This is a genomic window from Pseudomonas sp. DF5 (assembly GCF_058148225.1).
This window is the reverse complement of record NZ_JBYVYM010000016.1, coordinates 57,672-114,440: the sequence shown is the minus strand read 5'-3', so window position 1 is coordinate 114,440 and position 56,769 is coordinate 57,672. Positions and strand designations below refer to the sequence as shown.

Annotated in this window: 57 protein-coding genes (1 of these 57 cut by a window edge); 23 read left to right on the top strand and 34 right to left on the bottom strand. The window is 59.1% G+C overall.

Annotated features, from left to right (window positions below; translation table 11 throughout):
* The 4 genes from purN to AC30D7_RS16580 form a co-directional block, all read left to right on the top strand.
* Window positions 1-45, top strand: the 3' portion of a protein-coding gene (purN, locus tag AC30D7_RS16595) for a phosphoribosylglycinamide formyltransferase (protein ID WP_008013876.1). 606 nt of this gene lie to the left of the window's left edge; the window shows 45 of its 651 coding nt (coding positions 607-651); the start codon falls outside the window, past its left edge; the stop codon is at window positions 43-45.
* An 8-nt stretch (window positions 46-53) separates the two neighbouring features.
* A complete protein-coding gene (locus AC30D7_RS16590; RefSeq protein WP_490134781.1) occupies window positions 54-767 on the top strand; it encodes a DUF3108 domain-containing protein in 714 nt (237 codons plus the stop codon).
* A 199-nt stretch (window positions 768-966) separates the two neighbouring features.
* Entirely contained in the window at window positions 967-1,383 is a 417-nt protein-coding gene (locus tag AC30D7_RS16585) for an OsmC family protein (protein ID WP_007936063.1), read from the top strand.
* Between the two features lie 61 nt (window positions 1,384-1,444).
* Entirely contained in the window at window positions 1,445-2,332 is an 888-nt protein-coding gene (locus AC30D7_RS16580; protein ID WP_490134780.1) for a pirin family protein, read from the top strand.
* Between the two features lie 64 nt (window positions 2,333-2,396).
* Here the strand turns inward: AC30D7_RS16580 and AC30D7_RS16575 are convergent, their stop codons facing one another.
* The 4 genes from AC30D7_RS16575 to AC30D7_RS16560 all read right to left on the bottom strand — a co-directional run bounded on the left by AC30D7_RS16575 (window position 2,397) and on the right by AC30D7_RS16560 (window position 6,104).
* Complete coding sequence (locus AC30D7_RS16575; RefSeq protein ID WP_490134779.1) at window positions 2,397-3,125, bottom strand: dienelactone hydrolase family protein; 729 nt, start codon at window positions 3,123-3,125, stop codon at window positions 2,397-2,399.
* A 67-nt stretch (window positions 3,126-3,192) separates the two neighbouring features.
* Entirely contained in the window at window positions 3,193-5,097 is a 1,905-nt protein-coding gene (htpG, locus tag AC30D7_RS16570; protein WP_490134778.1) for a molecular chaperone HtpG, read from the bottom strand.
* Between the two features lie 81 nt (window positions 5,098-5,178).
* Complete coding sequence (locus AC30D7_RS16565) at window positions 5,179-5,631, bottom strand: PaaI family thioesterase (RefSeq protein WP_490134777.1); 453 nt, start codon at window positions 5,629-5,631, stop codon at window positions 5,179-5,181.
* Entirely contained in the window at window positions 5,628-6,104 is a 477-nt protein-coding gene (locus AC30D7_RS16560) for a PaaI family thioesterase (RefSeq protein WP_490134776.1), read from the bottom strand. Before AC30D7_RS16560 ends, AC30D7_RS16565 begins: the two co-directional genes overlap by 4 nt.
* 157 nt (window positions 6,105-6,261) lie before the next feature.
* Here AC30D7_RS16560 and AC30D7_RS16555 point away from each other — a divergent pair, with 157 nt between their 5' ends.
* Window positions 6,262-6,507 (top strand): hypothetical protein, encoded by a 246-nt coding sequence (locus AC30D7_RS16555; RefSeq protein WP_490134775.1) that lies wholly within the window; start codon window positions 6,262-6,264, stop codon window positions 6,505-6,507.
* 76 nt (window positions 6,508-6,583) lie between these two features.
* On the opposite strand, the gene AC30D7_RS16550 is transcribed toward AC30D7_RS16555, so the two are convergent.
* The 12 genes from AC30D7_RS16550 to sdhC all read right to left on the bottom strand — a co-directional run bounded on the left by AC30D7_RS16550 (window position 6,584) and on the right by sdhC (window position 20,913).
* Window positions 6,584-6,985 carry an MAPEG family protein gene (locus AC30D7_RS16550; protein WP_490134774.1) on the bottom strand — a complete coding sequence of 134 codons (402 nt, stop codon included), beginning with the start codon at window positions 6,983-6,985 and terminating at the stop codon, window positions 6,584-6,586.
* The gene (locus AC30D7_RS16545) at window positions 6,985-7,722 is read right to left on the bottom strand and encodes a DUF599 domain-containing protein (protein ID WP_105339790.1); all 738 of its coding nucleotides are present in this window, start codon (window positions 7,720-7,722) and stop codon (window positions 6,985-6,987) included. Before AC30D7_RS16545 ends, AC30D7_RS16550 begins: the two co-directional genes overlap by 1 nt.
* A 165-nt stretch (window positions 7,723-7,887) precedes the next feature.
* Window positions 7,888-9,201, bottom strand: coding sequence for a branched-chain amino acid transport system II carrier protein (brnQ, locus tag AC30D7_RS16540; protein WP_019648153.1), 1,314 nt, complete (start codon window positions 9,199-9,201; stop codon window positions 7,888-7,890).
* 329 nt (window positions 9,202-9,530) lie between these two features.
* The gene (sucD, locus tag AC30D7_RS16535; protein WP_007919877.1) at window positions 9,531-10,412 is read right to left on the bottom strand and encodes a succinate--CoA ligase subunit alpha; all 882 of its coding nucleotides are present in this window, start codon (window positions 10,410-10,412) and stop codon (window positions 9,531-9,533) included.
* A complete protein-coding gene (gene sucC, locus AC30D7_RS16530; protein WP_007919879.1) occupies window positions 10,412-11,578 on the bottom strand; it encodes an ADP-forming succinate--CoA ligase subunit beta in 1,167 nt (388 codons plus the stop codon). The genes sucD and sucC overlap by 1 nt, the downstream gene beginning before the upstream one ends.
* Before the next feature lie 199 nt (window positions 11,579-11,777).
* Window positions 11,778-13,214 carry a dihydrolipoyl dehydrogenase gene (gene lpdA, locus AC30D7_RS16525; RefSeq protein ID WP_490134773.1) on the bottom strand — a complete coding sequence of 479 codons (1,437 nt, stop codon included), beginning with the start codon at window positions 13,212-13,214 and terminating at the stop codon, window positions 11,778-11,780.
* A 110-nt stretch (window positions 13,215-13,324) separates the two neighbouring features.
* Complete coding sequence (gene odhB / locus AC30D7_RS16520) at window positions 13,325-14,548, bottom strand: 2-oxoglutarate dehydrogenase complex dihydrolipoyllysine-residue succinyltransferase (protein ID WP_490134772.1); 1,224 nt, start codon at window positions 14,546-14,548, stop codon at window positions 13,325-13,327.
* Between the two features lie 42 nt (window positions 14,549-14,590).
* Complete coding sequence (locus tag AC30D7_RS16515; protein ID WP_490134771.1) at window positions 14,591-17,422, bottom strand: 2-oxoglutarate dehydrogenase E1 component; 2,832 nt, start codon at window positions 17,420-17,422, stop codon at window positions 14,591-14,593.
* Between the two features lie 262 nt (window positions 17,423-17,684).
* Window positions 17,685-18,389, bottom strand: a complete 705-nt coding sequence (locus AC30D7_RS16510; protein ID WP_007936040.1) for a succinate dehydrogenase iron-sulfur subunit — start codon at window positions 18,387-18,389, stop codon at window positions 17,685-17,687.
* Window positions 18,390-18,400: 11 nt separating this feature from the next.
* Entirely contained in the window at window positions 18,401-20,173 is a 1,773-nt protein-coding gene (gene sdhA / locus AC30D7_RS16505; RefSeq protein WP_019648150.1) for a succinate dehydrogenase flavoprotein subunit, read from the bottom strand.
* 3 nt (window positions 20,174-20,176) lie between these two features.
* A complete protein-coding gene (gene sdhD, locus AC30D7_RS16500; protein ID WP_003210573.1) occupies window positions 20,177-20,545 on the bottom strand; it encodes a succinate dehydrogenase, hydrophobic membrane anchor protein in 369 nt (122 codons plus the stop codon).
* A complete protein-coding gene (gene sdhC / locus AC30D7_RS16495) occupies window positions 20,539-20,913 on the bottom strand; it encodes a succinate dehydrogenase, cytochrome b556 subunit (RefSeq protein WP_015096190.1) in 375 nt (124 codons plus the stop codon). Before sdhC ends, sdhD begins: the two co-directional genes overlap by 7 nt.
* 363 nt (window positions 20,914-21,276) lie before the next feature.
* On the opposite strand from sdhC, the gene gltA reads away from it, so the two are divergent.
* A complete protein-coding gene (gene gltA, locus AC30D7_RS16490; protein WP_007936034.1) occupies window positions 21,277-22,566 on the top strand; it encodes a citrate synthase in 1,290 nt (429 codons plus the stop codon).
* 385 nt (window positions 22,567-22,951) lie between these two features.
* On the opposite strand, the gene AC30D7_RS16485 is transcribed toward gltA, so the two are convergent.
* The 3 genes from AC30D7_RS16485 to AC30D7_RS16475 form a co-directional block, all read right to left on the bottom strand.
* On the bottom strand, window positions 22,952-24,610 hold the full coding sequence (locus AC30D7_RS16485; protein ID WP_019579621.1) for a cation acetate symporter: 1,659 nt from the start codon (window positions 24,608-24,610) through the stop codon (window positions 22,952-22,954).
* On the bottom strand, window positions 24,607-24,918 hold the full coding sequence (locus tag AC30D7_RS16480; protein ID WP_007939152.1) for a DUF485 domain-containing protein: 312 nt from the start codon (window positions 24,916-24,918) through the stop codon (window positions 24,607-24,609). Before AC30D7_RS16480 ends, AC30D7_RS16485 begins: the two co-directional genes overlap by 4 nt.
* A gap of 195 nt (window positions 24,919-25,113) precedes the next feature.
* Window positions 25,114-25,965, bottom strand: coding sequence for a glycine betaine ABC transporter substrate-binding protein (locus AC30D7_RS16475; protein ID WP_490134770.1), 852 nt, complete (start codon window positions 25,963-25,965; stop codon window positions 25,114-25,116).
* Window positions 25,966-26,250: 285 nt separating this feature from the next.
* Between AC30D7_RS16475 and AC30D7_RS16470 the strand changes: the two genes are divergently transcribed.
* Window positions 26,251-27,846, top strand: coding sequence for a glycoside hydrolase family 17 protein (locus tag AC30D7_RS16470; RefSeq protein WP_490134769.1), 1,596 nt, complete (start codon window positions 26,251-26,253; stop codon window positions 27,844-27,846).
* 121 nt (window positions 27,847-27,967) lie between these two features.
* On the opposite strand, the gene AC30D7_RS16465 is transcribed toward AC30D7_RS16470, so the two are convergent.
* Window positions 27,968-28,336 carry a hypothetical protein gene (locus tag AC30D7_RS16465; RefSeq protein WP_490134768.1) on the bottom strand — a complete coding sequence of 123 codons (369 nt, stop codon included), beginning with the start codon at window positions 28,334-28,336 and terminating at the stop codon, window positions 27,968-27,970.
* Between the two features lie 221 nt (window positions 28,337-28,557).
* Between AC30D7_RS16465 and AC30D7_RS16460 the strand changes: the two genes are divergently transcribed.
* Together AC30D7_RS16460 and AC30D7_RS16455 are read left to right on the top strand one after the other, a co-directional pair.
* Window positions 28,558-29,856: a serine/threonine protein kinase gene (locus tag AC30D7_RS16460; RefSeq protein WP_490134767.1), complete on the top strand. Its 1,299-nt coding sequence runs from the start codon at window positions 28,558-28,560 to the stop codon at window positions 29,854-29,856.
* Window positions 29,849-30,637 carry an MlaA family lipoprotein gene (locus AC30D7_RS16455; protein WP_490134766.1) on the top strand — a complete coding sequence of 263 codons (789 nt, stop codon included), beginning with the start codon at window positions 29,849-29,851 and terminating at the stop codon, window positions 30,635-30,637. Before AC30D7_RS16460 ends, AC30D7_RS16455 begins: the two co-directional genes overlap by 8 nt.
* Before the next feature lie 184 nt (window positions 30,638-30,821).
* Here the strand turns inward: AC30D7_RS16455 and AC30D7_RS16450 are convergent, their stop codons facing one another.
* On the bottom strand, window positions 30,822-31,736 hold the full coding sequence (locus tag AC30D7_RS16450; RefSeq protein WP_490134765.1) for a DUF808 domain-containing protein: 915 nt from the start codon (window positions 31,734-31,736) through the stop codon (window positions 30,822-30,824).
* A 134-nt stretch (window positions 31,737-31,870) separates the two neighbouring features.
* On the opposite strand from AC30D7_RS16450, the gene AC30D7_RS16445 reads away from it, so the two are divergent.
* The gene (locus tag AC30D7_RS16445; protein WP_490134764.1) at window positions 31,871-32,476 is read left to right on the top strand and encodes a TetR/AcrR family transcriptional regulator; all 606 of its coding nucleotides are present in this window, start codon (window positions 31,871-31,873) and stop codon (window positions 32,474-32,476) included.
* 132 nt (window positions 32,477-32,608) lie between these two features.
* Here the strand turns inward: AC30D7_RS16445 and AC30D7_RS16440 are convergent, their stop codons facing one another.
* Together AC30D7_RS16440 and AC30D7_RS16435 are read right to left on the bottom strand one after the other, a co-directional pair.
* On the bottom strand, window positions 32,609-33,067 hold the full coding sequence (locus AC30D7_RS16440) for an REP-associated tyrosine transposase (protein WP_305422585.1): 459 nt from the start codon (window positions 33,065-33,067) through the stop codon (window positions 32,609-32,611).
* Window positions 33,068-33,316: 249 nt separating this feature from the next.
* Window positions 33,317-33,757: a GlcG/HbpS family heme-binding protein gene (locus tag AC30D7_RS16435; protein ID WP_490134763.1), complete on the bottom strand. Its 441-nt coding sequence runs from the start codon at window positions 33,755-33,757 to the stop codon at window positions 33,317-33,319.
* 266 nt (window positions 33,758-34,023) lie between these two features.
* Between AC30D7_RS16435 and gcl the strand changes: the two genes are divergently transcribed.
* The 8 genes from gcl to AC30D7_RS16395 all read left to right on the top strand — a co-directional run bounded on the left by gcl (window position 34,024) and on the right by AC30D7_RS16395 (window position 43,711).
* Entirely contained in the window at window positions 34,024-35,799 is a 1,776-nt protein-coding gene (gcl, locus tag AC30D7_RS16430; RefSeq protein WP_490134762.1) for a glyoxylate carboligase, read from the top strand.
* Window positions 35,800-35,944: 145 nt separating this feature from the next.
* A complete protein-coding gene (hyi, locus tag AC30D7_RS16425) occupies window positions 35,945-36,727 on the top strand; it encodes a hydroxypyruvate isomerase (RefSeq protein ID WP_490134761.1) in 783 nt (260 codons plus the stop codon).
* A gap of 150 nt (window positions 36,728-36,877) precedes the next feature.
* Window positions 36,878-37,768 (top strand): 2-hydroxy-3-oxopropionate reductase, encoded by an 891-nt coding sequence (locus AC30D7_RS16420; protein ID WP_490134760.1) that lies wholly within the window; start codon window positions 36,878-36,880, stop codon window positions 37,766-37,768.
* Between the two features lie 174 nt (window positions 37,769-37,942).
* On the top strand, window positions 37,943-39,223 hold the full coding sequence (locus AC30D7_RS16415; protein ID WP_490134759.1) for a glycerate kinase type-2 family protein: 1,281 nt from the start codon (window positions 37,943-37,945) through the stop codon (window positions 39,221-39,223).
* On the top strand, window positions 39,213-40,628 hold the full coding sequence (gene pyk, locus AC30D7_RS16410) for a pyruvate kinase (protein ID WP_490134758.1): 1,416 nt from the start codon (window positions 39,213-39,215) through the stop codon (window positions 40,626-40,628). Before AC30D7_RS16415 ends, pyk begins: the two co-directional genes overlap by 11 nt.
* Before the next feature lie 217 nt (window positions 40,629-40,845).
* Window positions 40,846-41,760, top strand: coding sequence for an urea transporter (locus tag AC30D7_RS16405; protein ID WP_490134757.1), 915 nt, complete (start codon window positions 40,846-40,848; stop codon window positions 41,758-41,760).
* A 21-nt stretch (window positions 41,761-41,781) separates the two neighbouring features.
* Window positions 41,782-42,606 (top strand): ion transporter, encoded by an 825-nt coding sequence (locus tag AC30D7_RS16400; protein WP_490134756.1) that lies wholly within the window; start codon window positions 41,782-41,784, stop codon window positions 42,604-42,606.
* 106 nt (window positions 42,607-42,712) lie between these two features.
* Window positions 42,713-43,711 carry a sulfate ABC transporter substrate-binding protein gene (locus AC30D7_RS16395; RefSeq protein ID WP_490134755.1) on the top strand — a complete coding sequence of 333 codons (999 nt, stop codon included), beginning with the start codon at window positions 42,713-42,715 and terminating at the stop codon, window positions 43,709-43,711.
* Window positions 43,712-43,768: 57 nt separating this feature from the next.
* Here the strand turns inward: AC30D7_RS16395 and AC30D7_RS16390 are convergent, their stop codons facing one another.
* On the bottom strand, window positions 43,769-44,401 hold the full coding sequence (locus AC30D7_RS16390) for a hypothetical protein (protein WP_490134754.1): 633 nt from the start codon (window positions 44,399-44,401) through the stop codon (window positions 43,769-43,771).
* Window positions 44,402-44,636: 235 nt separating this feature from the next.
* On the opposite strand from AC30D7_RS16390, the gene AC30D7_RS16385 reads away from it, so the two are divergent.
* The 3 genes from AC30D7_RS16385 (at window position 44,637) to AC30D7_RS16375 (ending at window position 47,126) form a co-directional block, all read left to right on the top strand.
* Window positions 44,637-45,842, top strand: coding sequence for an MFS transporter (locus tag AC30D7_RS16385; protein WP_490134753.1), 1,206 nt, complete (start codon window positions 44,637-44,639; stop codon window positions 45,840-45,842).
* Window positions 45,843-46,086: 244 nt separating this feature from the next.
* Window positions 46,087-46,554 (top strand): helix-turn-helix domain-containing protein, encoded by a 468-nt coding sequence (locus tag AC30D7_RS16380; protein WP_490134800.1) that lies wholly within the window; start codon window positions 46,087-46,089, stop codon window positions 46,552-46,554.
* Window positions 46,551-47,126, top strand: coding sequence for a PIN domain-containing protein (locus AC30D7_RS16375; protein WP_490134752.1), 576 nt, complete (start codon window positions 46,551-46,553; stop codon window positions 47,124-47,126). The genes AC30D7_RS16380 and AC30D7_RS16375 overlap by 4 nt, the downstream gene beginning before the upstream one ends.
* Window positions 47,127-47,182: 56 nt before the next feature.
* Here the strand turns inward: AC30D7_RS16375 and AC30D7_RS16370 are convergent, their stop codons facing one another.
* From AC30D7_RS16370 to ccmA, 10 genes are all read right to left on the bottom strand, one after another.
* Window positions 47,183-47,581, bottom strand: coding sequence for a hypothetical protein (locus tag AC30D7_RS16370; RefSeq protein WP_019579595.1), 399 nt, complete (start codon window positions 47,579-47,581; stop codon window positions 47,183-47,185).
* Between the two features lie 14 nt (window positions 47,582-47,595).
* On the bottom strand, window positions 47,596-48,804 hold the full coding sequence (gene ccmI, locus AC30D7_RS16365) for a c-type cytochrome biogenesis protein CcmI (RefSeq protein WP_490134751.1): 1,209 nt from the start codon (window positions 48,802-48,804) through the stop codon (window positions 47,596-47,598).
* On the bottom strand, window positions 48,797-49,270 hold the full coding sequence (locus tag AC30D7_RS16360) for a cytochrome c-type biogenesis protein (protein ID WP_477813937.1): 474 nt from the start codon (window positions 49,268-49,270) through the stop codon (window positions 48,797-48,799). Before AC30D7_RS16360 ends, ccmI begins: the two co-directional genes overlap by 8 nt.
* Window positions 49,267-49,803, bottom strand: coding sequence for a DsbE family thiol:disulfide interchange protein (locus tag AC30D7_RS16355; protein WP_490134750.1), 537 nt, complete (start codon window positions 49,801-49,803; stop codon window positions 49,267-49,269). Before AC30D7_RS16355 ends, AC30D7_RS16360 begins: the two co-directional genes overlap by 4 nt.
* Entirely contained in the window at window positions 49,800-51,803 is a 2,004-nt protein-coding gene (locus tag AC30D7_RS16350) for a heme lyase CcmF/NrfE family subunit (protein ID WP_490134749.1), read from the bottom strand. Before AC30D7_RS16350 ends, AC30D7_RS16355 begins: the two co-directional genes overlap by 4 nt.
* 3 nt (window positions 51,804-51,806) lie before the next feature.
* Window positions 51,807-52,262, bottom strand: a complete 456-nt coding sequence (gene ccmE / locus AC30D7_RS16345) for a cytochrome c maturation protein CcmE (RefSeq protein WP_007939191.1) — start codon at window positions 52,260-52,262, stop codon at window positions 51,807-51,809.
* Window positions 52,259-52,435 (bottom strand): heme exporter protein CcmD, encoded by a 177-nt coding sequence (gene ccmD / locus AC30D7_RS16340; RefSeq protein ID WP_007939192.1) that lies wholly within the window; start codon window positions 52,433-52,435, stop codon window positions 52,259-52,261. Before ccmD ends, ccmE begins: the two co-directional genes overlap by 4 nt.
* A complete protein-coding gene (locus tag AC30D7_RS16335; RefSeq protein WP_007939194.1) occupies window positions 52,432-53,187 on the bottom strand; it encodes a heme ABC transporter permease in 756 nt (251 codons plus the stop codon). Before AC30D7_RS16335 ends, ccmD begins: the two co-directional genes overlap by 4 nt.
* Window positions 53,188-53,267: 80 nt before the next feature.
* Window positions 53,268-53,936 carry a heme exporter protein CcmB gene (gene ccmB, locus AC30D7_RS16330; RefSeq protein ID WP_007939195.1) on the bottom strand — a complete coding sequence of 223 codons (669 nt, stop codon included), beginning with the start codon at window positions 53,934-53,936 and terminating at the stop codon, window positions 53,268-53,270.
* The gene (gene ccmA, locus AC30D7_RS16325) at window positions 53,933-54,568 is read right to left on the bottom strand and encodes a cytochrome c biogenesis heme-transporting ATPase CcmA (protein WP_490134748.1); all 636 of its coding nucleotides are present in this window, start codon (window positions 54,566-54,568) and stop codon (window positions 53,933-53,935) included. The genes ccmB and ccmA overlap by 4 nt, the downstream gene beginning before the upstream one ends.
* A 197-nt stretch (window positions 54,569-54,765) precedes the next feature.
* Between ccmA and fliK the strand changes: the two genes are divergently transcribed.
* Window positions 54,766-56,340 (top strand): flagellar hook-length control protein FliK, encoded by a 1,575-nt coding sequence (fliK, locus tag AC30D7_RS16320; protein WP_490134747.1) that lies wholly within the window; start codon window positions 54,766-54,768, stop codon window positions 56,338-56,340.
* A complete protein-coding gene (locus AC30D7_RS16315) occupies window positions 56,337-56,666 on the top strand; it encodes an EscU/YscU/HrcU family type III secretion system export apparatus switch protein (protein ID WP_490134746.1) in 330 nt (109 codons plus the stop codon). The genes fliK and AC30D7_RS16315 overlap by 4 nt, the downstream gene beginning before the upstream one ends.
* The last annotated feature ends 103 nt before the right edge of the window (window positions 56,667-56,769 follow it).

The following is a 56,769-nucleotide window of genomic DNA, read 5'->3' as shown; positions in this document are numbered from 1 at the left end:
GACGGACAGTTACTCGCGGCCAGCGGCCACTTGATTCGAACCTAGGAGATTTTATGCGTCGTGCCCTGCTCTTCGCTTGCGCTCTGCTCGCCCTGCCGTTTGCGCAGGCCGCGGACCTTCAACCCTTCTCCGCCAGCTACACCGCCGACTGGAAGCAACTGCCCATGAGCGGCACCGCCGAACGCAGCCTGACCAAGGAAGCCAACGGCGTCTGGAAACTCAGCTTCAAGGCGTCGATGATGATCGCCAGCCTGACCGAAGAAAGCACCCTGACCCTGGACAAGGACACGCTGCTGCCGCAGTCCTACCACTTTGAACGCGGTGGTCTGGGCAAAGCCAAGAAGGCTGATCTGGACTTCGACTGGACCAACAAGATGGTCACCGGCATCGATCGCGGTGACGCCGTCAAGCTCCCGCTCAACCGCGGCATGGTCGACAAGTCCACCTATCAACTGGCGCTGCAGCATGACGTCGCCGCCGGCAAGAAAAGCATGAGCTATCAGGTCGTCGATGACGGCGAAGTCGATACTTATGACTTCCGCGTGCTGGGTTCGGAGAAAGTCGATACCAAGGCCGGCCAGATCGATGCGATCAAGGTCGAGCGCGTACGCGATCCAACACAAAGCAAGCGCATCACCGTGCTGTGGTTCGCCAAGGATTGGGATTACCTGCTGGTCCGTCTGCAACAAGTCGAAACCGACGGCAAGGAGTACAACATCATGCTCCTCGACGGTACGGTCAACGGCAAGACGGTCAAAGGCAGCTGATCCTGACCTTCATGAAAGCCTCGCAAACGCGGGGCTTTTTTTCGTCTGGCGTTTGCTTGGGCGGGAGCGATCAACGCACGATGCATGGGAAGGAGGCAGCATCGTGCAAGAAAGTGGAACGCGAACTTGAAGGAAGGCTCTATAAATTCAAGGTCTTTTTTGATCGAATGACTTTTTCCTGATCCCCGCGAGGTTTCCCATGACTGTTACCGTCAATACTGTCTCCGCCGAAGGTTTTCGTCACAGCGTCCAGATCGATGACCATGAACTGTTTGCCGATGTTCCCAAGTCGTCCGGTGGCGAAGGCACCGCGCCAGAGCCCCACGACTATTTCGACGCTGCCCTCGGCGCCTGCAAGGCTCTGACCCTGAAACTGTATGCGAAGAAGAAGGGCATTCCACTGACCGGCGTCGGGGTCGAGGTCAAGCGCGACAACAGTGAAGAGCAGAAAGGCAAATATGCCCTGCACGTCAAACTCACGCTCAAGGGCGTACTCACCGATGCCCAGCGCGACGAGCTGCACCGCGTGGCCGACCGCTGCCCAGTACACAAGCTGATGACCACCTCTGAAGTCAGCATCGAGACTCATCTGTCCGAAGGCGCCTTCAGCCAATAGCGGCAACGGCTGTGCAAGCGGGTTATGCTCCCTGCGTCACCCGCTTAGCCTGGAATGCACCATGAACACTCCGCTCGTGATCCGCCCCCGCGCCGAAGATGTCGAGGGCCAGCCGATCCTTCGCCCTTTGCCGTCAGCCAAATGCCGCAACGTCGGGCCCTTCGTGTTTTTCGACCACATGCTCGAAACCCGTTATCCACCGGGCAAAGGCATGAACATCCGTCAGCATCCGCACATCGGGCTGTCCACCCTCACCTACCTGTTCGAAGGGCAAATCCAGCACAAGGACAGCCTCGGTTCCGATCAGGTGGTGAATGCCGGCGATGTCAGCTGGATGACCGCCGGCAGTGCGATTGCCCACGTCGAACGCACGCCCGAAGCATTGAAGAACAGCGGCTTTACGATGCACGGTTTACAGATCTGGCTGGCCTCGCCCAAGGATCATGAACACGGCCCGGGACACTACAGCCACCATCCGGCTGCTACGCTGCCCGTCAGCGATAACCTTGGCGTGAAGATACGGATGATTGCAGGATCAGGCTTTTGCCTCGAATCGCCGATCCCGGTGCTTTCCCCTACGCTGTACGCCGAATTGAACCTGCAAACGGCGACCACACTGCTGATTCCCACCGAGCATGAAGAACGGGCGTTGTATGTGTTGAGCGGCGAGGCGCAGCTTGATGGCGAGCTGCTGGAGCCCTACACGCTAGTGGTGCTGCCGGCCGGGGAAGAAATGACGCTGCTTGCCGAGAGCGACTGCCATGCCGTGCTGTTTGGCGGAGCGCCACTGGACGGGCCACGACGGATCAACTGGAATTTCGTGGCCAGTGATCCAGCATTGATTGATGAAGCACGTCGGCGCTGGGCAGCCGGGGATTGGCCGACGGTGCCGGGGGAAAGTGAGCGGATTGAGTTGCCGAAACACCGAAGCCCGCCAACGCCCCTGTAACTGATCGGCTAATCGTTCCCACGCTCTGCGTGGGAACGATCAGTGTCCGAACCGAGGGCAGCAATCAGCCCTTGAACACTTCATCCAGCAAGTTATGCATCGACGTGAACGCGCGAGCCGCGGTTTTCGCGTCATACATCATCATGCCCGGCACGTTGGCATGCGGGTCGGTGAACGAATGCACCGCGCCGCCATAGCTCAGCAATTGCCAATCCACACCGGCGGCATTCATCTCAGCTTCAAACGCCGGCAGCTGCTCTTTCGGTACCAACGGATCGGCAGCGCCATGCAGCACCAACACCGAACCCTTGATGTTTTTCGCATCGTTCATGTTCGGCGTATCCAGCGTGCCGTGGAACGACACCGCCGCTTTCACCGGCGCACCGCTACGCGCCAACTCCAGCGCGCAGCAACCACCGAAGCAGAAACCAAAGCTCGCCAGTTTCGAGGTATCGACCGCCGCCTCGCCCTGCCCTTGCAGTTGTTCGAAGGCCGCCTGCATGCGCTTGCGCAGCAAGGCGCGATCATTCTTCAACGGCATCATCGCCGCGCCTGCTTCGTCGCCGTTCTGCGGACGAACCGATTGCCCGTACAAGTCGGCGATAAGCACCACATAGCCCTTGGATGCCACAGATTTGGCAATCTCCTCGGCGCCAAAGCTGACGCCCATCCAGTTCGGCGCCATCAACAGACCCGGACGCGGGCCTTTAAGGTCAGCATCGAAGGCCAGACGGCTTTCATACGATTGGCCGTCAATCTGATAGGCGACGGATCGAACAGTGATTTGGCTCATGACTGACCCCCAGTTAAAAAGCACCAGAATGAAAAAACCCGCCGAAGCGGGTTTTTATACAACTTGGTTAAACCGACAGTTCAACCAACAGCTTGTTCAGTCGGCGCACATAAGCCGCCGGGTCTTTCAAGCTGTCGCCGGCCGCCAGGGCCGCCTGATCGAACAGAATGTGCGACAGGTCGGCGAAGCGCTGGTCGCTCTGCTCGTTGTCGAGTTTCTCGATCAGCGGGTGAGACGGGTTGAATTCGAAGATCGGTTTCGAATCCGGAACCTTCTGACCGCTGGCTTCCAGGATCTGACGCATTTGCAGGCCCAGGTCTTGCTCGCCGATGGCCAGAATCGCCGGGGAATCGGTCAGGCGGTGGGAAACCCGCACTTCAGCAACGGACTCACCCAAAGCGGTCTTGAGACGCTCAACCAGGCCTTCTTTGGACTTGGCGACTTCTTCCGCGGCTTTCTTGTCTTCTTCCGAATCCAGGTTGCCGAGGTCCAGGTCACCGCGTGCCACGTCGACAAAGCTCTTGCCGTCGAAGTCGCTGAGATAGCTCATCAGCCACTCGTCAATGCGGTCGGTCAGCAGCAGCACTTCGATGCCTTTCTTGCGGAAGACTTCCAGGTGCGGGCTGTTTTTGACTTGCGCGTAGGTTTCGCCGGTCAGGTAGTAGATCTTGTCCTGACCTTCCTTGGCGCGGGCCAGGTAGTCGGCCAGACCCACAACCTGCTCGCCGTCGTCGCCCTGAGTGGACGCAAAACGCAGCAGGCTGGCAATTTTTTCTTTGTTGGCGAAGTCTTCTGCCGGGCCTTCTTTCATGACCTGACCGAAGTTCTTCCAGAAACCTTTGTATTGCTCAGGCTCGTTCTTCGCCAGTTTTTCCAGCATGTCCAGAACGCGCTTGGTCAGCGCCGATTTCATGGAGTCGATGATCGGGTCTTTCTGCAGGATTTCCCGCGACACGTTCAGCGACAGGTCGTTGGAGTCGACCACGCCTTTGATAAAGCGCAGGTACAGCGGCAGGAAGGACTCGGCCTGATCCATGACGAACACACGCTGCACGTACAGCTTCAGGCCTTTCGGCGCTTCACGCTGGTACAGGTCGAACGGAGCACGGGTCGGCACATAAAGCAGCGAGGTGTACTCGAGCTTGCCTTCGACCTTGTTGTGGCTCCAGCTCAGCGGGTTCTCGAAATCGTGAGCAACGTGCTTATAAAACTCCTGGTATTCCTCGTCCTTCACTTCAGTGCGAGGACGAGTCCACAGGGCGCTGGCGCGGTTGACGGTTTCCCACTCAACGGCGGGCTTCTCTTCACCTTCAGCGGCTGCCACTTCTTTCGGCAACTCGATCGGCAAGGCGATGTGGTCGGAGTACTTCTTGATGATATTGCGCAGACGCCAGCCATCGGCGAATTCGTCTTCACCGGATTTCAGGTGCAGAACGATGCGGGTGCCGCGATCAGCTTTCTCGACGGTGGCGATTTCGAATTCGCCTTCGCCCTTGGACGACCAGTGCACACCTTCGCTGGCGGCGAGGCCGGCACGGCGGCTGAATACGTCAACTTTATCGGCGACGATGAACGCCGAATAGAAACCAACACCGAATTGACCGATCAGGTGCGAGTCTTTTTTCTGATCGCCAGACAGGTGCTTCATGAAATCGGCGGTGCCGGACTTGGCGATGGTGCCCAGGTGAGTGACCGCATCTTCACGGCTCATGCCGATGCCGTTGTCTTCGAGGGTGACGGTTTTAGCGTCCTTGTCGAAGCTCACACGGATTTTCAGTTCAGCGCCGCCTTCCAGCAATTCAGGCTTGGCCAGCGCTTCAAAACGTAATTTATCGACAGCGTCAGAGGCGTTCGAGATCAATTCGCGAAGGAAGATTTCCTTGTTGGAATACAGCGAATGGATCATGAGGTGCAGCAGCTGCTTCACCTCGGTCTGGAAGCCCAGGGTTTCCTTTTGAGTTTCCACACTCATGGTCATCAAACTCCAATCAGATGGCAGTGGCCGCGACCTTGAGGGTCGGCGGCGGGTTGTCCTCAGAGTTGGGGGCTGAGATCAGGATTTCAAGGGCTCTTCGATTTTGAAGTGAGCTCGGGCTGTAGCAATGGGCTCGGCCTCAGTACTCTGCCAGGCGGTAATCGCCACGTTTGCTACCCGCCGGCCCTGTCGACAAACCTGGCATCTGGCCCAGGTATCGCGAAACTGCCCCGTGCGCAGGTAGTCGAGGGAAAAGTCGATAATCTTTGGTACACCGGGCGACCCGGTGAAAATCAGCAGGTGCAACGCTGCTGAGAGCTCCATGAACCCGGCAATCACCCCACCATGTATCGCCGGCAATAAAGGATTTCCAATGTTGTCCTTGTTGGCCGGCAGACGAAATAGAAGCTCATCTCCTACCCGCGAACATTCGACGCCGATCAGCTCGGCGTAGGGAATCAATTGCAGCAGCGAGGCATAGTCCCCCTGCACATGAGCTTGTTGAAGCTGCTCCTTGAACGTGTCAGTCATTTCGCACCTCCAGCAATGACACCGCCGAAGCTTTTAGTGCCTTTGACGCCCTTGCCCATACGCATAAAGGTGCCCACCACATGCGCGATGGGCTGTTCGGGGTTGTCCTGATAGGCAAAACCACGCGCGAAGATCACATCGGTGGTCACTCGGTAGCATTGGGCGAAGCCGTACACGTCCTTGTGCGGCTCGGCGGCATGCATGTAGTCGATGCGCAGGTCGAGCGTCGGGCAGACTTCGAACTCGGGCAGCACGCAGAGAGTGGCCATGCCGCAGGCGGTGTCCATCAGCGAGGTCAGTGCACCGCCATGAATCACCCCGGTTTGCGGGTTGCCGACGATCTGTGGGCTGTACGGCAGAATCACCGTCAACCCCTCGCTGCTGGCGCTGTGAACGCGCATACCGAGTACCTGGCAATGGCGCAACGCAGACAGGAACCGCGTCGCACGTTCAAAAACGGCGTTTTCGGCCATTTGATAAAACGCTCCTTAGTGTCCGGGAAAAGTAGCAGGCTCTTAAGTAAAAGTTCCGTAGCAAAACAAACTTATATATCTGAATGATTTAAGGAACTTAACCCTGGTCGCTGTGCTCGAAAGGCCAGTAAATATTTTCCATCAGGAGAAACACCCCATGCGTAAGACTTTAGCTATTGCCTTGATGTTGACCGCTTCCCTCGGTCTCGCCGCCTGCGGTAAAAAATCCGAGGACAAAGCTCAAGAAGCCACCCAACATACAGAGCAAGCTCAGGAAAAAATGAGCGAAGCTCAGGATAAAGTGAACGAAGCAGCAAAAGAAAACGCTGAAGCTGCCAAAGCTCAGACTGAATCGAACGCAGCAGCGGCAAAAGAAGCCGCGCCGGAAGCCCCTAAAAACTAAATGCGTTTTTAGTGATAAAAGAAAACCCGCCAAGTGCGGGTTTTCTTTTATCTGAAATTTTGTTCGAAACGCGCCCTTAGAGCAAAACAGTCCTAAAAGTCGGACTAATCATCAGCAACAACGAACACACTAATCCGACGAACCACACCAGACTTCGCTGCCAGGCCAGATCAGCCCAATAACACAGCAAGTAGATAACGCGCGCGATCACGAAGATGATCGCCAGCGTATCGATCAACCATCCCGCCGTTTGCGTGGTGTGCGCCATCAACACCCCGACCGCAAACAAAATGAACGCCTCGAAACTGTTCTGGTGGGCCGCCAATGCGCGGGCGCCGAAACCTGTGAGTTGCGCCTGTTGTTGACGCGGCAGGTGATTGTTGTAACCGCCCTGCTCTTTCATCGCCTTGGCCACCGGCATGCGCGCCACGAAAATCAACAAGGCACTGATAAACACACACCAGAACGGAATACTCATCAAGCCGCCTCTTTGTTCAGCTCAGGCAATGGCGCCTCTGTTGGGGTATAGACCATCACGTCAAGAACGTCGGAGTGAAACTCGCGACGATACAACACAAACACAACACCGGCGCTCATCAACATGAACAACCAGGGGCTGACAAACCACGCCAGCATGGTCATGCCAAAGTAATAGGAACGCAGACCGAAGTTGAACTGGTTGGCCGCCATGGAGATGACACGGGCGGCTCGGGACGCAAAAGCTTTACGCTCTTGCTCGGACACATGCCGCTCACCAATCATCGGTGCAGAACCCACGAGAATGGCCGCAAAATTGTACTGACGCATGCACCAACTGAACGTAAAGAATGCATAGACGAACACCAGCGCCAGACACAACAACTTGATCTCCGACATGCCTTGGGAAGCCTGCTGCACCATCGGGATATCCGCCAGCAACGACACGGCTCTTTCGGACGCACCCAACACCGTGAGAATACCGGCCAGGATAATCAACGTGCTCGACGCGAAGAACGAGGCGTTGCGCTCCAGGTTACCGATCACGCTGGCATCGGCGATGCGGTTGTCGCGCAACAGCATGCGGCGCATCCAGTCTTCGCGATACAGGTGCAGCACGCTGGCCAGGCATGCGGTGTCACGGCCTTTCCATGTCGCGTAACGGGTGTAGCCACCCCAGCAGACGACAAACCAGAGCGCGGCGAGGATGTGAATCAGATTGGCGTGGACGAACGACATGCAGTTCCTTGTGATGTGTGGATGATGAAACCTGCGGATAGTGCTTCGACGTTAGCCCAAGTAAAAAGACACTGCATCACGCGCATAAAAAAATGCCCCGTATCGATTGATACGGGGCATTTCCATTTGTAGCTCAAGCCCGCTTGTGGCGGGCCATGAAGCGACTTAAGCCAGCGCTTCTTCGCGCTTGCCCAACAGACGGTCGCAAACCACGGCAACCGCCAGGGTCATGACCGACGGCACCAGCCAAGCCAGGCCCTGCTCGCTCAGCGGCAGGTGAGCCAGTTGAGCCGGCATCCAGTCGGCCAGACCGGCGCCCTTGAGCGCGTCGATCATGCCGAAAATGAACGACACCAGCATCACCGGACCGACGATGCGGCCCTGCTCATGCCAGAAGTCCTTGCAGAAGCTCAGGGCCACCAGGGCGATGCACGGCGGGTAGATGGCGGTCAGTACCGGAATCGAGAACGCAATCAGCTTGGTGAGGCCCAGGTTGGACACCAGCAGGGAGAACGCGGCCAGGATAATCACCAGTGTCTTGTAGGACAGTGGCAGCACACGGCTGAAGTATTCGGCACAGGCGCAGGTCAGACCGACCGCAGTCACCAGGCAGGCCAGGGAGATCAGCACCGCGAGGAAACCGCTGCCGAGCGAACCGAAGGTGTGCTGCACGTAGGCGTGCAATACCGCCGCGCCGTTGGTGGCACCGGCGGCCACTTCATGGCTGCCCGAGCCGAGACGGAACAGGCTGACGTAAACCAGCGCCAGACCTACACCGGCAATCAGCCCGGCGATGATCGCGTAACGGGTGATCAACACCGGCGATTCCACGCCACGGGAGCGGATCGCATTGACGATGACAATGCCGAATACCAGCGCACCCAGGGTATCCATGGTCAGGTAACCATTGATGAAGCCCTGGGAGAACGGTGCCGCCACATATTCAGGGGTAGCCACGCCAATGTTACCGGCCGGCAACGCGAACGCTGCGATGCCGAGAACGGCCAGGGCGATGATCTTCAGCGGTGCGAGGAACCGTCCTACGGTGTCCAGCAGACGGCCCGGATAGAGCGAGATGAAGAACACCAGCAGGAAGTACACCGAGCTATAGAGAAACAGCGCCAGCGGGCTCTCGCCGGTCAGCGGCGCCAGACCCACTTCGAACGACACGGTCGCGGTGCGTGGTGTCGCGAACAACGGGCCGACAGCGAGGTAGCACGCGGCTGCCAGCAGGCCACCGGCGATTTTACCGATCGGGCTGCTCAAGGCATCCATTGCACCACCGACCTTGGCCAGGGCGACCACGGTGATCACCGGCAGACCGACTGCGGTGATCAGAAAACCCAGCGCCGCCATCCAGACATTAGGCCCGGACTGCAAACCGACGATAGGTGGGAAGATGATGTTGCCGGCCCCGACGAACAGGGCAAATGTCATGAAGCCCAGTGCCAGGATGTCCTGGCCTTTCAACACTTTCATTAAGGAAATACCACACTACTGAATCGGAATTTAGAGAGGGATTTCCCTTATGGGTGAGGGAAATGCTGTCGATCCGTATAGGACTGACCCGTTTAGCGCGCCGCAGCCTTGTGGGCCGCAAGCGCAAAATGGCGGCTAGCCTAACGAATTTGCCTGCCAAACGCACTATTACAGGGCGAACTATCCGATACGCGACATTTCAGCGTCGCGTTTTTGCATGTAATTGCGTCGTCGTCTGTAACTCCGTCATGACCAACGCAAGTCCCGGAAACGACAAAGGCCACCCGAAGGTGGCCTTTGTTTGGTGGAGCGTCAGTTAAGCGCGAGGCTTACTTGACGGCCCAACCGGTCAGCTCGGCCAGGGCCTTGCCGATGTCTGCCAGCGAACGCACGGTTTTAACGCCTGCGTCTTGCAGCGCAGCGAATTTCTCGTCTGCAGTGCCTTTGCCGCCAGAGATGATTGCGCCAGCATGGCCCATGCGCTTGCCCGGAGGAGCAGTCACACCAGCGATGTAGGAAACAACCGGCTTGGTCACGTGTGCCTTGATGTAGGCAGCCGCTTCTTCTTCAGCCGAACCGCCGATCTCGCCGATCATCACGATCGCTTCGGTCTTCGGGTCTTCCTGGAACAGCTTCAGGATGTCGATGAAGTTCGAACCCGGGATCGGGTCACCACCGATGCCGACGCAAGTCGACTGACCGAAACCGGCGTCAGTAGTCTGCTTCACAGCTTCGTAGGTCAGGGTGCCGGAACGGGAAACGATACCGACCTTGCCTGGCAAGTGAATGTGACCTGGCATGATGCCGATCTTGCATTCGCCTGGAGTGATCACGCCTGGGCAGTTAGGACCGATCAGGACTACACCCAGCTCGTCGCACTTGACCTTGGCATCCAGCATGTCCAGGGTAGGAATGCCTTCAGTGATGCAAACGATCAGCTTGATGCCGCCGAAGGCTGCTTCCAGGATGGAGTCCTTGCAGAAAGGAGCTGGAACGTAGATCACGCTGGCGGTGGCGCCAGTGGCAGCTACAGCGTCTTTCACGGTGTTGAACACTGGCAGGCCCAGGTGCTCGGTGCCGCCTTTGCCTGGAGTTACGCCGCCAACCATCTTGGTGCCGTACTCGATGGCTTGCTGGGTGTGGAAACTACCTTGCGAACCGGTAATACCCTGGCAGATAACTTTGGTGTCTTTATTGATCAGGACGCTCATTATTTGCCCTCCGCAGCTTTGACAACTTGTTGAGCAGCGTCGGTCAGGCTGGTAGCAGCGATGATGTTCAAACCGCTTTCTGCCAGTACTTTAGCGCCCAGCTCAGCGTTGTTGCCTTCAAGGCGAACAACAACCGGGATTTTCACGCCGACTTCTTTCACAGCGCCGATGATGCCTTCGGCAATCATGTCGCAACGAACGATGCCGCCGAAGATGTTGACCAGTACTGCAGCGACGTTAGTGTCGGACAGGATGATCTTGAACGCTTCGGTTACGCGTTCTTTGGTTGCACCGCCGCCCACGTCGAGGAAGTTGGCTGGTTTGCCGCCATGCAGGTTGACGATGTCCATGGTACCCATGGCCAGGCCAGCACCATTGACCATGCAACCGATGTTGCCTTCCAGTGCTACGTAGTTCAGTTCGAACTTGGCAGCGTGCGCTTCGCGCGGATCGTCTTGCGACGGATCGTGGAAAGTCTTCAGCTTAGGCTGACGGTACATGGCGTTGGCGTCGATGTTGATCTTGGCGTCGAGGCAATGCAGATCGCCGTCAGCTTTGATCACCAGCGGGTTCACTTCCAGCAGAGCCAGGTCGTGATCCTTGAACAGCTTGGCCAGACCTACGAAGATCTTGGCGAACTGAGCAACTTGCTTGCCTTCCAGACCCAGCTGGAATGCCAGCTCGCGACCCTGGAATGGCTGAGCGCCAACCAGTGGATCGATAGTGGCCTTGAGGATTTTCTCAGGGGTGTCGTGAGCGATTTTCTCGATGTCCACGCCACCTTCGGTGGAAGCCATGAACACGATGCGACGGCTCGAACGGTCAACGACAGCGCCCAGGTACAGCTCTTTAGCGATATCAGTGCACGATTCAACCAGGATTTTGGTGACTGGCTGACCATTGGCGTCAGTCTGGTAAGTCACCAGACGCTTGCCCAGCCACTGCTGTGCGAATGCTTTAGCGTCTTCTTTGCTGCGAACCAGCTTTACGCCGCCCGCTTTACCGCGACCACCGGCGTGAACCTGGGCTTTGACAACCCATTCGCTGCCGCCGATTTTGTCGCAAGCTTCTGCTGCTGCTTCCGGGGTGTCTACCGCGTAACCGGTGGATACTGGCAGGCCGTACTCAGCGAACAGCTGCTTACCCTGATACTCGTGAAGATTCATGCTTATTACCGTCTTCGTTAGGTACTGCGCATTCGGTGCTGCACTCATTCAAGTGCCGCACCACCTGTGACTGCTGCTTGCGTAACCTTTCCGGGTACCCGGTGCAGCTACGCAAGACTGCGTCCAGCGGACATTCCGCGGTGAGTCTTGCTCGCAAGGCTCACGACGGGCCGTACCGCCGTGGTTTCTTATTATCCGCTTAGCGTTTCTTGCGGTTGGCGATGTGGATGGCGCCGCCATTCACTGCCAACGCAGCTTCGTGCAAGGCTTCAGACAGGGTCGGATGGGAGAAAACCATCATGCCCAGGTCTTCAGCGCTGGTGCCGAATTCCATGCCGATCGCGCCCTGCTGAACCAGTTCTGCAGCGCTCGGGCCAATCACGTGGACGCCCAATACGCGGTCAGTCTTGGCATCAGCGATGACCTTGACGAAACCACCGGTATCGTTGGCGGCCATGGCACGGCCAGAGGCTGCGAACGGGAAGGTGCCGACGTTAACTTCTACGCCTTCAGCTTTCAAGGCCTGTTCGGTTTTACCGACCCATGCGATTTCCGGGTGAGTATAAATAACCGAAGGGATCAGATCATAGTTCATCTGGGCTTTGTGACCCTTGATGCGCTCGACAACCATGATGCCCTCTTCCGAGGCTTTGTGAGCCAGCATCATGCCGCGAACCACGTCACCGATGGCGTAAACGCCCGGTACGGTGGTGGCGCAGTGATCGTCAACGTGCACGAAACCGCGCTCGTCGAGGGTCACGCCGCAATCGGCAGCCAGCAGATCAGTGGTCACCGGACGGCGACCAACGGCTACGATCAGCTTGTCGAAAGTGATGTTCTGCTCGCCGTTGGCATCGGTGTAGTTCACAACGACTTCGTCGCCGTTCACTTTGGAACCGGTCACGCGAGCGCCCAGCTTGATGTCCAGACCCTGTTTGGTCAGGGTTTTCAGCGCTTCCTTGGAAACAGCGGTGTCGGCTGCCAGCAGGAAGGTGTCCAGGGCTTCCAGGACAGTCACTTCTGCACCCAGACGCGACCATACCGAACCCAGCTCCAGACCGATAACACCAGCGCCGATCACACCCAGGCGTTTAGGTACGGACTGGAACTCCAGAGCACCAGTCGAATCGACGATGACTTTCTGATCGACCGGAGCCGGCGGAATGTCGATCGGACGCGAACCTGGAGCCAGGATGACGTTTTCAGCTTCGATGACTTCAACCGAACCGTCAGGCTTGGTGACTTCGACTTTCTTGCCGGCCAGCAACTTGCCGTGGCCCTGGATCGAAGTAACGCCGTTAGCCTTGAACAGGGTGGCGACGCCGCCGGTCAGGTTCTTCACGATGCCAGCCTTGCGGCCAACCATTGCAGCGACGTCCATTTTGACTTCGCCGGTAGAGATACCGTGGACGTTGAAGCTCTCTTTCGCTTCCTTGTATTTCCAGGAGCTGTCCAGCAGCGCCTTGGATGGAATGCAACCGACGTTCAGGCAAGTGCCGCCCAGGGCCAGCTTGCCCTCGCCATCGGTGTATTTCTCGATACAGGCAGTGGAGAGGCCCAGTTGCGCTGCTTTAATGGCAGCCACGTAGCCGCCAGGGCCCGCGCCAATCACTACCACGTCGAATTTCTGAGTCATGTGTCATTCCTTCTCGAATCAAACCGGACGGCCCCTTTTGAGGACCGTCGTGGGACGAAGCTGGTCATTACAGAAGGGCCGTCCATTACTGAACGGCCCGTGCAACGAAATCAGATATCCAGCAGCAAACGAGCTGGGTCTTCCAGCAGGTTCTTGATGGTCACCAGGAAGGTCACAGCTTCTTTGCCATCGATCAGACGGTGATCGTAGGACAGCGCCAGGTACATCATCGGGCGGATAACCACCTGACCGTTGATCGCCATAGGACGCTGGATAATGTTGTGCATACCCAGAATCGCAGCCTGCGGCGGGTTGACGATCGGGGTCGACATCATCGAACCGAAAGTACCACCGTTGGTGATGGTGAACGTGCCGCCGGTCATTTCTTCCATCGACAGTTTGCCGTCACGGGCTTTCTTGCCGAAGGTTGCGATGCCGCCTTCGATTTCAGCCAGGCTCATCAGTTCGGCGTTACGCAGAACCGGTACAACCAGACCGCGGTCGCTGGAAACAGCCACACCGACGTCGGCGTAGCCGTGGTAAACGATGTCGGCACCGTCGATCGACGCGTTGACAGCCGGGAAGCGTTTCAGCGCTTCGGTGGCCGCTTTCACGAAGAACGACATGAAGCCCAGGCGTACGCCGTTGTGGGACTTCTCGAACAGGTCCTTGTACTTCGAACGCAGAGCCATGACTTCGGTCATGTCGACTTCGTTGAAAGTGGTCAGCATGGCCATGTTCGATTGAGCTTCAACCAGACGCTCGGCAACCTTGGCGCGCAGACGGGTCATCGGAACGCGTTTTTCCACGCGGTCGCCAGCAGCGAATACCGGAGCAGAAGCAGCCGGTGCAGCAGCTTTGGCAGGTGCGGCAGCCGGAGCGGCTTTCTTGGCAGCAACAGCCGCTACCACGTCTTCCTTGGTCACACGACCGCCTTTGCCAGTACCGGCAACGGAAGCGATGTTGATGCCGTTTTCCTCAGCCAGCTTGCGAGCAGCCGGTGCAGCAACAGGATCGTCTTCGCCCGCTTCGGCAGGAGCAGCGGCAGCGGCAGCGGCAGCAGGTGCAGCAGCAGCGGCTGGAGCGGCAGCAGCGCTGCCCTCACCGATAGAGCCCAGAACTTCGTCGGACAGAACGGTGTCGCCTTCGTTCTTGACGATCGCGCCCAGCACGCCATCAGCGGTGGCCAGAACTTCCAGCACGACCTTGTCGGTTTCGATGTCGACGATCAGTTCGTCACGCTTGACGGCGTCGCCCGGTTTTTTGTGCCAGGTGGCAACGGTGCCATCGGCAACCGATTCCGGGAAAGTGGGGGCTTTGATTTCGATAGCCATTATCTGTGGGTCCTTAAATTCGGTTTCAGGTGCGCGAAGGCGTTAAACAGTGAAAGCATCTTGCAGCAGTTGTTCCTGCTGCTCGGCGTGCATCGAAGCGTAACCGCAAGCCGGTGCGGCAGACGCCTCACGACCAGCGTATTCCAGGACCAGGCCTTGTTTGTGGTTGGTCAGGCTGCGACGCATGTGATGCTGGCTGCTGTACCAGGCGCCCTGGTTCATCGGCTCTTCCTGGCACCAGACCACGTTCTCGAGGTTGGTGTAAGGGGCGAGCGTCTCCATCAGGTCGTCCTCAGGGAACGGATACAGCTGCTCGATACGCACGATGGCGATGTCTTCACGACCTTCGGCACGGCGTTTTTCCAGCAGGTCGTAGTAGACCTTGCCGCTACACAGGACCATGCGGGTGACCTTTTTCGGATCAAGCGCATCGATTTCCGGGATAACGGTCTGGAACGAACCTTCGGCCAGGTCTTCCAGGGTCGAGATGGCCAGCTTGTGACGCAGCAACGACTTCGGAGTCAGGACTACCAATGGTTTGCGCAGCGGGCGAATCACCTGACGACGCAGCAAGTGGTAGATCTGGGCCGGCGTAGTCGGCATGGCTACCTGAATGTTGTGCTCGGCGCACAGTTGCAGGTAACGCTCCAGACGAGCCGAGGAGTGCTCAGGACCCTGACCTTCATAACCGTGCGGCAGCAGCATGGTCAGACCGCAGAGACGGCCCCACTTGTGCTCGCCACTGGTGATGAACTGGTCGATCACCACTTGCGCACCGTTGGCGAAATCGCCGAACTGGGCTTCCCAGATCACCAGCGCGTTTGGCGTGGTGGTCGAGTAACCGTATTCGAACGCCAGTACGGCTTCTTCCGACAGGAACGAGTCGTACAGATCAAAACGCGGCTGACCCTTGTACAGGTTCTGCAACGGAATGTAGGTGCCGGCATCTTTCTGGTTGTGCAGAACAGCGTGACGGTGCGAGAACGTACCGCGGCCAATGTCCTGACCAGTCATGCGGATCGGGTGACCTTCGAACGCCAGGGTCGCGTACGCCATGGTTTCGGCATAACCCCAGTTGATCGGCAGGCCGCCGGCTTGCATCTTCTGACGGTCTTCGTAGATCTTCGCAACCTGGCGCTGAACCACGAAGCCTTCCGGAATTTCCAGCAGCTTGGCAGACAGTTCCTGCAAGGTTTTCAGATCGAAACGGGTGTCGTGACGCGCAGTCCAGGCGTGGCCCAGGTACGGACGCCAGTCCACGAACAACTCTTTGTTCGGCTCTTTGACCAGGCTTTTTACAACATGCAGACCGTTGTCCAGCGCGTTGCGGTATTCGTCGACTTTCGCCTGAACACGCTCGGCGTCCAGCACACCGCTCTGGGTCAGACGATCGGCATACAGCTCACGGGTAGTGCGCTGCTTGGTGATCTGCTGATACATCAGAGGCTGGGTACCGCTTGGCTCATCGGCCTCGTTGTGGCCGCGACGACGGTAGCAGACCAGGTCGATCACCACGTCACGCTTGAACTGCATGCGGTAGTCGATAGCCAGCTGGGTCACGAACAATACAGCTTCCGGATCATCACCATTCACATGGAGGATCGGCGCCTGGATCATTTTTGCGACGTCAGTGGCGTACTCGGTGGAACGCGAGTCCAGCGGGTTGCTGATGGTGAAACCGACCTGGTTGTTGATCACGATGTGCACGGTGCCGCCGGTCTTGAAACCGCGGGTCTGCGACATCTGGAAGGTTTCCATCACCACGCCTTGACCGGCGAATGCCGCGTCACCGTGGATGGAGATCGGCAGAACCTTCTCACCGGTAGGGTCGTTACGACGATCCTGACGGGCGCGAACCGAACCCTCGACCACTGGAGAAACGATTTCCAGGTGGGACGGGTTGAAAGCCATGGCCAGGTGAACTTCACCGCCGGAGGTCATGACGTTGGACGAGAAGCCCTGGTGATATTTAACGTCACCGGAACCCAGCTCGACCTTCTTCTTGCCTTCGAACTCGTCGAACAGCTCGCGCGGGTTCTTGCCGAAGGTGTTGACCAGTACGTTCAGACGGCCACGGTGGGCCATGCCGATCACGACTTCCTTGGTGCCGTAGGAACCGGAACGCTGGATCAGCTCGTCGAGCATCGGGATCAGGCTCTCGCCGCCTTCCAGACCGAAACGCTTGGTGCCCGGGTATTTGGTGCCCAGGTATTTTTCCAGGCCTTCGCCGGCGGTGACACGCTCAAGCAGGTGGCTCTTGATGTCGGCGGAGTAAGTCGGACGGCCGCGTACGCTTTCCAGACGCTGCTGGAACCACTGGCGCTGCTCGGAATCGGTGATATGCGTAAATTCAGCGCCGATGGTGCGGCAATATGTCTGCTGCAACGCTTCGTGAATTTCGCGTAGGCTCGCCTCCTCTTTGCCGATGAACAGGTCGCCGGCACGGAAGGTCGTATCAAGATCGGCATTGGTCAAGCCGTAATGATTGATTGACAGGTCTCCAGGTGCGGGACGCTGCCACAGCCCCAGCGGGTCAAGCTGGGCTGCCTGGTGGCCACGCATACGGTAGGCCTGGATCAATCGCAGCACTTCAACTTGCTTCTTTTCGTGCTCACTGCTCACGCTGCCGGCGGAAACCGGTTGGGCGCGGCGCTGGTTCTTTGCCAGCAAGACGAAATGATCGCGAATTGTGGAGTGCGAAACATCGGTGGCAGTGTTGCCATCAGCAGGCAACTTCTGGAAGTAGGTGCGCCACTCTTCTGGCACAGCGTTAGGGTCGTGCAGGTAGAGCTCGTAGAGCTCTTCCACATAGGCAGCGTTACTACCGGAAAGGTAGGCGCTGTTCCACATGCGCTGCATCACGCTTTCTTGCATGCTTGGTCACCCTCGGTTAGGGGAACACCACCGGCGTCGACACCGAGCAAACTTGCAGAAGTCCGAATGCAGCGACTAAAACAAGCCACTTAGGATCACGCTGATAGTCCGGGTACCAGCCCGGATGCCCCTGCTTGTCTCATTTCTTCAAAATAAGAGCTGCAGCCTTATGGGCTGCTGCTCAGGTTAAAACTACGGCGCCGGTTGAAGCCTGCGCCGCAGCATCTACGGGTACAGCGGTTCTACGGGTACAGCAGCTGAATCACACGCCGCTTTGCAGCAGCATGTTACGGATGTGACCGATGGCCTTAGTCGGGTTCAGGCCTTTCGGACAAACGTTGACGCAGTTCATGATGCCCCGGCAGCGGAATACGCTGAACGGGTCATCCAGCGAAGCCAGACGCTCGGACGTCTTGGTGTCGCGGCTGTCTGCCAGGAAGCGGTACGCTTGCAGCAGGGCAGCCGGGCCCAGGAACTTGTCCGGGTTCCACCAGAAGGACGGGCACGAAGTCGAGCAGCAAGCGCACAGGATGCACTCGTACAGACCGTCGAGCTTTTCACGCTCTTCAGGCGACTGCAGACGCTCGATGGCCGGAGCCGGCGTGTCGTTCTGCAGGTATGGTTTCACCTTTTCGTATTGCTTGTAGAAGATGCTCATATCGACGACCAGGTCACGGATAACCGGCAAACCTGGCAGAGGACGAACGATCAGCTTGTTACCTTTTACAACGGCGGACAGTGGCGTGATGCACGCCAGACCGTTTTTGCCGTTGATGTTCATGCCGTCGGAACCGCAAACACCTTCACGGCAAGAGCGACGATAGGAGAAACCCTCGTCTTGCTCTTTGATCAGGGCCAGCACGTCCAGCACCATCAGGTCTTTACCACCGGTATCAACCTGGAATTCCTGCATGAACGGCGCAGCGTCCTGATCAGGGTTGTAACGATAAACACTGACTTTCAACATGGCGGCCACCCTTAATAAGTCCGAATCTTAGGTTCAAAAGTCGGAACAGTCTTCGGCGAGAAGTTCACTGCACGCTTGGCAACGCGCTTCTCACCCGGGAAGTACAGGGTGTGGCACAGCCAGTTTTCGTCGTCACGGTCTTCGAAGTCTTCACGGGCGTGAGCGCCGCGGGACTCTTTACGTACTTCTGCCGCGATGGCAGTAGCTTCGGCCACTTCCAGCAGGTTCTGCAGCTCCAGCGCTTCGATACGCGCGGTGTTGAACGCCTGGCTCTTGTCGTTGATCTTGACGTTGGCGATACGGCCACGCAGATCAGCCAGTTGAGCAATACCCTTCTGCATGTATTCGCCGGTACGGAACACACCGAAGTAGTTCTGCATGCAGCTTTGCAGCTCGCGACGCAGGGTTGCCACGTCTTCGCCATCGGTACGCTCGTTCAGAGCGGACAGACGCGACAGGGCCGCATTGATGTCGGCATCGGTGGCATCGTCGTATTCGATACCGTCGGTCAGCGCCTTTTCCAGGTGCAGACCGGCCGCACGACCGAAGACCACCAGGTCGAGCAACGAGTTGCCGCCCAGACGGTTGGCACCGTGAACCGATACGCAAGCCACTTCACCGACCGCAAACAGGCCCGGAATGATGGTGTCTTTGCCTTCGGCGTCCTGAGTGATCGCCTGACCATGAATGTTGGTGGCAACGCCGCCCATCATATAGTGGCAAGTCGGAACAACCGGAACCGGAGCGACGACCGGGTCAACATGCGCGAAAGTCTTGGACAGTTCGCAGATGCCTGGCAGACGGCTGTGCAGCACTTCCTCGCCCAGGTGGTCGAGCTTGAGCATTACGTGGTCGCCATTCGGACCGCAACCGTTGCCGGCGATGATTTCTTTAACCATCGAACGGGCAACCACGTCACGACCGGCAAGGTCTTTGGCGTTCGGAGCATAACGCTCCATGAAACGCTCGCCGTGCTTGTTGATCAGGTAACCACCTTCACCACGGCAACCTTCGGTTACCAGTACACCGGCGCCGGCGATGCCGGTCGGGTGGAACTGCCACATTTCGATGTCCTGTACCGGAACACCGGCACGCAGCGCCATGCCAACGCCGTCACCGGTGTTGATCAGGGCGTTGGTGGTCGAAGCGTAGATGCGACCTGCACCGCCGGTCGCCAGTACGGTGGCCTTGGCACGGATGTAGGTGGTTTCGCCGGTTTCGATGCAGATCGCGATCACACCGACGAACTCGCCTTCGCCGTTCTTCACCAGATCGACAGCGTAGTACTCGTTCAGGAACACGGTACCGGCTTTCAGGTTGCCCTGATAAAGGGTGTGCAACAACGCGTGACCGGTACGGTCGGACGCCGCGCAAGTACGTGCGGCCTGGCCGCCCTTGCCGTAGTCCTTGGACTGACCGCCGAATGGACGCTGGTAGATACGACCTTGCTCGGTACGCGAGAACGGCATACCCATGTGGTCCAGCTCGTAAACGGCAGCCGGACCTTCCTGACACATGTATTCGATAGCGTCCTGGTCACCGATGTAGTCGGAACCCTTGACGGTATCGTACATGTGCCAGCGCCAGTCATCGTTCGGATCCGCAGACGCAATGGCGCAAGTGATGCCGCCCTGGGCCGATACGGTGTGCGAACGAGTCGGGAAAACCTTGGTGATCACGGCAGTCTTGTGACCGCCTTGTGCCAGTTGCAGCGCTGCGCGCATGCCAGCACCGCCGCCACCAATAATGATGGCGTCGAAAGAAATCGTTGGAATGTTAGCCATGGATCAGATACCCCAGAGAATCTGCACACCCCAGACGAAGTAAGCGAACATCGCAACGCCGCATACTGCCTGGAAAAGGAAACGTACTGCAGTCGCGGACTTGCCCAGCGCCATCGGCGTCAGGTAGTCGGTCGCGATGGTCCACATGCCGACCCAGGCGTGAGCGCCAAGGGCAACAAGGGCCAGCAGACTGAAGATACGCATCCCGTTGTGGGCGAACAGGCCGTGCCATTGGGCGTAGCCAATGCCAGGATTCGCAGCGAGGTATCCGATCAGGAAAATGAAATAAGCCGCGAGTACAACCGCAGACACACGTTGCGCCATCCAGTCATAGAGGCCCGAACGCGAAAGGTTCGTAACGCTGGTTACCATATCCAAACTCCTGCCAGAACGATCAACACCACGGAAACGGCGATGATAATTTTCGAGCCCAGGCGGCCGCCTTCCAGCGTCTCACCGATGCCCATGTCCATGATCAAGTGGCGCACACCGGCTACCAGGTGATACAGAAGAGCGGACAGGAGGCCCCATGCTACGAACTTGGCCAGCGGGCTGGTCAAGCATGCCTTCACCTCGGCGAAACCTTCCTCGGAACCCAGAGACTTGCCCAATGCATACAGCATGAAGCCAAGGCCCAGGAAGAGGATGATGCCGGAAACACGGTGAAGAAACGACGTAACGCCGGTGATGGGGAGTTTGATGGTCCTTAGGTCTAGGTTTACAGGTCGTTGGCTTTTCACGGCTTTTTTTTCACACTGAAGAGCCCCTAACAATCAGGGCAAAGTTGTTGGGGAGTGCACTGGTCAGGTAACCACCACCCAGGGATGCGACCCCCAATAAAGCAGGCCCAAAAGCCCCTGGCGGTCGGTGGCCGAGTATAGACAGTTAGGCTACTAATGACAACGCGTTCACCTTCCCCTAATAGCGGATTGCACAAGTGACATAAAAGGCGTAAATGGCAGGCAATTTCGAGAAAAAAGTCCGGTTAAAGCCTTCTGGAGCAAGACTTTAGGCAAATTGACATTCGAATTTATCTCACTATAGTGGTGCGGGCCCTGCGTGGGGGGTCTGTCTGATGATTTCAAGCATAAATAGGAGGCCACATGGCTGACAAAAAAGCGCAGTTGATCATCGAGGGCGCAGCCCCCGTCGAGCTGCCCATTTTAACCGGCACCGTTGGTCCCGATGTTATCGACGTTCGGGGCCTGACGGCCACGGGCCGTTTCACCTTTGACCCTGGTTTCATGTCGACCGCCTCCTGCGAGTCGAAGATCACCTACATCGACGGCGACAACGGTATTCTGCTGCACCGCGGCTACCCGATCGAACAGCTGGCTGAAAAGTCGGACTACCTGGAAACCTGCTACCTGCTGCTCAACGGCGAGCTGCCGACCGCAGAACAGAAGGCCCAGTTCGTCGGCACCGTGAAGAACCACACCATGGTCCACGAGCAGTTGAAGACCTTCTTCAACGGCTTCCGTCGCGACGCCCACCCGATGGCCGTCATGTGCGGTGTAGTTGGCGCCCTCTCGGCGTTCTACCACGACTCCCTCGACATCAATAACCCGCAGCATCGCGAAATCTCCGCGATCCGCCTGGTTGCCAAGATGCCGACCCTGGCTGCAATGGTTTACAAGTACTCCATGGGCCAACCCATGATGTACCCGCGCAACGACCTGTCGTATGCGGAAAACTTCCTGCACATGATGTTCAACACCCCGTGCGAGATCAAACCGATCAGCCCGGTACTCGCCAAGGCCATGGACCGGATCTTCATCCTCCATGCCGACCACGAGCAGAACGCATCGACCTCCACCGTACGTCTGGCAGGTTCCTCGGGTGCCAACCCGTTCGCCTGTATCGCCGCCGGTATCGCTGCACTGTGGGGCCCTGCCCACGGCGGTGCGAACGAAGCCGTGTTGACCATGCTCGATGAAATTGGCGATGTCTCGAACATCGACAAGTACATCGCCAAGGCCAAGGACAAGAACGATCCGTTCAAACTGATGGGCTTCGGTCACCGTGTTTACAAAAACCGCGACCCGCGCGCTACCGTCATGAAGCAGACCTGCGACGAAGTGTTGAAGGAACTGGGCATCACCAACGATCCGCAACTCGAACTGGCCATGCGCCTGGAAGAGATCGCCCTGACCGACCCGTACTTCATCGAACGCTCGCTGTACCCGAACGTCGACTTCTACTCGGGGATCATCCTCAAGGCGATCGGCATTCCAACCAGCATGTTCACCGTGATCTTCGCCCTGGCGCGGACCGTCGGCTGGATCTCCCACTGGAAAGAAATGCTCTCCAGCCCATACAAGATTGGCCGCCCGCGCCAGCTGTACACCGGCTACGAGTCGCGTGACATCACCAAGCTTGAAGACCGCAAATAAGACCTGTCTTGCGATAACGTCTTAAGTTGCACCGAGAACGGCCTCTATGTAGATAGAGGCCGTTTTTGTTTGTGCTCTTTGGTTGTGTGCATATCCGTTTCTTCGGTAACGGCGGCTCGACCTCCGGGAAAGGGGCAGACAGATCAAAAGCCAAAGCAACGGCAAGATCAAAAGATCGCAGCTTTCGGCAGCTCCTATGGGAGGAATATATCCCCACGTCCGATCAGGCCGGCCGGTCGGCCGCCTCGCTTTGGCTTTTGCATATAGCCTTCGCGGGCAAGCCTCGCCCCTACAAAGGGCGATAACCGCCCATAAAAGCCCAATAAAAATGCCCCGATCTCTCGACCGGGGCATTCGTGTCAGCGCAGCTTATATATAAGAAGCCTTAGTGCGAAACCGCCCCACTCGCCCCTAACCCAGTCTGCGAACGCACAAACTGAGGAAAGAACAGCGCCCGCTCATTGTCAGCCGCAGTGGATTTGTCAGTGATCGAGAAGAACCAGATACCGATAAAGGCAATGATCATCGAGAACAGCGCCGGGTATTCATACGGGAAGATCGCCTTCTCGTGACCCATGATCTGCACCCAGATGGTAGGCCCCAGCACCATCAAGCCAACCGCACTGACCAGCCCCAACCAACCGCCGATCATCGCACCGCGAGTCGTCAGTTTCTTCCAGTACATGGAAAGCAGCAGCACCGGGAAGTTGCAGCTCGCCGCGATGGAGAACGCCAGGCCCACCATGAACGCGATGTTCTGCTTCTCGAACAGAATGCCCAGGCCAATCGCCAGCACCGCCAAAGCGATGGTGGTGATTTTCGAGACGCGGATTTCGTCCTTCTCGTTGGCCTTGCCCTTCTTGATCACGCTGGCATACAGGTCATGGGACACTGCCGAGGCACCGGCCAGGGTCAGGCCGGCTACCACCGCCAGAATGGTCGCGAACGCCACCGCCGAGATGAAGCCCAGGAACACACTGCCACCCACCGCGTTGGCCAAATGCACCGCCGCCATGTTGTTGCCGCCCAACAGCGCGCCTGCCGCATCTTTAAAGGCCGGGTTGGTGCTGACCAGCAGGATCGCGCCGAAGCCGATGATGAAGGTCAGGATGTAGAAGTAGCCAATGAAGCCGGTTGCATACAGCACACTTTTACGTGCTTCTTTCGCGTCGCTCACGGTGAAGAAGCGCATCAGAATGTGCGGCAGGCCAGCGGTACCGAACATCAGTGCCAGGCCGAGGGAGAACGCCGAGATCGGGTCTTTCACCAAGCCGCCCGGGCTCATGATTGCTTCACCTTTGGCGTGAACCTTGATCGCCTCGGAGAACAGCGTGTTGAAGTCGAAGTTGACGTGCTTCATCACCATCAGCGCCATGAACGAGGCACCGGACAACAACAGCACCGCCTTGATGATCTGCACCCAAGTGGTCGCCAGCATGCCGCCGAACAGCACGTACAGGCACATCAGGATACCGACCAGGATCACCGCAACGTGGTAGTCCAGGCCGAACAGCAGCTGAATCAGCTTGCCGGCACCGACCATTTGCGCGATCAGGTAGAACGCCACCACCACCAACGAACCGCACGCCGACAGCGAGCGAATCTGGGTTTGCCCCAGGCGATAGGACGCCACGTCGGCAAAGGTGTACTTGCCCAGGTTACGCAGGCGCTCGGCGATCAGGAACAGAATGATCGGCCAGCCCACCAGAAAGCCGATCGAGTAGATCAGGCCATCGTAGCCGGAGGTGAACACCAGGGCGGAAATACCCAGGAAGGATGCCGCGGACATGTAGTCACCGGCAATCGCCAGACCGTTCTGGAAACCGGTGATCTTGCCACCCGCCGCATAGTAGTCGGCGGCCGATTTATTGCGCTTGGACGCCCAATAGGTGATGCACAAGGTTGCCCCGACGAACACCACGAACATCATGATCGCGGATACGTTGAGCGGTTGTTTCTGCACTGCACCCGTCAGGGCCTCAGCCGCCCAGGCGCCCGGTGCAAAGGCTGCGATGCTCAAGAGAGCGATTAGACGCCGGATCATTGCTGAGCCTCCTTGAGAATCGCATTGTTCAAGTCGTCGAATTCGCCGTTGGCGCGTCGTACGTAGATACCAGTCAGGACAAAGGCCGAAACAATCAGCCCGACACCGATCGGAATGCCCCAGGTTATCGAAGACTCGGGGCTGATCTTTGCGCCCAGAATATGCGGCCCGTAAGCGATCAAAAGGATGAATCCGGAGTACAACCCAAGCATGATCGCTGAAAGAATCCAGGCGAATCGTTCCCTCTTGCTAACCAGCTCCTTGAAGCGCGGGCTGTTTTGAATCGAGAGGTAAATGCTGTCGTTCATTGTTTTTATCCTCGCAGCACAGATTTGGTTGGAACGTTATCCACTCTATGCGGCTGCCGGAGAGGTTCCAGACGACCTTAGTATTAGAACGACATGACGGTTTCTCCCCCGCCGAATTCCCACAGAAAGCAAAAAGCCCCTTGGCATTTAAGCCAAGGGGCCTTGGGAGGTGCTGACCAGACGCTTCAGCTCAAATCATTTGGTCCATTCGGCAACGCGATCCGGGTGTTTGGCCACCCAGTCTTTCGCTGCGGCTTCAGGCTTGGCACCGTCCTGAATCGCCAACATGACTTGGCCGATTTCGTCTTTCGACGCCCACTGGAAGTTCTTCAGGAACTTCGCGACTTCAGGCGCTTTGGTTGCCAGCTCCTTGCTGCCGATGCTGTTCACGGTTTCAGCTGCGCCGTAAACGCCTTTCGGGTCTTCCAGGAAGCGCAGTTTCCACTTGGCGAACATCCAGTGTGGCACCCAACCGGTGACGGCGATGGATTCGTTTTTCTTCTCGGCACGGGTCAGCTCGGCAATCATGCCGGCGCCAGAACTGGCCTTGAGGGTGTAATTGTCCAGACCGTAATCCTTGATAGCCTGATCGGTCTTGAGCATCACGCCTGAACCGGCGTCGATGCCGACGATACGACCCTTGAAGCTGTCGTCGGTTTTCAGATCGGCAATGGACTTGGCCTTGACGTACTCCGGCACGATCAGACCGATTTTCGCATCCTTGAAGTTCGGGCCGTAGTCGACGACCTGATCCTTGTTCTTCGCCCAGTATTCGCCGTGAGTCACAGGCAGCCAAGCCGACAGCATGGCGTCGAGTTTGCCAGTGGCCACGCCCTGCCACATGATCCCGGTGGCAACGGCTTGTAGCTTCACGTCATAACCGAGTTTCTGCCTGATCACTTCTGCTGCCACGTTGGTCGTGGCGACGCTGTCCGACCAGCCGTCGACATAACCGATAGTCACTGCCTTGCCTTCAGCGCTGGCCATCGTAGAGCTGATCGCCAGCACCAAAGCGGCACCTGCGCCCAAGAGTCGTCGCATCTTCATCGTTACTTCCCCGAAAGTGCTGCACTCGACGGATGCCGAGTCGCTCAACGTATTTTTATGGTGCTCAGCGCCCCCATCACGCCCACCGCAAACTCGTTCGATCATCAGCGGAGTACTGACGTGTCGATCATCAACCTGACGCCAACAAAGACCTGCTCTGCCAGCGACCTCAAGGCATCGAGAAACGACATCAGAAGGCCATTAATCGCGACCGTCGCAAATGCCTCGGCCGGCCCGCCCGAACTTTGCATGTCAAAACCATGCAGGCCACCAAGCGTAGGCCAAATGCAGGTAACATGCCCGGCTTTGCTCCCAGACGGCCTGAACATGCCCGCGACATCACGCTTTCCTTTTTTGGCTTATCTTTTCGCTTGCCTGCTGGGGCTGTTTGCCCTCGGCGGCTTCTGGTACGGACTCGGCAAACCGGTGATCCTTCCGGACGTGGCCAGCGCAACGCACAAACTGCAATGCGCCTCTTACACCCCGTTCGACAAGGACCAATCGCCATTCGACGTGCCGTTCAAATTGCGCCCCGAGCGCATGGACGCCGACCTCGCCCTGCTGGCGACCCGTTTCGAATGCATCCGCACCTATTCCATGACCGGCCTCCAGGATCTGCCCGACCTGGCACGCAAGCACGGCTTGAAACTGATGATCGGCGCCTGGGTCAACAGCAACCCGGTGGATACCGCCAAGGAAGTCGATCTGCTGATCGCCTCGGCCAATGCCAACCCGGATGTGGTGACCTCGGTCATCGTCGGCAACGAAGCCCTGCTGCGCAAGGAAGTCACCGGCGCACAACTGGCAACGCTGATCAATAAAGTCAAAAGCCGGATCAAGCAACCAGTGACCTACGCCGACGTCTGGGAGTTCTGGCTCAAACACCCGGAAGTCGCCCCGGCAGTGGATTTCCTCACCATCCATTTATTGCCGTACTGGGAAGATGATCCGTCGAACATTGACGCCGCGCTGCAGCATGTAGCCGAGGTGCGTCAGGTATTCGGCAACAAGTTCGCGCCCAAGGACGTGATGATTGGCGAAACCGGTTGGCCGAGCGAAGGTCGTCAGCGCGAAACGGCGCTGCCGAGCCGGGTCAATGAAGCCAAGTTCATTCGCAGCTTTGTAATCATGGCCGAGCAGCAAGGCTGGCATTACAACCTGATCGAAGCGTTCGACCAGCCTTGGAAACGCGCCAGCGAAGGTGCGGTCGGGGGTTATTGGGGACTGTTCGACGCCGATCGCCAGGACAAGGGCGTACTCGCCGGGCCGGTCTCGAACGTGCCGTACTGGTCGCAATGGCTGGCGGTGGGCGGTTTGATCTTCATCGGTACGTTGATCCTCGGCGGTCGCGTTCGCAGCACTCGCGCAGCGTTGGTGCTGCCTCTGCTCGGTGCCCTGGCGGCCTGTTCGATCGGCGCCTGGGGCGACCTGGCCCGTGTCACCACCCGTTTTGCCAGCGAATGGTTGTGGGTAGCGTTGCTGACGGGGTTGAATCTGTTGGTGCTGGCCCATGCCGCGCTGACCTTGAGCACCCGCACCGGTTGGCGTGGGCGCGCCTTCAATGCCCTTGAACATCGAGCCGGCTGGTGGCTGGCAGCGACAGGTTTTGCCGCGGCGGTGATGATGCTGGAACTGGTGTTCGACCCGCGTTATCGCAGCTTCCCGAGTGTCGCGTTCATCCTGCCGGCGCTGGTGTACCTGTGCCGCCCGGTGAGCGTGCCGCGTCGGGAAATTGCCGTGCTGACCTTCATCATCGGCGCCGGCATTGCACCGCAACTGTTTCGTGAAGGCTTGCAGAACCAGCAGGCCTGGGGCTGGGCGCTGGTGAGTGTGTTGATAGTCGCGGCGTTGTGGCGCAGCTTGCGGGTTCGCAAGGGCTGATCTTCAGCGTGTTTAATGGCCTCTTCGCGGGCAAGCCTCGCTCCTACAGGGTTGTGTCGTTCATATCATTTATGAACGACACAACCCTGTAGGAGCGAGGCTTGCCCGCGAAGACTGACTATCAGACGCTGCTAGAAGCCCGGACCAACCGCAAAGCAGCAATCACCACCGCAAACACCGCCAACGTGGTGGTGTACAACGCCAGCGCCGGAAACCCGAACACAAGCGCCAGTACCGCCAACCACCACCCTGCCCGCCCCGGCAGCACAAAACCGGTCACGGCTGCCGCCACTGCCGCCCAGCCCAGCACCTTGAAGTGAATCATCAAACCCAGGTTCGAGCGCACCTGGCATTCCCAGCGACTGGCCTCGTCAACGCAGATGCCGACCCATTGAGCATCCTCCATGAAGCCATAACGCGCGCCATAACTGGCGGCCAGCCACAATGGCAGAAGAACGAGCAGCAGAATCACGGGCAGACGGCGGGACATGAAGCACTCCAATAAACGAAATCGGCGGCCAGCTTAATCCCCCGTCCGCGCTAAGCAAACAACATCAATTAACTGTTCATGAAATAGCTGCAAAGTGTATCGTCCCGCTACCATTGCTCCGAAACTTGGCCTGTTTGCCGCCGATGCATGGCACTTTGGCCCAAATCCAATGGTCATAGCCTGCGAACTTCATCCGGCACCTTCCTCTAAGGGATCTAGTCATGCTCCGTTCCTTGCGCTTCGCCGCCCTGTTTGGCGGCTTGCTTTTAAGTGCGTCCGTACTGGCGGCCGACATTGACGCCGCCAGTTATGGCTACCCCCTGACCAACCCATTCGAGGCGACCATCGCCACGACACCGCCGGAGTTGCGTCCGGAGTTGCCACTGGACGACGACATCAACCAAGAGGATCGCAGCGTCACGTTGCGCCCGGAGCGAGAGTTCAGTCTGCCGGACAATTTCTGGCCGGTGAAAAAACTCACCTACCGCATCGCCACGCAGGATCATGCCGCACCGTTAATCTTCCTGATTTCCGGTACCGGTGCACGCTATGACAGCACCCTCAACGAATACCTGAAAAAGCTCTACTACAAGGCCGGTTATCACGTAGTGCAGCTGTCGTCGCCCACCAGTTTCGACTTCATGACCGCCGCCTCGCGTTTCGCCACTCCAGGCGTGACCAAGGACGACGCCGAAGACATGTACCGGGTGATGCAGGCCGTACGGGCGCAAAACCCGAAACTGCCGGTCACCGATTATTTCCTGACCGGTTACAGCCTCGGCGCCCTGGATGCGGCTTTTGTTGCACACCTGGATGAAACCCGTCGCAGCTTCAACTTCAAGAAAGTCTTGCTGCTCAACCCGCCGGTCAACCTCTACACCTCGGTCACCAACCTGGACAAACTGGTACAGACCGAGGTCAAAGGCATCAACAACACCACCACTTTCTATGAGCTGGTGCTGGCGAAATTGACCCGCTACTTCCAGCAAAAAGGCTACATCGACCTCAACGATGCCCTGCTCTACGACTTCCAGCAGTCCAAGCAACACCTGAGCAATGAACAGATGGCGATGCTGATCGGCACTTCATTCCGTTTCTCGGCGGCAGACATTGCCTTCACCTCCGACCTGATCAACCGTCGCGGCCTGATCACGCCACCGAAATTCCCGATCACCGAAGGCACCACCCTCACGCCGTTCCTCAAACGTGCGCTGCAGTGCGACTTCGATTGCTACATCACCGAGCAGGTCATCCCGATGTGGCGCGCCCGCACCGACGGCGGCAGCCTGCTGCAACTGATCGATCAGGTCAGCCTGTATGCGCTCAAGGACTACCTGCACGACAGCCCGAAAATCGCCGTCATGCACAACGCCGATGACGTGATCCTCGGCCCTGGTGACCTGGGTTTCCTGCGCCGCACCTTTGGCGACCGCTTGACTGTTTATCCATTGGGCGGCCATTGCGGCAACCTCAACTATCGCGTCAACAGCGACGCCATGCTGGAGTTTTTCCGTGGCTAAATACCTCCTGCTGATTGCAGCGTTACTCTGTGCAGGCGTCGCCAATGCCGACAACAGCAAAGCCAACGCCCCAGTGGTTATCGATAAAGACGGCTTCAAGGAACCGCTGAGCAAACTCAAATTCAACCCGGGGCTGGACCAGCGCGAGTTCGAACGCTCATCGCTCAACGCACTGAACGTCTATGACCCGCTGGAAGAGTGGAACCGCCGCGTCTACCACTTCAACTATCGGTTCGACGAATGGGTATTCCTGCCCGTGGTCAACGGCTATCGCTACGTCACCCCAAGTTTCCTGCGCACCGGCGTCAGCAACTTCTTCAACAACCTCGGTGATGTGCCGAACCTGGTGAACAGCCTGCTGCAATTCAAGGGGCAGCGCTCGCTGGACACCACCGCTCGCCTGCTGCTCAACACCACCATCGGTGTCGCCGGCCTGTGGGATCCGGCCACCGCCATGGGCCTGCCGCGCCGCAATGAAGACTTCGGCCAGACCCTGGGCTTCTACGGCGTACCGGGCGGCGCCTACCTGGTGCTGCCGATCCTCGGCCCGTCGAACCTGCGTGACACCGCAGGCCTGGCGGTCGATTACACCGGCGAATCGGCGATCAACTTCCTGAACGTGTCCGAAGTCAGTTCCAACCACCCGGAAATCTGGGTATTGCGCGGCGTCGACAAGCGCTATCAGAACGGCTTCCGCTACGGGCAGATGAACACACCGTTCGAGTATGAAAAAGTGCGTTACGTGTATACCGAGGCGCGCAAGCTGCAGATTGCCGAGTAACGCCGCCGGCAACAAAAAAGGCCATTCGATTTGCGTCGAATGGCCTTTTTCATGCGCGTGTATCAAACACCACCAATCACTGTAGGAGCGAGGCTTGCCCGCGAAGAACGATAACGCGGTCATTCAGTTCAACCGACGCGCTCCATTCGCGGGCAAGCCTCGCTCCTACGGGACTGACCAGGTTTCAGGCTTTCACTGTCTTCCAAACCTTGCTGACAGCCATTACCCCAATCAGCACCGCCGCCCCTGCCACAATCCCGGCCACTGCATTGAGCAACGTCGGCACGATAAAGCCGGCCCCACCAGACGCTGCGGTGACATTCTCGATCCAGTGGTGAACCACCGGCACGCCATGGGTCAGGATCCCGCCGCCGACCAGAAACATCGCCGCCGTGCCGATCACCGACAGACTTTTCATCATGTACGGCGCCGCGCGCAGAATCCCGTCGCCGATGCTTTTAGCCATCTGGCCCGGCTTCTGGGTCAGCCACAGGCCAAGGTCGTCGAGCTTGACGATGCCGGCCACCAGGCCATAGACGCCGATAGTCATGACGATGGCAATACCCGAGAGCACGATCACTTGCTGGGTCAGTGAAGCGTCAGCCACCGTGCCTAACGTGATGGCGATGATTTCTGCCGACAAAATGAAATCGGTACGAATCGCCCCTTTGATCTTGTCCTTCTCGAACGCCACCAGATCGACCGCCGGGTTGGCCACGGCCTCGACCAACTCTGCGTGTTCGGCCTGATCTTCGGCTTTGCTGTGCAGAAATTTGTGGGCAAGTTTCTCGAAGCCTTCGAAGCACAGGTAAGCGCCACCGACCATCAGCAAGGGTGTGACCAGCCATGGAATGAACGCACTGATGGCCAACGCCGACGGCACCAGAATCAGTTTGTTGAGAAACGAGCCCTTGGCGACCGCCCATACCACCGGGATTTCCCGCTCGGCACGCACGCCGGAAACCTGCTGGGCGTTGAGCGCCAGATCGTCGCCCAGTACACCGGCGGTCTTCTTCGCGGCCATTTTGGTCATCAACGCCACATCGTCCAGTACAGTGGCGATGTCGTCGATCAGCACCAGCAAACTGCTTCCTGCCATGAATCAGGTTTCCTTCTTGAATAAATGGTGCGCAGCATAACGCGACCCGAGGCCACATGGGGCATTCTTGAGCGCCGCGCGAGGCCGGTGCTACCATGCGCAACCGCCAGAACAGGCAAGGAACTCCTTGGTTTATGAGCACTATCCGCGAGCGCAACAAAGAACTGATCCTGCGTGCCGCCAGTGAAGAATTTGCCGACAAGGGCTTCGCTGCGACCAAAACCAGTGACATCGCGGCCAAGGCCGGGCTGCCCAAGCCCAACGTCTACTACTACTTCAAATCCAAGGAAAACCTCTACCGCGAGGTCCTGGAAAGTATCATCGAGCCAATCCTGCAGGCCTCGACGCCATTCAACGCCGACGGAGTGCCCAGCGAAGTGCTCAGTGGCTACATCCGTTCGAAAATCCGCATCTCCCGCGACCTGCCCTTCGCCTCCAAGGTGTTCGCCAGCGAAATCATGCACGGCGCCCCGCATCTGAGCTCCGACCTGGTCGAGCAGCTCAACGGCCAGGCCAGGCACAACATCGACTGCATCCAGACCTGGATCGACCGCGGCCAGATCGCCCCGATCGACCCCAACCACCTGATGTTCAGCATCTGGGCCGCGACCCAGACTTACGCCGATTTCGACTGGCAGATCTCCGCAGTGACCGGCAAGGCCAAGCTGGATGAGGCTGATTATGAGGCGGCGGCACAGACGATTATCCGGTTGGTGCTCAAGGGGTGTGAGGTGGACTGAACGACCGAGTGAACCCCAATCGCGGGCAAGCCCGCTCCCACAAGGATCGAGGGTGTTCACACATTTTGTATTCACCAGCAGGAACCTGTGGGAGCGGGCTTGCCCGCGATTGGGGCGACTCGATCTGAAGTCTTAAAGCCAAATAGCATCCCACAAGGGATAGTCGCCAAGCCGCTCTACAAGCCCTGCCCGCAATGGATTCGCCACTACATACCGTGCGATCTTCACCAAGTCTTCTTCTCGCCTCAATGCCCGGTCGTGATAGCCCTGCTGCCAAAGTGGTCCATTCCTGTTACTGGAAAGATTCACCTCCCGCGTAATCAGTGACTTGGTTTGACGCATCAGATTACTGAGCGAACAGTTCTCCAACTCGACAAGCCAATGGAAGTGATCAGGCATAACGACCCATGCCAGTGAATTCACTAAGCCTGTGTTTTGTGCTTGGCGAAATTGATGAACAACCAATCTGCCCAATGCGAAATCCGCAAAAACCGGCTTGCGATCAAGTGTATTGGTAGTCAGTAAATAGATTCGATTGGGTTCGGCATAGCGCCCCGTTCGTAGGCGATGTGACGCAGGAAGATCAGGCAATCCGTTGCCCCTTCATGATGGATTCATCAGAAGACTAGACCTGAGCAGCCCATAGACCGCGACAATCCATTATCTGGATGTGTCCATGAGGCCGCCATCGCGGGCAAGCCCGCTCCCACAAGGATCGAGGGTGTTCACAGAAGTTGTGTTCACCTACAAGGATCGAGGGTGTTCCCACATTTTGTGTGCACCAGCAGGAACCTGTGGGAGCGGGCTCGCCCGCGATGACATTCGATCAGACACTAAAAATCAACCAACCACTCCCGCATCCGCCCTCAACCCCTGCCCCTCGATCGCACGGATCGCACACTGCTCATCAACATCTGACAGATCCCCGCTGATGCCCACCGCTCCCAACACAATCCCGTCCTGATCCCGAATCAACACGCCACCTGGTACCGGGACGACGCTGCCCTGCCCCAGGCTATTCAGCGCGGCGAAGAAGGCCGGGCGTTGTTGGGCGTCCTGTGCCAGCAGGCGTGAGCCCTTGCCCAGGGCGATTGCGCCCCAGGCCTTGCCGATGGCGATCTGCGGGCGCAGCAGGCTGGCGCCGTCTTCCCGTTGCAGGGTTATCAAGTGCCCGCCGGCGTCCAGCACCGCAACGGTCAATGGCGCGGCAGAAATCGTTCGCCCCGCGGTGATGGCCTGATCGGCCAGGTTGACTGCGACTTTCAAGGTTAAAGCGCTCATGGTGCCGTCCTCATTTTGTTATAGGGAAAGCCGTTGGACTGCTTTGTGTTGCGCAATCCGATGCAACAAATAGAACACAATGGATTATTTTTTTGTATACAATAATTCTCGAAAAGCGCCACATGCGACGAAAAGCCACAGTACTTTGGCCTTCCGACGAATGAAACAGCCGCTTGAGAAAATGGATTGACCTGCGCCGTCCGCCGTGAATACACTCTGCGCAAAGCCACTTGTATACAATTACAAAACGTAAGAGGCACAAAACCATGAGCAAAATGAGAGCAATCGAAGCCGCCGTTCTGGTGATGCGCCGTGAAGGGGTCGATACCGCTTTTGGCATCCCTGGCGCCGCGATCAACCCGCTGTACTCCGCCTTGCAGAAGGTCGGTGGCATCGATCACGTCCTCGCTCGCCACGTTGAAGGCGCCTCGCACATGGCCGAGGGTTACACCCGCACCAAGGCCGGCAACATCGGCGTGTGCATCGGCACATCGGGACCTGCCGGTACCGACATGGTCACCGGGCTCTACAGCGCCTCGGCCGACTCGATCCCGATCCTGTGCATCACCGGGCAAGCACCGCGGGCCCGTATGCACAAGGAAGACTTCCAGGCCGTCGACATCACCAGCATAGTCAAGCCGGTCACCAAGTGGGCGACCACGGTTCTGGAGCCGGGCCAGGTGCCTTACGCCTTCCAGAAAGCCTTCTATGAGATGCGCTCCGGCCGTCCCGGCCCGGTGCTGATCGACCTGCCGTTCGACGTGCAGATGGCCGAAATCGAATTCGACATCGAGGCCTACCAGCCGCTGCCATTGGCCAAGCCGAGCGCAACCCGCGTGCAGGTGGAAAAAGCCCTGGCCATGCTCGACCAGGCTGAACGCCCATTGCTGGTAGCCGGTGGCGGCATCATCAATGCCGACGCCAGCGACTTGCTGGTGGAGTTCGCCGAGCTGACCGGTATTCCGGTGATCCCGACCCTCATGGGCTGGGGCACCATCCCGGACGATCACCCGCTGATGGTCGGCATGGTCGGTCTGCAAACCTCGCACCGTTATGGCAACGCCACGATGCTGAAGTCCGACGTGGTGCTGGGCGTGGGTAACCGCTGGGCCAACCGTCACACCGGTTCGGTCGACGTTTACACCGAAGGCCGCAAATTCATTCACGTCGACATCGAACCGACTCAGATCGGCCGCGTGTTCACCCCGGACCTGGGCATCGTGTCCGACGCCGCTGCCGCGCTGACCGTGTTCATCGAAGTCGCTCGCGAGTGGCAAGCCGCCGGCAAGCTGAAAAACCGCAGCGCCTGGCTGCAAGACTGCCAGCAGCGCAAAGCCAGCCTGCAGCGCAAGACTCACTTCGACAACGTGCCGGTCAAGCCGCAACGCGTATATGAAGAAATGAACCAGGTGTTCGGCAAGGACACCTGCTACGTCAGCACCATCGGTCTGTCGCAGATTGCCGGCGCGCAGTTCCTGCACGTCTACAAACCGCGTCACTGGATCAACTGCGGCCAGGCCGGCCCGTTGGGCTGGACCATTCCGGCAGCGCTCGGCGTGGTCAAGGCTGATCCGACCCGCAAGGTGGTGGCGCTCTCGGGCGACTACGACTTCCAGTTCATGATCGAAGAACTGGCGGTGGGCGCGCAATTCAAGCTGCCGTACATCCACGTTGTGGTGAACAACTCGTACCTGGGGCTGATCCGTCAGGCCCAGCGCGGTTTCGAGATGGACTATTGCGTGCAGCTGTCCTTCGACAACCTCAACGCTCCGGAACTCAACGGCTACGGTGTCGACCACGTCGCGGTCGCCGAAGGCCTGGGTTGCAAGGCGCTGCGGGTATTCGAACCGGGTCAGATCCAGCCTGCCCTGCGCAAGGCTCAGGAGATGATCGAAGAGTTCAAGGTGCCGGTGATCGTCGAAGTCATTCTGGAGCGCGTCACCAACATTTCCATGGGCACCGAGATCAACGCCGTCAACGAATTCGAAGACCTGGCGCTGGTCGGCAACGATGCGCCAACGGCGATTTCGCTGCTCGATTAAGAATGACCTGACACCTGTAGCAGCTGCCGAGGTACGAGGCTGCGTTGCGTGTCCGCAGGACCGCCATCGGGGGGCCGCTTCGCAGCCCAACGCAGCCTCCTGCCTCGGCAGCTGCTACAGGCACATATTTCTACAGGAGACCACCATGCCGCGTTTCGCAGCCAACCTGTCCATGTTGTTCACCGAGCAGGATTTTCTTGCCCGTTTCGATGCTGCCGCCAAGGCTGGCTTCAGTGGTGTCGAGTACCTGTTCCCCTATGACTTCAGCTCCGCCGAAATCAAGGCCAGGCTCGATGCCAACGGTCTGACCCAGGTGCTGTTCAACCTGCCGGCCGGTGACTGGGCCAAGGGCGAACGCGGTATCGCGTGCCTGCCGGATCGGGTCGAAGAGTTCCGCGCCGGTGTCGATCTAGCCATCGCTTACGCCCAAGTGCTGGGCAACACCCAGGTCAACTGCTTGGCCGGCATTCGCCCACAAGGCGTCGACGAAGCCACCGTGGAAAAAACCTTCGTCGCCAACCTCAAGTACGCGGCCGACAAGCTGCAAGCGGCGGGCATCAAACTGGTGATGGAAGCGATCAACACCCGCGACATCCCGGGCTTCTACCTGAACAACACGGCGCAAGCCCTGTCGATTCGCGAGCAGGTCGGCAGCGCCAACCTGTTCCTGCAATACGACATCTATCACATGCAAATCATGGAGGGCGACCTGGCCAGCACCATGGCCTCGCACCTGGACGAGATCAATCACGTGCAATTGGCCGACAACCCTGGGCGCAACGAACCGGGCACCGGTGAAATCAACTACCGCTTCCTGTTCGAACACCTGGACCGCATCGGTTATCAGGGCTGGGTTGGCTGTGAATACAAGCCGCTGACCACTACCGAAGCGGGTCTGGGCTGGTTGAAAACCCATAACGCGATTTGACACAGATCCTGTGGGAGCTGGCTTGCCTGCGATGGCATCACCGCGGTGTGTCTGACAGACCGTGTCGCCCGCATCGCAGGCAAGCCAGCTCCCACAAAAGCAGCCCCCCCTATTTGCTTGAAGCAGCAATAAAAACAAGAGGATTTTCTCATGGCTAAAATCGGATTTATCGGCACCGGCATCATGGGCCACCCAATGGCGGCGAACCTGCAGAAAGCCGGTCACAGCCTGTTCCTGTCGGCGCACCACGACCCTGCGCCTGCCGACCTGGTGGCCGCTGGCGCCGTTGCGCTGGCGAACCCGAAAGAAGTCGCCCAGGAAGCCGAATTCATCATCGTCATGGTGCCGGATACTCCGCAGGTCGATGACGTGCTGTTCCGCGCCGACGGTGTTGCGGCGGGTGTCAGCAAGGGCAAAGTCGTGATCGACATGAGCTCGATCTCGCCGATCGCCACCAAAACCTTCGCTGCCAAAATCAACGAGAAAGGCGCGCAATACCTCGACGCCCCGGTTTCCGGCGGTGAAGTCGGCGCCAAGGCTGCGACCCTGAGCATCATGGTCGGTGGTGAAGCCAATGCCTTCGAACGCGCCCTGCCGCTGTTCCAGGCCATGGGCAAGAACATCACCCTGGTCGGTGGCAACGGCGATGGGCAAACCGCGAAAGTGGCGAACCAGATCATCGTTGCGCTGAACATCCAGGCCGTGGCCGAAGCGCTGCTGTTCGCCTCGAAAAACGGTGCCGACCCAGCGAAGGTGCGTGAAGCGCTGATGGGTGGTTTCGCCTCGTCGAAGATCCTGGAAGTTCACGGCGAGCGCATGATCAAGGGCACCTTCGACCCGGGCTTCCGCATCAGCCTGCACCAGAAGGACCTGAACCTGGCCCTGGCCGGTGCGCGCGAGCTGAACATCAATCTGCCGAACACTGCCAATACCCAGCAAGTGTTCAGCACCTGCGCGGCCATCGGCGGCAGCAACTGGGATCACTCGGCGCTGATCAAGGGCCTGGAACACATGGCGAATTTCTCGATTCGCGATAAGTAATCCTGAGCTGAAGCTGGCTCGGTCCCTGTGGGAGCTGGCTTGCCTGCGATGGCATCGACTCAGTCTGCCTGAAAGACCGCGCCGCCTGAATCGCAGGCAAGCCAGCTCCCACAGGACCGCGTCGCAACACCTGCTGTCGTCTTATCCCAATAACAAGAATTCCGGGAGCCCGCCATGTCGGTCAATCCGCAACAATTGCTGCGCGAGCTGTTTGCCACAGCCATCGACGCGGCCCATCCGCAGCACGTCCTCGAAGCCCATTTGCCAACCGACCGCAGCGGTCGGGTGATCGTCATCGGCGCCGGTAAAGCCGCCGCAGCCATGGCCCAAGTGGTCGAACGCTGCTGGCAGGGTGAAGTGTCTGGCCTGGTGGTGACCCGCTACGGCCACGGCGCCCCGTGTGAAAAAATCGAAGTGGTCGAAGCCGCGCACCCGGTGCCGGACGCTGCCGGTCTGGCCGTTGCGAAACGGGTTCTGGAACTGGTCAACAACCTGAGCGAAGACGACCGCGTGATCTTCCTGCTCTCGGGCGGTGGCTCTGCCCTGCTCGCCTTGCCTGCCGCCGGCATCACCCTGGCTGACAAGCAATCGATCAATAAAGCGCTGCTCAAATCCGGCGCGACCATCGGCGAGATGAACTGCGTGCGCAAGCACCTCTCGGCGATCAAGGGTGGGCGTCTGGGCAAAGCCTGCTGGCCCGCCACGGTTTACACCTATGCGATTTCCGATGTGCCAGGCGATCTCGCCACCGTCATCGCCTCCGGCCCCACCGTGGCCGACCCGAGCACCTCGGCTGAAGCGTTGGCGATCCTCAAGCGTTATGCCATCGAAGTCCCGGCCTCGGTGCGCACCTGGCTGCAAAGTCCCGAGTCGGAGACGGTCAAACCCGGCGATCCGAGCCTGGCCCGCAGTCATTTCCAATTGATCGCCCGCCCACAGCAGTCACTGGAAGCGGCGGCGGTGAAAGCCCGTCAGGCGGGTTTCAGCCCGTTGATTCTCGGCGACCTGGAAGGTGAATCCCGGGAAGTGGCGAAGGTCCACGCCGGCATTGCGCGGCAGATCGTCCAGCACGGCCAGCCGCTGGCGGCGCCGTGCGTGATTCTGTCCGGCGGCGAAACCACCGTCACCGTGCGCGGCAATGGCCGTGGCGGGCGCAACGCCGAATTCCTGTTGAGCCTGACCGACAGCCTCAAAGGCCTGCCCGGCGTCTACGCCCTGGCCGGTGACACCGACGGCATCGACGGCTCCGAAGACAACGCCGGCGCCATCATGACTCCGGACAGCTATGCCCGTGCCGCCGCCCTCGGCCTCACTGCCTGCGATGAGCTGGACAATAACAATGGCTATGGCTATTTCGCGGCGCTCGATGCACTGATCGTCACCGAGCCAACCCGCACCAACGTCAACGACTTCCGCGCCATTCTGATTCTCGAGAGCCCTAATCATGACGCCTGACAAGAAGGTCAAAATCCTCGCCACCCTCGGCCCGGCCACCGACGGGATCGACGATATCCGTGAACTGGTGCGCGCCGGGGTCAATATCTTTCGCCTGAACTTCAGCCACGGCGATCACGCCGACCATGCGCAGCGCTATCAGTGGATTCGTGAAGTCGAGCGCCAGCTGAATTATCCGCTGGGGATTCTGATGGACCTGCAAGGCCCGAAACTGCGGGTCGGCAAATTCGCCCAGGGCAAAGTGCAGCTATATCGCGGCCAGGCTCTGCGCCTGGATCTGGATGCGACGCCGGGGGATCAGCGCCGGGTCAACCTGCCCCACCCGGAGATCATTGCCGCCCTGGAGCCCGGCATGGACCTGCTGCTGGACGACGGTAAGTTGCGCCTGCGGGTGGTGACCAAGTACGCCGACGCCATCGACACCACGGTGCTCAACGGCGGCGAGCTGTCGGATCGCAAAGGCGTCAACGTGCCGCAAGCGGTGCTCGACCTGAGCCCGTTGACCGCCAAGGACCGTCGCGACTTGAGCTTCGGTCTGGAGCTGGGGGTGGACTGGGTCGCGCTGTCGTTCGTGCAACGCCCGGAAGACATCCGCGAGGCCCGTGCGCTGATCGGCGACAAGGCGTTCTTGATGGCCAAGATCGAGAAGCCATCGGCCGTGACTCAGCTGCGGGAAATCGCTGAATTGAGCGATGCGATCATGGTCGCTCGCGGTGATTTGGGCGTGGAAGTGCCGGCCGAAAGCGTGCCGCAGATTCAGAAAAACATCATCGGCACCTGCCGCCAACTCGGCAAACCGGTGGTGGTGGCGACGCAGATGCTGGAGTCGATGCGCTTCTCCCCGGCCCCGACCCGTGCCGAAGTCACCGACGTCGCCAACGCGGTGGCCGAAGGCGCGGACGCGGTGATGCTGTCGGCGGAAACCGCGTCTGGCGAGTACCCGCTGGAAGCCGTGCAGATGATGAGCAAGATCATCCGCCAGGTGGAAAACGGCCCGGATTATCAGACCCAACTGGACGTGAGCCGGCCAAAAGCCGAGGCCACGGTGTCGGACGCGATCAGCTGCGCGATCCGCCGTATCAGCAATGTGCTGCCGGTGGCGGTGCTGGTGAACTACAGCGAGTCCGGCACCTCGAGCCTGCGGGCCGCACGGGAGCGGCCGACGGTGCCGATCCTCAACCTGACGCCGAACCTGCAAACCGCCCGGCGATTGACGGTGGCGTGGGGCGTGCATTCGGTGGTCAACGATCGGCTGCGGCAGGTGGATGAAGTGTGCTCGACGGCACTGGAAATCGCCCAGGCACAGGGGATGGCTCAGCGCGGGGATACGTTGCTGATTACCGCGGGCGTGCCCTTTGGGCAGCCGGGGTCAACCAATTCGTTGCGCATCGAGACATTGCTCTAAAGAACTCCCCCTGTAAGAGCTACCCCGGTAAGAACTACCCCTGTGGCGAGGAGCTTGCTCCCGCTCGGCTGCGAAGCAGTCGTCGCTTTGGCATGACGGTTTCACCAGAAAGACCGCATTGCTGATTTCAGGGCTGCTCCGCAGCCCAGCGGGAGCAAGCTCCCTCGCCACAGATTTGTGCAAGACCCTGGATTTTCCTCTGCCCTAGACCCCACCCATGCCTGCCAACCACTTCAACACCCACTGCCCCGACTGGGCGACCGCCCTGCTTAACGGCTTCAGCCAGATATTCCTCCAGCGCCATCCGCTGTGCGGGCTGTTGTGTCTATTGGCGATTCTTTTCACCGCACCCGCTCTGCTCGGCGGCGCATTGCTGGGCGGTGTCGCCGGGCTGCTCACTGCGCAACGTCGCGGGTATGCCAAGGCGGATCGTCAGGCCGGACTATTCAGTTACAACGGTATTTTGCTCGGCCTGCTGCTGAGCCTGCATTTCCCATGGTCAGCACTGTTGCCACCGCTGATCATCGCCTGCGGCGGCCTGAGTGCGATGCTCACTCAGCAATGGCTCAAAGGTGCTCGCGATGATCAATGTCTACCGGCGTACACCGCACCCTTCGTTGGGTTGAGCTGGTTACTGCTCGGCTTTGCCGCACCACAGCAACCCGTTCCGCTGATCGAACTGAACACCCTCAACCTGCTCGCCGCCGAATTGAAAGGCCTGGGGCAAGTCATGTTCCTCGGCCATCCCTTGGCCGGCGCGCTGATTGCCGCCGGGTTACTGCTCGCCGATCGCCGCGCTTTCCTGTGGGCACTGCTCGGCTCCGCTGCCGGCCTCGGATTTGCCCTTCTGCATGGCGAAACTTCAAATGCCTTGCAGGGTTTGAGCGGTTACAACGCGGTACTCGCCGCCCTCGCCTTCAGCCCGCAACGCCGCCAACCTTGGCTGCCGCTGCTCGGCATTCTGCTCGCGGTATTGCTCACGCCGGGGTTCGCCGCACTGGGCCTGGCAACGCTGACCGCGCCGTTCATTCTTGCCAGCTGGCTGATTCGCGCAGGCATTCGGGTATTACGTCAGGCCGCCATGGACAGCGCACCTTGCGCTAGCGGGGAGAATCACCCTAGGCTGCGCTGATTCTCGATTCAGGCGTTATCCATGGACAGCAGCAAAAACTGGCGTGAAGAGCTTTACGTCATGATCTTCCAGACCGACACCCGGGCCGGTCGGCGTTTTGACAGCATCTTGCTGTTGATCATCCTCGCCAGCCTGGTGATCGTGGTTCTGGACAGTATCGACAGCGTTCACCAGAACTACGCCGACGTGCTGGCGTACATCGAGTGGGGCTTCACCGTCATTTTCATCATCGAATACGGCCTGCGCCTGTATTGCTCACCCAAGCCGCTGCGCTACGCGTTCAGCTTCTATGGGCTGGTGGATTTGCTGGCGATCGTGCCGGGTATTCTCGCGCTGTATTACAGCGATGCGCAGTACCTGCTGATCATCCGGATCATACGAATGCTGCGGATTTTCCGCGTGCTCAAGCTCAGCCCATATCTGAAACAAGCCAACTATTTGATGTCGGCATTGCGCGGCAGCAAGCAGAAAATCGTCGTATTTCTGCTCAGCGTCAGCACCCTGGTGACGGTGTTCGGCACCTTGATGTACGTGATCGAAGGCCCGGAGCACGGCTTCACCAGCATTCCCAAAGGCATCTATTGGGCTATCGTGACGCTGACCACCGTGGGTTTTGGCGACATCGTGCCCAAGACGCCGCTGGGCCAGGTGATTTCATCCCTGGTGATGATCACCGGCTACTCGATCATCGCCGTGCCGACGGGGATCTTCACCGCGGAACTGGCCAACGCCATGCGTGGTGAACAACTGCAACACGATTGCCCGACCTGCAAGAAAAGCAGCCATGAACACAGCGCGGCGTTCTGCTCCCGTTGTGGCAATGCGTTGTTCAAGAAAATGGAATAAGCAAAGTGTTTTTTAATCTTTAAGAGACTATGCGAGCCCGGCTATAGTCGCTGGCAAATTGCCAATAATCTCTATCGAACACGTTTGATAAAACAAGGAATGCGCAGTGAAAAAACTCTTTGGCGCCTCACTTCTGGCCGCTGGCCTGGCCTTGAGCAGCATGGCTCAGGCCGCACCGACCCTGCTTAACGTTTCCTACGACGTGATGCGAGATTTCTACAAGGACTACAACGCTGCCTTCCAGAAACACTGGCAAGCCGAGCACAACGAAAACATCACGCTGCAGATGTCCTTCGGCGGCTCCAGCAAACAGGCGCGCTCGGTTATCGATGGCCTGCCGGCTGACGTCATCACCATGAACATGGCCACCGACATCAACGCCCTGGCGGATAACGGCAAACTGGTCCCGGACAACTGGGTCACACGCCTGCCGGACAACAGCGCGCCGTTCACTTCGGCCACCGTGTTCATCGTGCGCAAAGGCAACCCGAAAGCCCTGAAAGACTGGCCGGACTTGCTCAAGGATGGCGTGCAGGTAATCGTCCCCAACCCGAAAACCTCGGGCAACGGCCGCTACACCTATCTCTCGGCCTGGGGCTATGTGCTGAAAAACGGCGGTGACGAAAACAAGGCAAAAGCCTTCGTCGGCAAACTGTTCAAACAAGCGCCGGTGCTAGATACCGGTGGCCGCGCCGCCACGACTACGTTCATGACCAACCAGATCGGCGACGTGCTGGTGACCTTCGAAAACGAAGCGGAAATGATTGCTCGCGAATTTGGTCGTGATCAGTTCGAAGTGATTTACCCGAGTGTTTCCGCCGAAGCCGAGCCGCCGGTGTCGGTGGTCGACAAAACCGTCGACAAGAAAGGCACTCGCGCGGCTGCCGAGGAGTATCTGAAATACCTGTGGTCGCCGGAAGGTCAGGAAATTGCGGCTGCCAACTACCTGCGTCCGCGTGACCCAGCGGTGTTGGCGAAATACACCGATCGCTTCCCGAAAGTGGATTTCCTGTCGGTGGAGAAGACCTTTGGTGACTGGCGCACCGTGCAGAAGACTCACTTCAATGATGGTGGGGTTTTCGACCAGATTTACAACGGCCAGTAATCACTGAGTTCTATGAAAGAGGCGACCTGTGAAGGTCGCCTTTTTTGTGGGATACCGTTACATCGGCGGTGTCACACCGTCCTTGCCGGCCGAAATGGATTGAGCGGTCAGTGTCCCGTCGGCACTCTGGGTCACAAACGTCACGATCTTCACGCCCACCTTCAGCAAGCTGCGATCCCCCGACACCAGATTGACGATCGGCACATCCTCCGGCACCAGAATCGTCTGTTGGCCGCCCTTGTAACTGACGGTCAGAACCCGGCCGTTGCTGACCACCAGATCGCCTACGCTGCCATTGGTCATGCTGCTGCCCTTGACCAGATCAAAAGGCCGATGGCCGTCGCCGCTGCCGGCCAGTTCCGGCGGGAAGACGTGGACTTCCAGCGCCTTGAGCGTGCCATCCTCCTGCGGCACGGCAGCCGAGCCGATGTAGCTGCCGGGCTTGATGTCTTCGATATTGGCCAGGGTGACGGCGCGGATTTTGGTGTCCTTGGTCAGGTTGATCACCACGTTTTCGCCGCTGTTGACATGGACCTTCATGACGTCGGCGCTGATGCCGGTGATCTCGCCGCGCACGCCGATGCGCATTCCCGGCGGCACATCGGACGCCTGAGCGAAACTTATCGTGAACAAGCTGATCAAGGTAACAACTGAAGCGCCGCGGATCAGGTGACGGAACATCACATTCATATCGAAGTACCTTCCGGTTTATGGAGCGCAGGAGAACATAAGCACGCTATCGAAGAGGATGTAAGTGAATGTATCATCGGATCCCACTGTTCGGACGCATGGTTCATCGGCAGACAGCGCATACCGGCGTCACTCATTCCGCAACGGAATGATTACTATCAATCCAAACCCTCTTCCGCCGCTCTAGCCAGCCGATTAGCCTCCGCGCATTCTTTCTTGTTCAGCGAGCCACGTTATGAATCCAGCGACTCAGGCGCCCCACGGTGCCGCGACAATGACCCGGGGCATGGTGCTGCTTTTCGCCTTCTGCTGCGGCGCGATCGTTGCCAACATCTACTACGCCCAGCCGATCATCGGCCTGATCGCGCCGGACATCGGCCTGACCGACACCATGGCCAGCCTGATCGTTTCGCTGACGCAGATTGGTTATGCGCTGGGCCTGTTCTTTCTGGTGCCGCTGGGTGATCTGCTGGAGAACCGTCGCTTGATGATCACCACCACCGTGGTGGCGATTGCCAGTTTGCTGGGCGCGGCGTTCACCGATCAACCGAACGTTTTCCTGTTGATTTCGCTGCTGGTGGGTTTCAGCTCGGTGTCGGTACAGATCCTGATTCCGCTGGCCGCCCACCTGACGCCGGAAGCGTCACGCGGCCGCGTGGTTGGCGGGATTATGGGCGGTCTGCTGTTGGGAATTCTGCTGGCTCGGCCGGTGTCCAGCGTAGTGGCCGACCACTTCGGATGGCGTGCGATGTTCGTCATCGCTGCGGTGTTGATGGCAGCGATCAGCATCGTCCTGGCCCTGACGGTGCCCAAGCGTCAGCCTGATCACAGTGCCTCTTATGGCCAGTTACTGGGCTCGCTCTGGACGCTACTGCGCCAGCAACCGGTGTTGCGTCAACGGGCCTTTTACCAAGCCTGCATGTTCGCCACCTTCAGCCTGTTCTGGACCGCCGTACCGCTGGAACTGACGCGCAATCATGGCTTGTCGCAAACCCAGATCGCGATCTTCGCCCTGGTCGGAGCCATCGGCGCGATTGCCGCGCCCATCGCCGGTCGACTGGCCGATGCCGGCCACACCCGCCTCGCCTCGCTGCTGGCGATGCTGTTCGCCAGCCTGAGCTTCCTGCCGGCCTTCATCCACCCGGCCTACAGCGTCATCGGCCTGGCTGTGACGGGCGTGGTGCTGGATTTCTGCGTGCAAATGAACATGGTCCTCGGCCAGCGCGCGGTCTACACCCTCGACGCCAAGAGCCGCGGCCGTCTGAATGCGCTGTACATGACCAGCATCTTCATCGGCGGCGCGTTCGGCTCATCGGTGGCCAGTGCGGTGTACGAACACGGTGGCTGGTTGTGGATCGTGATTGTCGGCAGCGTGTTTCCGTTGCTGGCGTTGTTGCGGTTCTTGAGTGCTTCGGAGAAGCCTGCACTGGCGACGGCGTAACAACGTTAGAAACATCGTGAACAAACGTAAGTCCCTGTGTGAGCGGGCTTGCCCGCAAAAGCGTCAGGTCAGTCGACATTTCTGCTAAATGTCACACCGCCTTCGCGAGCAAGCCTACACACCCGATCTCCAGCACTAACGCGACTGCATAAGGAGCTGAAAAGCCGGTCGTTTCGTTTATTGCGATTTTCGTTTGATTCGAATAGCCTTCCAATATCGATTATTCAAAATATTGGAAAGCATCATGTCACCAGTTATCCATCCCGCCCTTAACCTGCCTATGGAGCGTGAGGTCCAGGCCGCTATCGAAGGTCAGCGCGCCTTGGCTGCCTACCTCGCCACCCAATTCGAAACTCAGCATATCCAGATTTTCGATGAGCAGAATGAAGCACACAGCGTCGAACTTCCCACCTCAGCGCTTCGGTTGCTTGTCGACATCCTGGCAGAGCTCGCTGCAGGCAACGCCGTCAAAGTGGTCCCGGTACACGCTGAACTGACCACCCAGGAAGCGGCTGACTTGCTCAATGTCTCACGCCCGCACCTGATCAAACTGCTGGAGTCCGGTGAGTTGTCCTACCACAAAACCGGCAAGCACCGACGTGTGCGCTTTACCGATTTGATGGACTATAAAACCCGGCGCGACATAGCCAGCGAGCAAGCAATGACGCTTCTCGCCGAGCAGGCACAAGCGTTAAGGACAGGATACGAGTGAGGCACTCCCCTTTTACCGCTGTATATGACGCATGTGTTTTGTACCCCGCTCCCTTGAGAGACTTTCTGATGTGGCTCGCGCTCTCCGGGCGTTTCAGGGCGCGATGGTCACTGGAGATACATAACGAATGGAAACGCAATCTGCTGAAGAACCGCCCGGACCTGACTACAGAGCAGTTGGATCGCACGTCCGACTTGATGGATCAGGCCATACCTGATGCTTGCGTCTACGGTTACGAAAGGCTGATCGAAGGGCTAACACTGCCTGATGTCGATGACCGACATGTTCTGGCTGCCGCTATACGCTGCAATGCCAGTGTCATCGTGACCTTTAACCAGAAAGATTTTCCGGATGAAACACTGGGAGCCTTTGGCATCGAAGCCCAGCATCCTGACGAGTTCGTCGATAACCTCTTTGATCTGGACCCGGCAGCAGTTGTTGCGGCAGCACAACGACAACGCAAACAGCTAAAGACGCCGCCGATGGATGTCACCACTTATCTCGAACTGCTGTTACGCCAGGGCCTGAATCGGTCGAGCAAGGCGTTGACCCACTATAAGGCGATTCTTTAATCGCCTTTCATAAATGCTGAAAAGCAAAACGGCGATCCTCAGATCGCCGTTTCCATTTACTGCCCGAACTGTCTGCCCAACCCACCCGGCACTCCATGGATATCCGTCTCTTCCCACGGCCCGTTAGGGCTGATCGAGCGGCTCCAGCCGTTGTCCCAGCGATAGTAGGTGCGCTGGCGGTAGAAGGTGTTGGTTTGATTGTCGAGGACGTAAACACCGAGTTTCGCATCCCAATGGCTGTTGCCCCCCGGTGGCGGGGCGAAGCTGGCGGAGGTGCGTTGCACCGGCTTCGATGGTTTGCTCGGCGTGACCGGTTTGCTAGGCGTGGTCGGTTTGGTGCTCGGCTGCGAGGGCGGGATTGGCGGCAGCCGTTCGGGTTCGTACTCCTGGACCGCACACGCGCTTAGCCCCAAAACCATCATGCTGAGGAGAGTGATACGAGCGAAGGCGGTCATGGCGGCGTTTCCTGTTATTTATCCGGGCTGTCGATGGTCAGTTTTTGTGGCGCGGTGGTGCTGGTGGCCAAAGGTTGGCTACGACCGATCCATTCGCCGGCAGTCGGTTGGCCGGCGCGGGAGATGCGCGCAACCAGTTGGACTTCGGGGAAGTTCGACAGTTTCAACTGGGGCATCATTGCATCCGCATCGCCCAGCTCGACGGTCGCTGGCAGGTCGGCAACGGTCAGACGCTTGGCCGCCAATGGTGCGGGCGGGCCTGCGGTGGCGCGGGCGAAGATGAACACGCTGTCGCCGGGCTGGACCTTGGCTTTCAATTCCGGTGCAAGATCGACATGCACCTTGAGCCGTGCTGCAACCTTCACTGCCGGAGCCTGAACCTGAGCCACCTTGCCGCCGCTGGCTTCAAGCTTCTCGGCGGCCTTGGCGATGCCGCCTTGCAGCGCGACACGGGACTGATCATCCGGCGGCAGTTGCACCAACAGGCGATTCCAGTAGTCGATGGCGTCCTGGTAACGCTCGCCTTCGAAGGCTGCGATGCCCAGCAGACCGAGGCTGGTGACCTCCTTTGGATCGGCTTTCAGTGCTTCGTCCGTCAGGGCCTGGACCTTGTCCGACCACTTCTTGCCATCGGCGAAGTATTGAGCCTGAGCCCACTGCCCGAGCAGTTCCGGCTGGCGACCGGCCAGGTTCACGGTACGCTCGAAGATCTTCGCCGCATCGCCAGGGCGGTCCTGAGCCATGTAAGTGCGGCCAAGGAAGTACAGGCCTTCGGCCGAATCCGGTTGGGCCGCAACCGCACGCTCCAGGCGACGGGTCATGTCTTCCATCGACTGCGGCGCCTGGGCGAACTCGCGGGTCAGCTCGACTTTGTCGCTGGCACCGAAATGCAGGTACAGCCCAAGGCCCAGCACGGGCACCAGAATTGCCGCCAGCAATGGCAATGGCTTGCCCAGGCGCGACACTCGCGGTGCCTCGACGCCTTCAGTGTCGGCAAGCAGTTCACGAGCGGCTTCGGCGCGGCCGGCATTCATTTGTTCGGCGTTGAGTACGCCTTCTTCCTGCTGAGTCTGCAACTCAGCCACGCGCTCCTGATACAGCGCGACGTTCAGCGCCGTACGATCCTCTTCAAGCTGGGCGCGACGACCGCGCAGAACGGGGATCAGCAAAAAACTCAGGGCTACCAGAAGCAGCAGGCCTGCAGCGAGCCAGAAATCAATCATGCTTGGTTTTATCCAACAGGTGGTCGAGGCGCTCACGCTCATCAAAAGAGAGCTCATCCTTGCTGTCGGCACGTTGCACGCGACGGCGGCGGACGATCACGGCGATGATCACAAAACCGCCCAGCAGCAGGCCGGCCGGGCCGAACCAGAGCAATGCGGTCTTGGCGTTGAGGGCAGGCTTGTAGCGGACGAAGTCACCGTAGCGGTCGACCATGAAGTCGATGATCTGCTGGTTGTCCTTGCCCTCGCCGAGCATGCGGAAAATCTCTTTGCGCAGGTCGGCGGCGATCGGTGCGTTGGAATCGGCAATGTCCTGATTCTGGCACTTGGGGCAACGCAGCTCTTTGGTCAGCTCGCGAAAACGCTCGCGATCGCCCTCTTTGGCGAACTCATAGGTATCGATGGCGGCGTGGGCCACGCCAGCCATGCTCAACCCCAGAACGGCGGCGGCAATCCAGCGCTTCATGGCTTGGCCTCGTCGAGCAGCGCCTGATACTTGGCCGCCAGTTTTTCGCGCCAGACCTGTTCGTCGATCACCCCGACGAACTTGTCGCGGATGATGCCCTTGGCGTCGATGAAGAAGGTTTCCGGTGCGCCATACACGCCGAGGTTCAGGCCCAGGGTGCCTTCATCGTCACGGACGTCCAGTTGATACGGGTTGTGGAACTCGGCCAGCCACTTCAAGGCGTCTGCATTGGTGTCCTTGTAGTTGATGCCGTAGATCACCACGCCCTTCTCGGCCAGTTTGTTCAACACCGGGTGCTCGACCCGGCAGGAAATGCACCAGGTGCCCCAGACGTTGACCAGCGCCGGTTTACCCAGAATGTCCGCTTTGGTCAGGGTTTTGTCGCCCTGCACCGAGGGCAGGGAAAACTCCGGGAACGGCTTGTCGATCATCGCCGAGGGCAACTCGGCCGGGTTCAGGTACAGCCCCCGATACAGAAAAACAGCAACCACCAGAAAAATCGCCAGCGGCAACAGCATCAACCAACGTCTCATGCGGTGGCTCCCGTCATGCCGAGCGCTTCACGCACGCGGCTTTTTACCTTGACTCGATAACGGCGATCCAGCGCCGCCAACAACCCACCCAAACCGGTGAGAAGCCCACCGAACCAGATCCAGCGCACGAACGGTTTGACGTGCACGCGAACCGCCCAGGCGCCCTCGCCCAACGGCTCGCCCAGTGCGACGTACAGGTCACGGGTGAAACCGGCGTCGATCCCGGCCTCGGTCATCATCGAGTTCTGCACCGTGTACAGGCGTTTTTCCGGGTGCAGCACGCTGACTTCCTTACCGTCGCGGATCACCCGTACGGTGCCCTTGTCGGACGTGAAATTCGGGCCTTCGAAGTGCTTGGCGCCTTCGAACACAAACTGGTAACCGGCCAGGCTCATGGACTCACCCGGTGCCAGGCGCAGATCACGCTCGGCGCTGTTCTGGCTCGACAACACGACACCCAGCGCGCACACGGCGATACCCAAATGCGCGAGTTGCATGCCCCAATAACTGCGGGTCAGGGTCGGCAGTCCTTTGATCAGGCCTTTGTGGCGAGTCTTGTCGAAAATGTCCCGCACACCGGCCAGCAACACCCAGGCAGCCAACATGAAGGTTGCCAGCACCGCCCAGTTGAAATCACCGTAAGCAACGCCCGCGACGACGGCCAACGCGGCGCTGCCGAGTAATACCGGAGTCAGCATGCCCATCAGCCATTTGACCGGGGTGTCTTTCCAGCGCACCACCACGCCGACCGCCATCACTGTCATCAGGATCGCCATCAACGGAATGAACAGCGCGTTGAAGTACGGCGGGCCGACCGACAGCTTGGCGCCGGTCATCGCGTCAAGGATCAGCGGATACAGGGTGCCCAGCAGAATCATCGAAGCAGCCACCACCAGCACCAGGTTGTTGCCCAGCAGCAGGGTCTCCCGGGACCAGAGGTTGAAGCCGACATGGCTCTTGACCACCGGCGCGCGCAGGGCGAACAGCGTCAATGAACCACCGACCACAAACAGCAGGAAGACCAGAATGAACACACCACGCTCAGGGTCGGAGGCAAAGGCGTGAACCGAGGTCAGTACGCCGGAACGCACCAGGAAGGTCCCGAGCAGGCTCAACGAGAATGCGGCGATGGCCAACAGCACGGTCCAGCTCTTGAACACGCCACGTTTTTCCGTGACCGCCAACGAGTGAATCAGCGCCGTGCCCACCAGCCAAGGCATGAAGGACGCGTTTTCCACCGGGTCCCAGAACCACCAGCCACCCCAGCCGAGTTCGTAGTAGGCCCACCAGGAACCCAACGTGATACCGATGCCAAGGAAAGCCCAGGCGACGATGGTCCACGGACGGGACCAGCGCGCCCACGCCGCATCGAGACGACCGCCCAATAGCGCGGCGATGGCGAAGGCGAAGGCCACGGAGAAACCGACATACCCCATGTACAGCATCGGCGGATGAACAATCAGGCCGATGTCTTGCAGCAGAGGATTAAGATCGCGCCCGTCCGCCGGCATCTGCGGCAAGATCCGGGCGAAAGGGTTGGACGTCAGGATCAGGAACAGCAGGAAACCCGTGCTGATCATGCCCATCACAGCCAACACCCGGGCCAGCATCACTTGCGGCAACTGTCGGGAGAACACCGAAACCGCGAAGGTCCAGCCGCCGAGAATCAACGCCCACAGCAGCAACGAACCTTCGTGAGCGCCCCACACGGCGCTGAACTTGTAGTACCACGGCAGCGCGCTGTTGGAGTTGCTGGCCACATAGGCGACGGAGAAGTCGTCCGCCATGAACGCATAGGTCAGGCAACCGAAGGCGAACAGCAAAAACGCGAACTGCCCCCACGCGGCCGGCTGGGCCAGGCTCATCCACAAACGGTCGCCGCGCCAGGCACCGAGCAACGGCACCACGGCCTGCACCAAGGCAAAACACAACGCCAGGATCATGGCCAGATGGCCGAGCTCTGGGATGAACAGCCCTGAACTGTAAAGTGCGGAAGTCATCCGTTAGCCCTCCTTGGCTGGCGTAGGTGCCGACTGACCACTGTCTTTCAACGCCTTGGTCACTTCCGGTGGCATGTACTTCTCGTCGTGCTTGGCCAGCACTTCGTCGGCCACCACCACGCCATCAGCGTTGAGCTTGCCGAGGGCAACGATGCCCTGCCCTTCGCGGAACAAGTCCGGGAGGATGCCGCGATAGCTGATGGTCACGGATTTGTTGAAGTCGGTGACGATGAATTTCACGTCCAGGGAATCGCCGGAACGTTGCAGCGAGCCTTTTTCGACCATGCCGCCCGCACGGATGCGCGTGTCTTGCGGTGCTTCGCCATTAGCGATCTGGGTCGGGGTGTAAAACAGATTGATGTTCTGCTGCAGGGCGCTCAGGGCCAGGCCGACGGCAGCGCCGACACCGACCAGGATCGCGAGAATGATGACAAGACGCTTTTTACGCAGCGGATTCACTGGCCGTTCTCCCGGCGCAAACGACGCGCCTCTTGTTGCAGATACCGCTTGCGGGCCAGGATCGGCGCCGCCACGTTGAGGGCCAGCACCGCCAGGCAAATGCCATAGGCTGACCAGACATACAGGCCGTGATGGCCCATGGCGAGAAAGTCGCCGAATGAAGCGAAACTCATCGAGCGGCCTCCAGACTGTTCTGCACTTCGGATTTCACCCAGCTCGCCCGGGCTTCGCGCTTGAGCACTTCGAGGCGCATGCGCAGCAACAGCACCGCGCCGAAGAAACAGTAGAACCCCAGCACCGTCAGCAGCAGTGGCAGCCACATCTCGGCGGGCATCGCCGGTTTTTCGGTGAGGGTGAACGTCGCCCCCTGGTGCAGGGTGTTCCACCACTCCACCGAGTATTTGATGATCGGGATGTTGATCACGCCGACAATCGCCAGCACCGCGCAGGCCTTGGCCGCGCTGTCACGATTGCTGATGGCGTTGCCCAGCGCAATAAGACCGAAGTACAGAAACAGCAGAATCAACATGGACGTAAGTCGCGCATCCCAGACCCACCACGAACCCCAGGTCGGTTTGCCCCAGATCGCGCCGGTGACCAGCGCCACGGCGGTCATCCAGGCACCGATCGGGGCGGCGCATTGCAGGGCGACGTCGGCCAGTTTCATCTTCCACACCAGCCCGACAACGCCGCACACGGCCAGCATCACGTAGATCGACTGCGCCAGCATGGCGGCAGGAACGTGGATATAGATGATTCGAAAGCTGTTGCCTTGCTGGTAGTCCGGCGGTGCGAAGGCCAGGCCCCAGACCACGCCGACGCTAATCAGCAGCAACGCCGCGACGCTCAGCCAGGGCAGCAATTTGCCACTGATGCCGTAAAACCATTTGGGCGAGCCGAGCTTATGAAACCAGGTCCAGTTCATTGCTGTTTCCATCACGGTTGCTGTTCGTTATCACGAAACAGCCAAAGGGTCTTTACTGGTTAAATTTTAACCAGACCTCATTATTCGCCGACACTGATCTTCAGGCCAGCAGCTATTGCAAAAGGTGCCAGGGTTATCGCCAGGGCGGTCAGGCTACCAAGCCACAAGAGATAACCGGTCGCCGGCATGCCCTGCAATGCCGCCTGCAAGGCGCCACTGCCGAGAATCAACACCGGGATATACAGCGGCAGAATCAGCAGCGCCAGCAACAGGCCACCACGCTTCAATCCTACCGTCAGCGCCGCGCCCACCGCACCGAGCAGGCTCAACACCGGTGTACCGAGCAATAAAGAAAGCAGCAACACCGGCAGACAAGCGGCAGGCAAACCGAGCATCAGCGCCAGCAATGGCGCGAGCAAAACCAGTGCCAGGCCGGAAAAGGCCCAGTGTGCCAGCACCTTGGCCAGCACCAGAAGAGGCAGGGGGTGCGACGAAAGGACCCACTGTTCAAGGGATCCGTCTTCGAAATCACTGCGGAAGAGCCCGTCCAGCGAGAGCAAGACCGATAAAAGCGCCGCCACCCAGACCAGCCCCGGAGACAAGGTTTGCAACAATTGAGTCTCGGGACCAACCGCCAGCGGGAACAAGGAGACGACGATGGCGAAAAATACCAACGGGTTCGCCAATTCGGCGGGACGGCGGAACAGCAAACGAGCCTCACGGGCGACCAACAGGCCGAAAACACTCATACGGCCCAATTCCCCAAATCAATGTCGCGATAACCGGCCGGCATCCGGGTCAGCGTGTGGTGAGTGGTCAATACCACCATGCCGCCTCGCTCGCAGTGCGCGGCCAGGTGCTCTTCGAGTTGCGCCACGCCTTGTTTGTCGAGCGCGGTGAACGGCTCGTCGAGGATCCACAGCGGCGGGCTGTCCAGGTACAACCGCGCCAGCGCCACACGACGTTGCTGGCCGGCAGACAGGGTGTGACAGGGAACGTCCTCGAAACCGCGCAGCCCCACCGCCGCCAGCGCTTGCCAGATCGCCTCATGGGAGGCCGGTTGATGCAAGGCGCAGAGCCAGCTGAGGTTTTCCTCGGGGGTCAGCAGATCCTTGATCCCGGCGGCATGGCCGATCCACAGCAGGTTACGCGCCAGTTCGCTGCGTTGTTCGTTCAGCGGCTGGCCGTTGAGCAACACTTGACCGGCGGTCGGGTGCATCAAGCCGCAAAGCAGACGTAACAGGCTGGTCTTGCCACTGCCGTTGGGGCCGCTGATCTGTAACATTTCGCCACTGACCAGTCGCAATTCGAGATTTTCGAAGAGCAGCCGAAGGTCTCGCTCACAGGCAAGGGCAACGGTTTGCAGGACAGGACTGGTCAAGGGTTCACGGGCCTTATGCGGTTCAAGTCGGCTCTGGCGCGGCCGTTAAAGAGATGCAGCATAGATGCTATGACGGCTTGTTCTAGAGAGCTGCGTCAATCAATTGCAATGTTTTCGCCACTCAGCGAAAGACGGGCGGCATTATACATGGCGTTCCCTACTCTCAAGAGTGCAATTTCCTCAGGTTGTGTCCGCGTATGACAGGCGAAATGAACATCCTTCCGCTCCCGCCAACCACCCCGGCGACTTCGCGTCCATTGGTGATCAGCGGCGAGCTGCTCAAGCTGCTGACGCCGATGGAGGGCCTGATCACGGCCGGTCAGACCGCCAAGGCTGAAGTGCTGTCGCTCAAGCAGGCGGATCAGACCTTTCAACTGTTGCTCAAGGTCACCCTCGACAGCGGCCGCCAGACCACGGTCCAGGCCACCAGCACTCAGCCGTTGCCCCAAGGCACCAGCCTGTCGATCACCCAGCCGTCGGCGGGCAATCTGGCGGTCACGGTGCAACAGGCCATCGCCTCCAGCGTCGCCACCCTCACCCGTATCGACACCGCGCAACTGCCGGTCGGCACCCTGCTGCAAGGCAAAGTGCTGACCTCTCAGGTGATGCCGCAGGTGCCGGGCCAGCCGACGGTGTTTCGCTCGATGGTGAGCCTGCTCAACACCGCGCTGAGCGGCAGCACACTGAGCATCGACAGCCCGACACCGCTGCGCATCGGCACCTTGCTGAGTGCCTTGGTGCAGGACACCCAGACACTCAAATTCGTGCCGCTGAGCAGCCGTCAGGAACAGCTGGCGGTGACGCAACAACTGGTCAGCCAGCAAAGTCGCCAGGGTTCTCTGGATGGCTTGATCAGGGTCCTGCAAAACCTGCCGCCGTCGGATCAGACCTCCAGCGACCTGCGCGCCGCCGTGGACAAACTGCTCGCCGGCCTGCCGGACGTTCAACAACTGAGTACGCCCAAAGGCCTGGCCCAGGCACTGGCCAACAGTGGCCTGTTCCTCGAAGCCAAATTGCTGACCGGACAAAACCCGACGCTGGCGCCAGACATGAAAGGCGACCTGCTCAAGCTGATCGCCCAGCTGACGCCGGGCCTGCCGGCCAACACCAATCTCAACGCAATCATCGCCGCCAACACCCTGGCCCAGGCCATGCCGAGTTTTGTACGCAATGCCCTCGGCATGCTCGGGCAAGTTAGCGCCAAACCGTCACCGACCAGTTTTCCGCTGCCCGAGCGCCTGTTGCAAAGCGCGGAAGGCGAAGATGATCTCGAGCACCTGCTGCGCCTGGCGGCTGCGGCGGTTTCACGTTTGCAAAGTCATCAGCTGTCGAGCCTTGAGCAGACTGGCGTCACCAGTGACGGGCGGTTGATGAGCACCTGGCAACTGGAAATCCCCATGCGCAACCTGCAGGACATCGTGCCGTTGCAGGTCAAATTCCAGCGCGAAGAAGCCCCCGAAAAAGAACAACCGCGCGAACGCCGCGACGAACGCGAACCAAAACAACAATTGTGGCGAGTCGATCTGGCGTTCGACATGGAACCGTTGGGGCCGTTGCAGATTCAGGCCCAACTGATCAAAGGCAGCCTCTCCAGCCAGCTGTGGGCCGAACGGCCGTACACCGCGAGCCTGATCGAAAGCAATCTGGCCGCGCTGCGCCAGCGCCTGCTGGATTCCGGGCTGAACGTCGGCGATCTGGATTGCCACCTCGGCACACCGCCACAAGGCCCTCAAACACGTCTCGAACAACGCTGGGTCGACGAAACCGCATGAACGAATCCACCGCACCGCGCCAGGCCATCGCCCTCAAATACGACGGCAGCCACGCCCCTACCCTCACGGCCAAAGGCGACGAGGAACTGGCTGAAGAAATTCTGCGGATTGCCCGGGATTACGAAGTGCCGATCTATGAAAACGCCGAACTGGTGAAACTGCTGGCGCGAATGGAATTGGGCGAGAGTATTCCAGAGGAGTTATATCGCACGATTGCCGAGATCATTGCGTTTGCGTGGAATTTGAAGGGTAAGTTTCCCGAGGGGCGGGATCCAGATGCTGCGATGGTGGAGAAGGACATCACCGACCGCGGGGATGATTATTGAGGTTTCGAAGACGCCATCGCGGGCAAGCCCGCTCCCACAGGGATAGGTGGTGGACACAAAATGTGTGAACGCAGTCAATCCAATGTGGGAGCGGGCTTGCCCG

Coding starts and splice junctions, on each gene's coding strand:
- AC30D7_RS16590 (WP_490134781.1), top strand. CDS start 54: ATGCGTCGTGCCCTGCTCTTCGCTTGCGCTCTGCTCGCCCTGCCGTTT.
- AC30D7_RS16585 (WP_007936063.1), top strand. CDS start 967: ATGACTGTTACCGTCAATACTGTCTCCGCCGAAGGTTTTCGTCACAGC.
- AC30D7_RS16580 (WP_490134780.1), top strand. CDS start 1,445: ATGAACACTCCGCTCGTGATCCGCCCCCGCGCCGAAGATGTCGAGGGC.
- AC30D7_RS16575 (WP_490134779.1), bottom strand. CDS start 3,125: ATGAGCCAAATCACTGTTCGATCCGTCGCCTATCAGATTGACGGCCAA.
- htpG (WP_490134778.1), bottom strand. CDS start 5,097: ATGAGTGTGGAAACTCAAAAGGAAACCCTGGGCTTCCAGACCGAGGTG.
- AC30D7_RS16565 (WP_490134777.1), bottom strand. CDS start 5,631: ATGACTGACACGTTCAAGGAGCAGCTTCAACAAGCTCATGTGCAGGGG.
- AC30D7_RS16560 (WP_490134776.1), bottom strand. CDS start 6,104: ATGGCCGAAAACGCCGTTTTTGAACGTGCGACGCGGTTCCTGTCTGCG.
- AC30D7_RS16555 (WP_490134775.1), top strand. CDS start 6,262: ATGCGTAAGACTTTAGCTATTGCCTTGATGTTGACCGCTTCCCTCGGT.
- AC30D7_RS16550 (WP_490134774.1), bottom strand. CDS start 6,985: ATGAGTATTCCGTTCTGGTGTGTGTTTATCAGTGCCTTGTTGATTTTC.
- AC30D7_RS16545 (WP_105339790.1), bottom strand. CDS start 7,722: ATGTCGTTCGTCCACGCCAATCTGATTCACATCCTCGCCGCGCTCTGG.
- brnQ (WP_019648153.1), bottom strand. CDS start 9,201: ATGAAAGTGTTGAAAGGCCAGGACATCCTGGCACTGGGCTTCATGACA.
- sucD (WP_007919877.1), bottom strand. CDS start 10,412: ATGAGCGTCCTGATCAATAAAGACACCAAAGTTATCTGCCAGGGTATT.
- sucC (WP_007919879.1), bottom strand. CDS start 11,578: ATGAATCTTCACGAGTATCAGGGTAAGCAGCTGTTCGCTGAGTACGGC.
- lpdA (WP_490134773.1), bottom strand. CDS start 13,214: ATGACTCAGAAATTCGACGTGGTAGTGATTGGCGCGGGCCCTGGCGGC.
- odhB (WP_490134772.1), bottom strand. CDS start 14,548: ATGGCTATCGAAATCAAAGCCCCCACTTTCCCGGAATCGGTTGCCGAT.
- AC30D7_RS16515 (WP_490134771.1), bottom strand. CDS start 17,422: ATGCAAGAAAGCGTGATGCAGCGCATGTGGAACAGCGCCTACCTTTCC.
- AC30D7_RS16510 (WP_007936040.1), bottom strand. CDS start 18,389: ATGTTGAAAGTCAGTGTTTATCGTTACAACCCTGATCAGGACGCTGCG.
- sdhA (WP_019648150.1), bottom strand. CDS start 20,173: ATGGCTAACATTCCAACGATTTCTTTCGACGCCATCATTATTGGTGGC.
- sdhD (WP_003210573.1), bottom strand. CDS start 20,545: ATGGTAACCAGCGTTACGAACCTTTCGCGTTCGGGCCTCTATGACTGG.
- gltA (WP_007936034.1), top strand. CDS start 21,277: ATGGCTGACAAAAAAGCGCAGTTGATCATCGAGGGCGCAGCCCCCGTC.
- AC30D7_RS16485 (WP_019579621.1), bottom strand. CDS start 24,610: ATGATCCGGCGTCTAATCGCTCTCTTGAGCATCGCAGCCTTTGCACCG.
- AC30D7_RS16480 (WP_007939152.1), bottom strand. CDS start 24,918: ATGAACGACAGCATTTACCTCTCGATTCAAAACAGCCCGCGCTTCAAG.
- AC30D7_RS16475 (WP_490134770.1), bottom strand. CDS start 25,965: ATGAAGATGCGACGACTCTTGGGCGCAGGTGCCGCTTTGGTGCTGGCG.
- AC30D7_RS16470 (WP_490134769.1), top strand. CDS start 26,251: ATGCAGGTAACATGCCCGGCTTTGCTCCCAGACGGCCTGAACATGCCC.
- AC30D7_RS16465 (WP_490134768.1), bottom strand. CDS start 28,336: ATGTCCCGCCGTCTGCCCGTGATTCTGCTGCTCGTTCTTCTGCCATTG.
- AC30D7_RS16460 (WP_490134767.1), top strand. CDS start 28,558: ATGCTCCGTTCCTTGCGCTTCGCCGCCCTGTTTGGCGGCTTGCTTTTA.
- AC30D7_RS16450 (WP_490134765.1), bottom strand. CDS start 31,736: ATGGCAGGAAGCAGTTTGCTGGTGCTGATCGACGACATCGCCACTGTA.
- AC30D7_RS16445 (WP_490134764.1), top strand. CDS start 31,871: ATGAGCACTATCCGCGAGCGCAACAAAGAACTGATCCTGCGTGCCGCC.
- AC30D7_RS16435 (WP_490134763.1), bottom strand. CDS start 33,757: ATGAGCGCTTTAACCTTGAAAGTCGCAGTCAACCTGGCCGATCAGGCC.
- gcl (WP_490134762.1), top strand. CDS start 34,024: ATGAGCAAAATGAGAGCAATCGAAGCCGCCGTTCTGGTGATGCGCCGT.
- hyi (WP_490134761.1), top strand. CDS start 35,945: ATGCCGCGTTTCGCAGCCAACCTGTCCATGTTGTTCACCGAGCAGGAT.
- AC30D7_RS16420 (WP_490134760.1), top strand. CDS start 36,878: ATGGCTAAAATCGGATTTATCGGCACCGGCATCATGGGCCACCCAATG.
- AC30D7_RS16415 (WP_490134759.1), top strand. CDS start 37,943: ATGTCGGTCAATCCGCAACAATTGCTGCGCGAGCTGTTTGCCACAGCC.
- pyk (WP_490134758.1), top strand. CDS start 39,213: ATGACGCCTGACAAGAAGGTCAAAATCCTCGCCACCCTCGGCCCGGCC.
- AC30D7_RS16405 (WP_490134757.1), top strand. CDS start 40,846: ATGCCTGCCAACCACTTCAACACCCACTGCCCCGACTGGGCGACCGCC.
- AC30D7_RS16400 (WP_490134756.1), top strand. CDS start 41,782: ATGGACAGCAGCAAAAACTGGCGTGAAGAGCTTTACGTCATGATCTTC.
- AC30D7_RS16390 (WP_490134754.1), bottom strand. CDS start 44,401: ATGAATGTGATGTTCCGTCACCTGATCCGCGGCGCTTCAGTTGTTACC.
- AC30D7_RS16385 (WP_490134753.1), top strand. CDS start 44,637: ATGAATCCAGCGACTCAGGCGCCCCACGGTGCCGCGACAATGACCCGG.
- AC30D7_RS16380 (WP_490134800.1), top strand. CDS start 46,087: ATGTCACCAGTTATCCATCCCGCCCTTAACCTGCCTATGGAGCGTGAG.
- AC30D7_RS16370 (WP_019579595.1), bottom strand. CDS start 47,581: ATGACCGCCTTCGCTCGTATCACTCTCCTCAGCATGATGGTTTTGGGG.
- ccmI (WP_490134751.1), bottom strand. CDS start 48,804: ATGATTGATTTCTGGCTCGCTGCAGGCCTGCTGCTTCTGGTAGCCCTG.
- AC30D7_RS16360 (WP_477813937.1), bottom strand. CDS start 49,270: ATGAAGCGCTGGATTGCCGCCGCCGTTCTGGGGTTGAGCATGGCTGGC.
- AC30D7_RS16355 (WP_490134750.1), bottom strand. CDS start 49,803: ATGAGACGTTGGTTGATGCTGTTGCCGCTGGCGATTTTTCTGGTGGTT.
- AC30D7_RS16350 (WP_490134749.1), bottom strand. CDS start 51,803: ATGACTTCCGCACTTTACAGTTCAGGGCTGTTCATCCCAGAGCTCGGC.
- ccmD (WP_007939192.1), bottom strand. CDS start 52,435: ATGAGTTTCGCTTCATTCGGCGACTTTCTCGCCATGGGCCATCACGGC.
- AC30D7_RS16335 (WP_007939194.1), bottom strand. CDS start 53,187: ATGAACTGGACCTGGTTTCATAAGCTCGGCTCGCCCAAATGGTTTTAC.
- ccmB (WP_007939195.1), bottom strand. CDS start 53,936: ATGAGTGTTTTCGGCCTGTTGGTCGCCCGTGAGGCTCGTTTGCTGTTC.
- fliK (WP_490134747.1), top strand. CDS start 54,766: ATGACAGGCGAAATGAACATCCTTCCGCTCCCGCCAACCACCCCGGCG.
- AC30D7_RS16315 (WP_490134746.1), top strand. CDS start 56,337: ATGAACGAATCCACCGCACCGCGCCAGGCCATCGCCCTCAAATACGAC.